The organism is Rhizobium sp. B21/90 (genome assembly GCF_019355815.1).
Classification (GTDB): domain Bacteria; phylum Pseudomonadota; class Alphaproteobacteria; order Rhizobiales; family Rhizobiaceae; genus Rhizobium; species Rhizobium rhododendri.
The window spans coordinates 1,553,338-1,611,008 of sequence record NZ_CP072163.1; the positions used below are offsets into that span (position 1 = coordinate 1,553,338).

At 57.0% G+C, this 57,671-nt stretch carries 49 protein-coding genes and 5 pseudogenes (2 of these 54 only partly in view); 34 read left to right on the top strand and 20 right to left on the bottom strand.

The window, feature by feature from the left end; all coding sequences use genetic code 11:
- On the top strand, positions 1–257 hold the final stretch of the coding sequence (locus tag J5278_RS25185) for an EAL domain-containing protein (protein WP_209186897.1). It extends 2,551 nt beyond the left edge of the window; only the last 257 of its 2,808 coding nucleotides appear in the window; its start codon lies beyond the left edge, outside the window; it ends in the stop codon at positions 255–257.
- Positions 258–452: 195 nt separating this feature from the next.
- On the opposite strand, the gene J5278_RS25190 is transcribed toward J5278_RS25185, so the two are convergent.
- The gene (locus J5278_RS25190) at positions 453–770 is read right to left on the bottom strand and encodes a hypothetical protein (RefSeq protein ID WP_209186898.1); all 318 of its coding nucleotides are present in this window, start codon (positions 768–770) and stop codon (positions 453–455) included.
- Positions 771–1,521: 751 nt separating this feature from the next.
- Here J5278_RS25190 and J5278_RS25195 point away from each other — a divergent pair.
- From J5278_RS25195 to J5278_RS25225, 7 genes are all read left to right on the top strand, one after another.
- Positions 1,522–1,869: a transposase gene (locus J5278_RS25195; RefSeq protein ID WP_209187428.1), complete on the top strand. Its 348-nt coding sequence runs from the start codon at positions 1,522–1,524 to the stop codon at positions 1,867–1,869.
- Positions 1,870–1,931: 62 nt separating this feature from the next.
- Positions 1,932–2,213, top strand: coding sequence for an IS66 family insertion sequence element accessory protein TnpB (gene tnpB / locus J5278_RS25200; RefSeq protein ID WP_374109200.1), 282 nt, complete (start codon positions 1,932–1,934; stop codon positions 2,211–2,213).
- A gap of 77 nt (positions 2,214–2,290) precedes the next feature.
- Positions 2,291–3,949: an IS66 family transposase gene (locus tag J5278_RS25205; protein ID WP_219258763.1), complete on the top strand. Its 1,659-nt coding sequence runs from the start codon at positions 2,291–2,293 to the stop codon at positions 3,947–3,949.
- Complete coding sequence (locus J5278_RS25210) at positions 3,949–4,533, top strand: plasmid pRiA4b ORF-3 family protein (RefSeq protein ID WP_209229420.1); 585 nt, start codon at positions 3,949–3,951, stop codon at positions 4,531–4,533. The genes J5278_RS25205 and J5278_RS25210 overlap by 1 nt, the downstream gene beginning before the upstream one ends.
- A 465-nt stretch (positions 4,534–4,998) precedes the next feature.
- Positions 4,999–6,078 (top strand): IS630 family transposase, encoded by a 1,080-nt coding sequence (locus J5278_RS25215; RefSeq protein WP_111223089.1) that lies wholly within the window; start codon positions 4,999–5,001, stop codon positions 6,076–6,078.
- Between the two features lie 119 nt (positions 6,079–6,197).
- The gene (locus J5278_RS25220) at positions 6,198–7,706 is read left to right on the top strand and encodes an ATPase domain-containing protein (protein ID WP_209185746.1); all 1,509 of its coding nucleotides are present in this window, start codon (positions 6,198–6,200) and stop codon (positions 7,704–7,706) included.
- A 181-nt stretch (positions 7,707–7,887) separates the two neighbouring features.
- Positions 7,888–9,738 (top strand): hybrid sensor histidine kinase/response regulator, encoded by a 1,851-nt coding sequence (locus tag J5278_RS25225; protein WP_247749269.1) that lies wholly within the window; start codon positions 7,888–7,890, stop codon positions 9,736–9,738.
- 160 nt (positions 9,739–9,898) lie between these two features.
- Here the strand turns inward: J5278_RS25225 and J5278_RS25230 are convergent, their stop codons facing one another.
- On the bottom strand, positions 9,899–10,492 hold the full coding sequence (locus J5278_RS25230; RefSeq protein WP_142831054.1) for a TetR/AcrR family transcriptional regulator: 594 nt from the start codon (positions 10,490–10,492) through the stop codon (positions 9,899–9,901).
- A gap of 163 nt (positions 10,493–10,655) precedes the next feature.
- Here J5278_RS25230 and J5278_RS25235 point away from each other — a divergent pair, with 163 nt between their 5' ends.
- From J5278_RS25235 to J5278_RS25275, 9 genes and pseudogenes are all read left to right on the top strand, one after another.
- Complete coding sequence (locus J5278_RS25235; protein WP_209185745.1) at positions 10,656–11,132, top strand: (2Fe-2S)-binding protein; 477 nt, start codon at positions 10,656–10,658, stop codon at positions 11,130–11,132.
- On the top strand, positions 11,129–12,109 hold the full coding sequence (locus J5278_RS25240) for a xanthine dehydrogenase family protein subunit M (protein WP_209185744.1): 981 nt from the start codon (positions 11,129–11,131) through the stop codon (positions 12,107–12,109). The genes J5278_RS25235 and J5278_RS25240 overlap by 4 nt, the downstream gene beginning before the upstream one ends.
- Complete coding sequence (locus J5278_RS25245) at positions 12,106–14,391, top strand: xanthine dehydrogenase family protein molybdopterin-binding subunit (protein WP_209187673.1); 2,286 nt, start codon at positions 12,106–12,108, stop codon at positions 14,389–14,391. The genes J5278_RS25240 and J5278_RS25245 overlap by 4 nt, the downstream gene beginning before the upstream one ends.
- A gap of 122 nt (positions 14,392–14,513) precedes the next feature.
- Positions 14,514–15,392 (top strand): XdhC family protein, encoded by an 879-nt coding sequence (locus J5278_RS25250; RefSeq protein ID WP_307877471.1) that lies wholly within the window; start codon positions 14,514–14,516, stop codon positions 15,390–15,392.
- Between the two features lie 397 nt (positions 15,393–15,789).
- The gene (locus J5278_RS25255) at positions 15,790–16,524 is read left to right on the top strand and encodes a DUF6883 domain-containing protein (protein WP_219258790.1); all 735 of its coding nucleotides are present in this window, start codon (positions 15,790–15,792) and stop codon (positions 16,522–16,524) included.
- A gap of 666 nt (positions 16,525–17,190) precedes the next feature.
- On the top strand, positions 17,191–18,363 hold the full coding sequence (locus J5278_RS25260; RefSeq protein WP_209185741.1) for a glycosyltransferase: 1,173 nt from the start codon (positions 17,191–17,193) through the stop codon (positions 18,361–18,363).
- Between the two features lie 163 nt (positions 18,364–18,526).
- A pseudogene (locus tag J5278_RS25265) lies at positions 18,527–19,570 on the top strand (glycosyltransferase); the annotation flags it as partial.
- A 77-nt stretch (positions 19,571–19,647) separates the two neighbouring features.
- Positions 19,648–22,878: a glycosyltransferase gene (locus J5278_RS25270; RefSeq protein WP_257623442.1), complete on the top strand. Its 3,231-nt coding sequence runs from the start codon at positions 19,648–19,650 to the stop codon at positions 22,876–22,878.
- Positions 22,875–25,130, top strand: coding sequence for a glycosyltransferase family 4 protein (locus tag J5278_RS25275; protein ID WP_209229416.1), 2,256 nt, complete (start codon positions 22,875–22,877; stop codon positions 25,128–25,130). The genes J5278_RS25270 and J5278_RS25275 overlap by 4 nt, the downstream gene beginning before the upstream one ends.
- Before the next feature lie 171 nt (positions 25,131–25,301).
- Here J5278_RS25275 and J5278_RS25280 read toward each other — a convergent pair whose 3' ends face one another.
- The 4 genes from J5278_RS25280 to J5278_RS25295 form a co-directional block, all read right to left on the bottom strand.
- The gene (locus tag J5278_RS25280) at positions 25,302–25,799 is read right to left on the bottom strand and encodes a ferritin-like domain-containing protein (RefSeq protein WP_209185738.1); all 498 of its coding nucleotides are present in this window, start codon (positions 25,797–25,799) and stop codon (positions 25,302–25,304) included.
- Between the two features lie 272 nt (positions 25,800–26,071).
- A complete protein-coding gene (locus J5278_RS25285) occupies positions 26,072–26,428 on the bottom strand; it encodes a hypothetical protein (RefSeq protein ID WP_209185737.1) in 357 nt (118 codons plus the stop codon).
- Positions 26,429–26,445: 17 nt separating this feature from the next.
- Positions 26,446–27,264 (bottom strand): Ku protein, encoded by an 819-nt coding sequence (locus J5278_RS25290; protein ID WP_209185736.1) that lies wholly within the window; start codon positions 27,262–27,264, stop codon positions 26,446–26,448.
- A 12-nt stretch (positions 27,265–27,276) separates the two neighbouring features.
- Positions 27,277–28,182: a Ku protein gene (locus J5278_RS25295; protein WP_219258793.1), complete on the bottom strand. Its 906-nt coding sequence runs from the start codon at positions 28,180–28,182 to the stop codon at positions 27,277–27,279.
- A gap of 379 nt (positions 28,183–28,561) precedes the next feature.
- On the opposite strand from J5278_RS25295, the pseudogene J5278_RS31715 reads away from it, so the two are divergent.
- A pseudogene (locus J5278_RS31715) lies at positions 28,562–28,671 on the top strand (exodeoxyribonuclease III); the annotation flags it as partial.
- A gap of 74 nt (positions 28,672–28,745) precedes the next feature.
- Positions 28,746–29,303: a dienelactone hydrolase family protein gene (locus J5278_RS25300; RefSeq protein ID WP_307877483.1), complete on the top strand. Its 558-nt coding sequence runs from the start codon at positions 28,746–28,748 to the stop codon at positions 29,301–29,303.
- 45 nt (positions 29,304–29,348) lie between these two features.
- Here the strand turns inward: J5278_RS25300 and J5278_RS25305 are convergent, their stop codons facing one another.
- The gene (locus J5278_RS25305) at positions 29,349–30,053 is read right to left on the bottom strand and encodes an SOS response-associated peptidase (protein ID WP_219258801.1); all 705 of its coding nucleotides are present in this window, start codon (positions 30,051–30,053) and stop codon (positions 29,349–29,351) included.
- 305 nt (positions 30,054–30,358) lie between these two features.
- Between J5278_RS25305 and J5278_RS25310 the strand changes: the two genes are divergently transcribed.
- Together J5278_RS25310 and J5278_RS25315 are read left to right on the top strand one after the other, a co-directional pair.
- Positions 30,359–31,408 (top strand): PAS domain-containing protein, encoded by a 1,050-nt coding sequence (locus J5278_RS25310; RefSeq protein WP_209185732.1) that lies wholly within the window; start codon positions 30,359–30,361, stop codon positions 31,406–31,408.
- A gap of 583 nt (positions 31,409–31,991) precedes the next feature.
- Positions 31,992–34,412 carry a methyl-accepting chemotaxis protein gene (locus tag J5278_RS25315; RefSeq protein ID WP_257623443.1) on the top strand — a complete coding sequence of 807 codons (2,421 nt, stop codon included), beginning with the start codon at positions 31,992–31,994 and terminating at the stop codon, positions 34,410–34,412.
- Between the two features lie 667 nt (positions 34,413–35,079).
- Here the strand turns inward: J5278_RS25315 and J5278_RS25320 are convergent.
- A complete protein-coding gene (locus J5278_RS25320; protein WP_209185730.1) occupies positions 35,080–36,444 on the bottom strand; it encodes a sensor histidine kinase in 1,365 nt (454 codons plus the stop codon).
- Positions 36,445–36,608: 164 nt separating this feature from the next.
- A complete protein-coding gene (locus J5278_RS25325) occupies positions 36,609–36,830 on the bottom strand; it encodes a hypothetical protein (RefSeq protein WP_244615407.1) in 222 nt (73 codons plus the stop codon).
- Between the two features lie 570 nt (positions 36,831–37,400).
- Here J5278_RS25325 and J5278_RS31275 point away from each other — a divergent pair.
- Positions 37,401–37,526 (top strand): annotated as a pseudogene (locus tag J5278_RS31275) (IS6 family transposase); the annotation flags it as partial.
- 48 nt (positions 37,527–37,574) lie between these two features.
- On the opposite strand, the gene J5278_RS25330 reads toward J5278_RS31275, so the two are convergent.
- Complete coding sequence (locus J5278_RS25330) at positions 37,575–38,267, bottom strand: amino acid ABC transporter permease (RefSeq protein ID WP_142831070.1); 693 nt, start codon at positions 38,265–38,267, stop codon at positions 37,575–37,577.
- A 17-nt stretch (positions 38,268–38,284) separates the two neighbouring features.
- Positions 38,285–38,719 (bottom strand): annotated as a pseudogene (locus tag J5278_RS25335) (ABC transporter permease subunit); the annotation flags it as partial.
- 169 nt (positions 38,720–38,888) lie between these two features.
- Between J5278_RS25335 and J5278_RS25340 the strand changes: the two are divergent.
- Positions 38,889–39,149, top strand: a complete 261-nt coding sequence (locus J5278_RS25340; RefSeq protein ID WP_142831071.1) for a hypothetical protein — start codon at positions 38,889–38,891, stop codon at positions 39,147–39,149.
- Between the two features lie 66 nt (positions 39,150–39,215).
- On the opposite strand, the gene J5278_RS31280 is transcribed toward J5278_RS25340, so the two are convergent.
- A complete protein-coding gene (locus tag J5278_RS31280; protein WP_247749265.1) occupies positions 39,216–39,464 on the bottom strand; it encodes a helix-turn-helix domain-containing protein in 249 nt (82 codons plus the stop codon).
- Between the two features lie 75 nt (positions 39,465–39,539).
- Complete coding sequence (locus J5278_RS31285) at positions 39,540–39,938, bottom strand: hypothetical protein (protein WP_247749264.1); 399 nt, start codon at positions 39,936–39,938, stop codon at positions 39,540–39,542.
- A 559-nt stretch (positions 39,939–40,497) separates the two neighbouring features.
- Here J5278_RS31285 and J5278_RS25350 point away from each other — a divergent pair.
- Positions 40,498–41,004: a DUF427 domain-containing protein gene (locus J5278_RS25350; protein ID WP_142831073.1), complete on the top strand. Its 507-nt coding sequence runs from the start codon at positions 40,498–40,500 to the stop codon at positions 41,002–41,004.
- Positions 41,005–41,767: 763 nt separating this feature from the next.
- Here J5278_RS25350 and J5278_RS25355 read toward each other — a convergent pair.
- Entirely contained in the window at positions 41,768–41,998 is a 231-nt protein-coding gene (locus J5278_RS25355) for a helix-turn-helix domain-containing protein (protein WP_209185747.1), read from the bottom strand.
- A gap of 165 nt (positions 41,999–42,163) precedes the next feature.
- The gene (locus J5278_RS25360) at positions 42,164–43,288 is read right to left on the bottom strand and encodes an IS5 family transposase (protein ID WP_209208106.1); all 1,125 of its coding nucleotides are present in this window, start codon (positions 43,286–43,288) and stop codon (positions 42,164–42,166) included.
- 256 nt (positions 43,289–43,544) lie between these two features.
- Here J5278_RS25360 and J5278_RS25365 point away from each other — a divergent pair, with 256 nt between their 5' ends.
- Positions 43,545–43,841, top strand: a complete 297-nt coding sequence (locus J5278_RS25365) for a co-chaperone GroES (RefSeq protein WP_209187086.1) — start codon at positions 43,545–43,547, stop codon at positions 43,839–43,841.
- 69 nt (positions 43,842–43,910) lie between these two features.
- Complete coding sequence (groL, locus tag J5278_RS25370; RefSeq protein ID WP_219258802.1) at positions 43,911–45,536, top strand: chaperonin GroEL; 1,626 nt, start codon at positions 43,911–43,913, stop codon at positions 45,534–45,536.
- Positions 45,537–45,884: 348 nt separating this feature from the next.
- Here groL and J5278_RS25375 read toward each other — a convergent pair whose 3' ends face one another.
- The 3 genes from J5278_RS25375 to J5278_RS25385 are packed head-to-tail and all read right to left on the bottom strand — an operon-like array spanning position 45,885 to position 47,008.
- Positions 45,885–46,328: a PIN domain-containing protein gene (locus J5278_RS25375; RefSeq protein ID WP_209186103.1), complete on the bottom strand. Its 444-nt coding sequence runs from the start codon at positions 46,326–46,328 to the stop codon at positions 45,885–45,887.
- On the bottom strand, positions 46,325–46,585 hold the full coding sequence (locus tag J5278_RS25380; RefSeq protein ID WP_209186104.1) for a type II toxin-antitoxin system Phd/YefM family antitoxin: 261 nt from the start codon (positions 46,583–46,585) through the stop codon (positions 46,325–46,327). The genes J5278_RS25375 and J5278_RS25380 overlap by 4 nt, the downstream gene beginning before the upstream one ends.
- 36 nt (positions 46,586–46,621) lie before the next feature.
- On the bottom strand, positions 46,622–47,008 hold the full coding sequence (locus J5278_RS25385; protein ID WP_257623444.1) for an SDR family oxidoreductase: 387 nt from the start codon (positions 47,006–47,008) through the stop codon (positions 46,622–46,624).
- 223 nt (positions 47,009–47,231) lie between these two features.
- Here J5278_RS25385 and J5278_RS25390 point away from each other — a divergent pair, with 223 nt between their 5' ends.
- On the top strand, positions 47,232–48,764 hold the full coding sequence (locus tag J5278_RS25390; RefSeq protein ID WP_209186105.1) for a UxaA family hydrolase: 1,533 nt from the start codon (positions 47,232–47,234) through the stop codon (positions 48,762–48,764).
- Positions 48,765–48,776: 12 nt separating this feature from the next.
- On the opposite strand, the gene J5278_RS25395 is transcribed toward J5278_RS25390, so the two are convergent.
- Positions 48,777–49,772 carry a GntR family transcriptional regulator gene (locus J5278_RS25395; protein WP_209186106.1) on the bottom strand — a complete coding sequence of 332 codons (996 nt, stop codon included), beginning with the start codon at positions 49,770–49,772 and terminating at the stop codon, positions 48,777–48,779.
- A 295-nt stretch (positions 49,773–50,067) separates the two neighbouring features.
- Here J5278_RS25395 and J5278_RS25400 point away from each other — a divergent pair, with 295 nt between their 5' ends.
- The 3 genes and pseudogenes from J5278_RS25400 to J5278_RS31720 form a co-directional block, all read left to right on the top strand.
- The gene (locus J5278_RS25400) at positions 50,068–50,256 is read left to right on the top strand and encodes a hypothetical protein (protein WP_209186107.1); all 189 of its coding nucleotides are present in this window, start codon (positions 50,068–50,070) and stop codon (positions 50,254–50,256) included.
- Between the two features lie 485 nt (positions 50,257–50,741).
- A complete protein-coding gene (locus J5278_RS25405) occupies positions 50,742–51,068 on the top strand; it encodes a helix-turn-helix transcriptional regulator (RefSeq protein WP_142831091.1) in 327 nt (108 codons plus the stop codon).
- Between the two features lie 136 nt (positions 51,069–51,204).
- Positions 51,205–51,369: pseudogene (locus tag J5278_RS31720) on the top strand (IS21 family transposase); the annotation flags it as partial.
- Between the two features lie 30 nt (positions 51,370–51,399).
- Here the strand turns inward: J5278_RS31720 and J5278_RS25410 are convergent.
- Positions 51,400–52,164, bottom strand: coding sequence for a lytic transglycosylase domain-containing protein (locus J5278_RS25410; protein ID WP_244615416.1), 765 nt, complete (start codon positions 52,162–52,164; stop codon positions 51,400–51,402).
- A 1,091-nt stretch (positions 52,165–53,255) separates the two neighbouring features.
- On the opposite strand from J5278_RS25410, the gene J5278_RS25415 reads away from it, so the two are divergent.
- The 4 genes from J5278_RS25415 to J5278_RS25430 all read left to right on the top strand — a co-directional run.
- Positions 53,256–54,464 carry a hypothetical protein gene (locus J5278_RS25415; protein ID WP_209186108.1) on the top strand — a complete coding sequence of 403 codons (1,209 nt, stop codon included), beginning with the start codon at positions 53,256–53,258 and terminating at the stop codon, positions 54,462–54,464.
- 115 nt (positions 54,465–54,579) lie between these two features.
- A complete protein-coding gene (locus tag J5278_RS25420; RefSeq protein WP_209186109.1) occupies positions 54,580–55,668 on the top strand; it encodes a glycosyltransferase in 1,089 nt (362 codons plus the stop codon).
- Positions 55,669–56,573: 905 nt separating this feature from the next.
- Positions 56,574–57,494, top strand: coding sequence for a DUF707 domain-containing protein (locus J5278_RS25425; RefSeq protein WP_209186110.1), 921 nt, complete (start codon positions 56,574–56,576; stop codon positions 57,492–57,494).
- A gap of 99 nt (positions 57,495–57,593) precedes the next feature.
- Positions 57,594–57,671, top strand: partial view of a hypothetical protein gene (locus J5278_RS25430; RefSeq protein WP_209186111.1) — the beginning only. Its footprint extends 612 nt past the window's final position; 78 of the gene's 690 nt are visible here — the first part of the coding sequence; it begins with the start codon at positions 57,594–57,596; the stop codon falls past the right edge of the window.

Below are 57,671 nucleotides of genomic sequence, written 5' to 3' on the forward strand. Positions count from 1 at the left end.
AGATCAAGCTTGATCGCAGCTTTATGGACCAAGTGGAGACAAGTCCGCAGGCCAAGGCAATTGTTCGCGCCATTCTTGCCCTAGGTCAGAGCCTCGAAGTACCTGTCCTTGCGGAAGGCGTGGAGACGCGAGTCCAGCTCGACATTCTTTTGTCGGAGGGATGCAACGAAGCACAGGGCTACTTCCTTGGCCGACCAAAGCCAATGCACGAGGACGCGGACGCCGATCAGACAATAACGCCCGAAATGGCGGCCTAGGTTACGAGATGATCGAGGCTGCATTCCTTTGCGCCTCATGAAGCGTCACAACGCGCAGTCCTGAAAGAACTTTGGGGAAAATGACCCCCATCCTGCCTCGCGAGGACGGGTTAGTAACATCGATTGACGCAAAACACCAGCTCCAACCAGCGCGTTCGGCGGGCCCATTGTCAGACTTGCTTTCGGTCCCCCAGCTTAGTGTTCCGCCTCACCGAAAAGGCGCGCCCCGTCGTCTGTGACAATTCCGACCGTTTCCTGCAGTGCAATCGTGGCGCTCCAGTCGGGTTCGCGCTCATTGAGCAAGTTCAAAACCAAATGACGATCGAGCGGTTCAAGCGTCAATTTGAAAATTGATGTCTCCGGCCAAGGCTCTTCTAAAGAGCCACTTTCGCACAAATCACGCCGATGTTGACCTGCCTCTTGAAACGCCTTGTCCAGCGTGTCGCAGTACGCAAGGAGCGTAGTATTCGAGGGGCTAATTGGAAATGCCCACACAACCATAGGTTCAGGCACGGCACATATCCTTTCATGCGCGAAGCACTCTCAATGCTTGTATCTATAGAACGGATATGGCAATTAGACCAAGAGGAGAAGATAAGCGTCCACTACTTTGCAATCGCTTGTCCTCGCGACCAGAAATGGTTGTATATCCTCTATAAGGCGCCTAGACTAACTGGCGGCTCAGACGGTTTTACTGGAGGCATGAGCGCCGGCAACTCTGACATTTATAGATGCAATAGCGGCCGTCCGCCTCGTTTTGTGGAGCGACGATCTTTATCGACACTCACCGTCAAACCCGGAAATGCATAAAATACCGCCCGGACGGCTTCAGCGCATGGCCCAGGCGCTTTGCTTCGCCGCATAATGTACAAAGTCGAGCTGAGTAGTGCGGCCGTCTGCGCAAGAAGGCAGTGTCGCGCGACGAGCGGTGATCGGTGGTGAGATTCCAAGGTTGCCCGCGCGAATTGTGCGACAAGACTTGCGATATGTGGCGGGTGTTGGGAGAATTCCAGCGGTTCGCCCGCGATGCGTCATAATCGGACTTCAGATCCACTCGATACAAGACTAGCTGGCTCGTCCCTTTTTCCTGACATGGGTGAGCAAATCTCGTGCGTGGGCGAGGGGTCCCACTGCCGATACGCGTGAAAATGCTTTTGCGTTGCTCAGTTCGACGTATCGCTCCGGCGTGGACCGCCTTGCGAGTTTTGGGCGATATCGTGATTTTGCGCTCTTGAGAGTGGATTTAAGAGCGCAATGAGGAACTATGGCACAGGCCATTTTGCTGACGGGTCAAGAACGGCGCCGTCGTTGGTCACCGGATGATCGACAGGAAATTCTGGAGGCAGCATTCGCTCCCGGTGCAAATGTGTCGGAGGTAGCGCGTCGTTTTGATGTTTCGACGGGGCTGCTCTACACGTGGCGCCGCCAGGCGCTGTCGGTTGAGGTGACGGATGGTCCTGCCTTCGTGCCCGCGACGGTCGTGGGTGCCGCGGGCGGTGGCGATGTCGTTGCGGCGACGATCGCTGTGGACTTTGCGAACGGTACCAAGGTGAGGATTGCGTCCGGGGCACCTTGTGATCTTGCCGCAGCAGTAATGCGAGCGCTCAAATGATCCCGATCAGTTCGAGCGTGCGTGTTTGGATTGCGAGCGGCCATTGCGATATGCGCAAAGGGATGCAGGGTCTTGCTCTGATCGTGCAGGAAGGTCTGGGCCGTGATCCGTTCAAGGGGGACGTTTTTGTCTTCCGGGGGAAAAGTGGCCGGCTGATCAAGGCTCTTTGGCATGACGGAATTGGACTTTCGCTATACGCAAAGCGGCTCGAGCGCGGCCGCTTTATCTGGCCGGCGACGGAGGATGGAGCGATTGCGCTGACGGCTGGCCAGATGTCCTATCTGCTTGAGGGAATTGACTGGCGAAACCCGCAGCAGACATGGCGCCCGACGAGCGCGGGATAGCGTTTTTTTGGCGGGATTGCGTGCGGCAGCACCAAGAAAAGCTATACAAATCAGTGGTTTTGTGATTCACTTCGAGCATGGAAACCGGCTCGGGAAATCACCGTGATCATGCTGCAGCCCTGGAAGCAGAGCTAGCGATTGCGCGGTCGGAACGGGCTACTGCTTTGGCCGAATTGGCTGTTGCCAAGGCCAAGGAGGCCGACGATCAGGCCATCATTCTTCGCCAGAAAGTCTATATCGAAAAGCTGCAACGGGAACTGCGCGGTCAGAAGTCGGAACGGACAGCGCGGCTGATCGCGCAGATGGAGCTGATGCTTGAGGACGCCGAAGCGGCGGCGACCGAAGATGAGCTTGCCGCCGAAATGGCCGTTGCCGCAGCTGCTGCGATTGCGGTCACCGGCTTTACGCGCAAGCGGCCCGTCAAGAAGCCTTTCCCGGAATATCTTCCGCGTGAGCGTGTCGTGGTGCCTGGTCCGGTTGCCTGCAGCTGCTGTGGCGGTGAACGGCTTCGCAAGCTCGGCGAAGACATCACCGAAACGATGGAGAGCGTACCGCGTAGCTGGAAGGTCATTCAGACGGTGCGGGAAAAGTTCACCTGCCGTGACTGCGAGAAGATCAGCCAGGCACCTGCACCCTTCCATGTCATACCGAGAGGATGGGCGGGTCCGAGCCTTTTGGCGATGATGCTCTGCGACAAGTTCGGCCAGCACATTCCCCTCAATCGCCAGGTCGAACGTTTTGCCCTGGAAGGTGTGCCAGTCAGTCTGTCGACAGCAGCAGACGCGATTGGCGCGTGCTGCCAGGTCCTTGACCCGCTTGTGAGGCGGATTGAAAGCCATACGTTCGCGTCTGAACGGATCCACGGTGATGACACGACCGTGCCGGTTCTCGCTCTCGGCAAGACCGTCACCGGTCGGATATGGAGCTACGTCAAGGACGATGCTCCGTTTGGCGGAACGGCGCCTCCGTCGGCGATGTTCTATTATTCCCGGGACCGGGCCGGCGAACATCCACAGGCGCATCTGGCCAATTATAGCGGCATCCTTCAGGCGGATGCCTATACGGGCTATGGCCAGCTCTATCTTCCTGATCGAAGTCCGGGCCCGATTCATGAGGCGGCGTGTTGGGCGCATGCGAGGCGACCATTCTTTGCGCAAGCCGATTTGGAGGCCAACGCGCGCCGAAAAGCGCAGGGTAAAAATGCCGCCGTCATCTCGCCGGTCGCCTTGAACATGGTGCAGCGGATCGACGCACTGTTCGAAATCGAGCGCCATATCAATGGCCGTACGGCCGATGAGAGAAAAGCAATCCGCCAGCAGTTGTCAAAACCGCTGATCGACGACGTGGAGATATGGATACGCGAACATCGCGCTAGGTTACCGCGCGACAATGACTTGGCAAAGGCGTTTGACTACATGCTGAACCGCTGGGAATCGTTCACCCGTTTCCTCGACGACGGGCGCATTTGCCTGTCGAACAATTGTGCGGAGCGATCTCTGCGCGGTGTGGCACTCGGACGGAAAGCCTGGCTATTTGCCGGTTCCGATCGAGGGGGCCAGCGGGCGGCGGCCATGTACAGCCTGATAGTCACCGCGAAAATGAATCGCATTGACCCACAGGCCTGGCTTGCCGATGTCCTTGCCCGCATCGCCGACCATCCAGTCAGCCGTCTTGATGAGCTTCTCCCCTGGAATTGGCGGGAAACCACAACATCGCCACTGAGGCAGGCGGCCTGATGGCAGGTCCTCTCGTTCGCTTAAAGATCACGCTCGATGACGTTGATCCCTTGGTGATGCGGCGCGTTGTCGTCCCATTCCGCATTCGGCTTGACCGGCTTCATGAGGTTCTTCAAGAGGCTTTCGGCTGGACCAACAGCCATCTGTATGAGTTCAGGATCCGTGACATCGGGTTCGGCGTGCCTGATGGCGGCTTTGATGGTCCCATCGATGCACGCAAAGAAACGCTTCTTGCTGCCATCGAAGATATCGGCGCGAAATCATTCAAGTATCTCTATGACTTCGGCGACGGCTGGACGCACACCGTGAAAATCGAAAAGGTTTTACCGGCGACCGCCGGCTTCGACGATCCCTTCCTGCTTGACGTTGTCGGACGATGTCCACCGGAGGATGTCGGCGGTCCGTGGGGTTATGAAGAGTTCCGCGAGGCCATTGCGGACACCAACCATGAGCGTCACCACGAACTTGTGGAATGGTGGGGCGATGCGCACTACGATCCTGGCGATGTCGACGCCGGCAATCTCCGCAAAAACGTCGAGGCTTTAGCTGCAAAGTGGAAACGCCGATCGCGAAAGAAAAGCTGAACCTGCGGTCCTCGGCGAATGCTTACAGTTCGACGGGGTCATGTCTGCTTGCTGCATCACACACAAAGTGGCTGGCAGCGCCTAAACACATGGCACTGTCATTTCAAGGCGCATGATCCAACCTCATCAGGGCGACTAACGAGAGCGTGCCCAGTTTTATATCCGCAGTCAGGTAGCTGGAGACTTCGCGCTCGCTGTTGGTAACTAGGGCAGGTGCAGCCTTCGTCTTCTCGGCTATATCGCTCGCTAGTTCTGCTCGTTGACCGATGTCGATCGCGGTTCTGACCTATTCGTGTGGCGTGGATGGCGAGCAGCCAATCTTAATAACGAAAGATGAAACGACAGCCCAGCCGGATATGCTCGGCTTCGTGGTCGAACACCATCCCATCGGCCCTAGTGGTTACCGCCTGACATAAGAGTCCTGTATGGGATTCCATTTGCTGGGTTGGCATGCGAGTCTGGCGCATGCGCACAGGAATATCGTTCACCGTTTCGCCAACAGATCACCAACGCCTGATGGCCTTGACCAGGGATCGCAATGCGCCCCAAAAGCACGTCTGGCGGGCCGAGATCATCCTGCTGAGTGCCGATGGCGTCGGAACTGTCGAGATTATGCGCCAGACCGGCAAATCGAAGACCTGCGTATGGCGCTGGCAAGAGCGCTTCGCCACAGAAGGCGTCGAGGGTCTCCTGCGCGACAAGACGCGGCCGTCGCGTATTGTGCGGCTCGGACCCGATGTCGCCGAGCGTGTGGTGGCCCTGACGCTGGCTGATCCGCCGGGCGAGACGACGCACTGGACGGCCGACATGATGGCGACGGCCGCCGGCATCAGCGCCAGCGCAGTCAGGCGTATCTGGAAAGCGCATGGCCTCGCACCTCATCGGTGGCGGCAGTTCAAATTGTCCAACGACCCGAAATTCGTCGACAAGCTGCGAGACGTTGTCGGCCTCTATGTTGATCCGCCAGCCCACGCCGTCGTGTTGTCGGTCGATGAGAAAAGCCAAATCCAGGCGCTCGACCGCACCCAGCCGGGCCTGCCGATGAAGAAGGGTCGGCTCGGCACCATGACCCACGACTACAAGCGGCACGGCACAACCACGCTGTTTGCCGCCCTCAACGTGCTCGACGGCACCGTCATCGGCCGCAACATGCAGCGTCATCGTCATCAGGAGTTCATCCGCTTCCTCAACGCCATTAACGCCCAGGTGCCGGACGACAAGGCCGTCCACGTCATCCTCGACAACTATGCTGCCCACAAGCATCCCAAGGTGAGAGCCTGGCTCGACCGTCACGAGCGTTTCACCTTCCACTTCACTCCGACTTCAAGCTCATGGCTCAACGCGGTGGAGGGTTTCTTCGCCAGGCTGTCGAAGCGGCGTCTGAAACGCGGCGTTTTCCATTCCGTCGTCGATCTCCAGGCCGCCATCAACCGTTTCCTCGTTGAGCACAACAAAAAGCCAAAGCCCTTCACTTGGACCGCCGATCCCGACAAAATCATCGCCGCCGTTAAACGCGGGCACCAAGCGTTAGATTCCATCCACTAGCGCCCACCTCGGGTAATTTTGTTTGTTGTCAATTCTTGCGGCAAGTAGCGATCTGAAGTTGACCTGATTGATATTTTTATTTGATGACATATTTTATACACGCAAACGTAGGAGCTGACATGGCCGTAGGGCTTGAAACCAACGCCCTGACAGGCGTGGCCGGATTGGACGATATACTTTCAGGAGGACTTTCACGCGATCATGTGTTTCTGCTGGAAGGAAATCCCGGCACAGGCAAGACGACAATCGCACTGCAATTTCTTCTCGAAGGCGCCAAACTTGGAGAAAAGTGTCTCTACATCACACTCTCCGAAACGGATTCAGAACTGCGGGCGAGCGCCGCCTCGCACGGGATGATTATAGATGATACCATTGAGCTCTTCGAGCTCGTCCCGCCGGAAAGCCTGCTCGATCCGGATCAGCAGCAGAGCCTTTTGTATTCTTCGGATCTCGAACTCGGTGAAACGACTAAGCTGATCTTTGACGCTTTCGAGCGTATCAAGCCGAGCAGAGTTGTCCTTGATAGCCTTTCCGAAATCAGGCTTCTGGCGCAGAGTTCGCTTCGCTATCGTCGTCAGATCCTGGCTCTCAAGCACTTCTTTGCCCGGCAGGGTGCAACGGTACTGCTGCTCGATGACATGACGACCGAGATGATGGATAAAACTGTCCACAGTGTTGTCCACGGGGTCATCCACCTCGAGGAACTAGCTCCAGATTATGGCTCCGAGCGCCGGCGGCTGCGGATCATCAAATACCGCGGACGGGCATTCCGCGGCGGATATCATGACCTCGCCATCAAGACAGGTGGGGTAGAGGTGTTTCCGCGATTGCGTGCCGCCGAGCATCGGACTAATTTCGTTCGTAATATTTTGCCGACCGGCAATGCCGAGTTCGACAGCCTGCTTGGTGGTGGGATCGAACGCGGATCGAGCACGCTCCTCATTGGCCCTGCCGGCACTGGCAAGAGCACGTTTACCTTCGAGTTCGTCAAGGCCGCCGTCGCCCGCGGTGAAAAGGCTGCGGTTTTCATCTTCGACGAGGAGCTTGGCCTACTGTTCGCACGCATGAAAGCGATGGGCTTGGATCTCGAGGCGCTGAGCGATCAAGGCTTTGTTCACATAGAGCAATTGGACGCCGCTGAGCTGTCGCCGGGGGAGTTTACTCGTCGGGTTATGGACCGGGTCACAGAAGCCAATGCAAAGACTGTGATCATCGACAGCATCAACGGCTACCAGTCTGCGATGCCCGATGAAAATGCCCTCATCCTTCATTTGCACGAGCTTCTGCAGTACTTGAACAGACAGGGAGCCAATACGTTCATCACGGTTGCCCAGCACGGACTTTTCGGCGACATGAAATCTCCGGTGGATGTCACCTATCTGGCCGATACCGTCATACTGTTGCGTTATTTCGAGGCTGCCGGGCGCGTCCGCCGCGCGGTCTCCGTGATCAAGAAACGGGCCGGTAGGCATGAGGACACGATCCGTGAATATCGGATCGACGATACAGGTCTGAGCCTCGGTGCGCCGCTCTCCGGGTTCCAGGGTGTGTTGCGCGGCGTGCCAGTCCTCACCGATGTTTCCGAGCCTCTCATGGTCATGACCACCGGAGGGCTGGGCAATTCCTGATCGTTTTGCAGACGCGATCATACTTGCCCCTGGCGGGCGGGATGCAGATGTGGCCTCTTCGCTCCTTTCTGCCGCAAAGATTGTGTGCCGGTCCGCTGGAGACCTTCATTCGTTCGTTGCAGCCCTTAGCGACCACGTTGCCTTTGGAGTGCTGACAGAGGAGACCGTACGATCAAGCGACTTGAAGCCGCTCGCCAGCTGGATCGCAGGCCAGCCGAGCTGGTCGGACATGCCGTTCATAGTGTTGACGCAGAGAGGCGGCGGTCCGGAAAAAAATCCGGCTGCGGCGCGGCTTTCGGAAATTCTCGGCAATGTAACCTTTCTGGAAAGGCCGTTTCACGCCACCACCTTTATCAGCGTGGCGCGCACTGCCATGAAGGGCCGGCAAAGGCAATACGAAGCGCGTGCGCGCCTCTACGACCTTGCAGATGGCGAACGACGTTTGCAGGCCGCGCTCGAAGCAGGGCGGTTGGGCTCTTGGGAACTGGAACTCAAGGCAAACCGGCTCATGACTTCTGCATTATTCCGCACAATTTTTGGACAGCCGAAAGACGGCGCGCTTTCTTACGAACAATTGCTGGCGACTATCCACGGGGACGACCTGCCGCGACTGAAACGTGCAATATCTCTGACAGTGGAGACTGGCAGGGATTGCGAGATCGACTTCCGCTGCATCTGGCCCGATGCCACCCAGCACTGGGTCGATGTGCGCGCGCAGCTTTACCGGGACCGGAACGGTGGCGCGCAGAAACTCGTAGGCATTGCGTCCGATATTACCAAACGCCGCGCGGCAGAGGATACGCTGAAGAGCGTCAACGATCTGCTGGAAGAGCGCGTATCTCTGCGAACAGCCGAGTTGAAAGCAGCCAATGCGGGGTTGATCGAAGAGGTGGCCCAACGGGAGAGGGCGGAAGAGCAACTCAGGCAGGCCCAGAAGATGGAGGTCATCGGCCAGCTCACCGGCGGTGTCGCCCACGACTTCAACAACCTCTTGATGGCCGTGCTTGGAAACCTTGATCTCCTTCGCAAGCATTTCCAGCACGATCCGAAGGCATCTCGGCTGATTGACGGTGCTGTCCAGGGCGCAAAGCGTGGCGCGGCGCTGACGCAACGCTTGCTTGCCTTTGCGCGGCGTCAGGATCTGAGCGCTGAACCGACGGACCTCGGCAAGCTGGTAACGGGAATGGAGGATCTGCTCAAGCGATCGGTCGGGACGACGATAGCAATCGAGGTCCTGTTGGAAGACAATCTGATGCCTGCAATGATTGATTCAAACCAGGTCGAACTCGCACTCCTCAATCTCGTAGTCAACGCGCGGGACGCGATGCCCTCCGGCGGAGTAATCAAGGTCCGCGTTCGCGGCGAAGAAATACGAGAAGTTTCCAAGGATCTCACGTCAGGGCGCTACCTCGTTTTATCGGTAGAAGACACCGGAACCGGAATGAGCGAACAGACGCTGATGAAGGCAGTCGATCCGTTCTTTTCTACAAAGGAAGTTGGAAAGGGAACAGGCCTTGGCTTGTCGATGGTCCACGGGCTTGCTCTGCAGCTGAAGGGAAGCCTGCGTCTCACCAGTGCTGTCGGTCACGGTACTTTTGCGGAGCTGTGGCTCCCCGAAACTTTCCGGCCGATATCCATTGATGACGCTCTCGAGCCGGGTGGCATTGGCGTCACTCGGGCGATACGGATCCTGATGGTGGACGATGATGCTCTTATCGCCATGGCCTCGGTGGACATGCTTGAAGATCTCGGTCACGAAGTCGTGGAAGCAAATTCTGGTGCTGATGCCCTGAAGTATCTGGAATCAGGCAACACGTTCGACCTAATGATCACCGATTATTCCATGCCTGGTATGACCGGTGCTGAGCTGGCCAAGGCGGTACGGGAAAAGGTGCCGGGGATGCCAATTCTCATAGCAACTGGATACGCCGACCTCCCAGCTGGTAGCGGGATGGATCTTCCGCGCCTCGGCAAGCCTTACACTCAGGCACAGCTCGCGGCGGAAATCGGAAAGGTGTTGCATCGCGGCTGACCGACGCTGTAGCGAGACATTAAGCCGTTTACAGGAGATGACCCTATCAACGTGAGGGAATAGAAGCGTCGATCATGGGTATCGGCATCGGGATCCCTCGCCGATTTACAGCATGTGAGCGTGACAGGCGGATAGGGAAACAGCGGCACTGGACGATTTTTTACCTGTTGCACCGCAGGCCATCCATTAACAGACCGATTAGTCGATGGGACCGATCACGCCAATCAGGTGCGTCGGGGATGGAGTAAATGCTTGAGAGAGCATGCAAAAGGTCCGTCGTGTCAATATCACTGCGCACCGCCCGCGATTGGGCTGCACTCTTCAAGAGATCGTCTAATGCAGATCTCAGAACACCAGAGCCTTCGGCAAACAGCGCCGAGTTCGAGGTCATCAATATCCGCAAGCTGTTGGCCATGCCGCGTTTTGTAGCGATATAGCCCACGAACCTGCGCATCCATTCCTCAAGCGCCGCATCGGGTGCATGGGTTTTTGCCAAGCCGCCGGCAGCAGCAGCCAACATTTCCAATTCGCGTCGGTAAACAACCTCCACCAAGTGCTCACGGGTCGGAAAATGTCGATACAATGTACCGATCCCGACGCTGGCCCGGCGAGCGATGTCCTCAAGTGAGGTCTCGACACCATTCTCGGCGAACGCGTCCGCTGCAACCTCGATCAGCCGCTCCTTGTTCCGGCGCGCGTCTGCCCGCAACGGAGGTTCGCTGGTCGGCTCTTTTTTTGGCTCGGCCGAGGCCAAAGGCTACTCCATCATTTTGCACTTGACGATGACCAGGAAGTCCCTAGATTAAACGGAGGCGCCTCCATTTTAAACGTCTCTTCCACTTGTAATGCACGCCGGCCTGTCTGTCAGGTCGAAAGTTCTATCGATTGCTTCACCACGACGACAGTGAGAACCCATCATGGCCGGAACGCTTCAAATTTCATTGGACATCAACGGACAATCACGCGAACTCTCCATAGAGCCGCGCGTCACTTTGCTCGACGCGCTTCGCGACCATCTCTGCCTGACAGGCACCAAGAAGGGCTGCGACCAGGGGCAGTGCGGTGCTTGCACGGTTCATGTGGACGGCCAAAGGGTGCTCTCCTGTCTGACGCTCGCCGCCCAGGTGGAAGGTCGGCAGATTTCGACGATCGAGGGGCTGGCTGGGAAAAATGGTGAACTTCACCCAGTTCAGGCAGCTTTCGTGGATCAGGATGCGTTTCAATGCGGATACTGTACCCCCGGCCAGATCATGTCGGCTGTCGCCTGCATCCGCGAAGGTCGCGCCAGATCCGACGCCGAGATCCGAGAATACATGTCCGGCAATCTCTGTCGATGCGGTGCCTACAATAGCATCGTCGCCGCCGTGCGCAAAGCAGCGGAGACTGGCGCATGAGAGACTTTTCCTACGTACGTGCGACCTCCATCGACGAGGCGCAACAGGAAGTCCAAAGCGGTGCGGTCTTCCTTGCAGGGGGCACCACGCTTCTGGACCTCGCCAAGTGCGGCGTGGCCGAGCCGGCGCGCGTGGTCGACATCACGCACCTTGCTGGGCTGGACGGGATCGACGCCGATGACACGGGTGTCAGCATCGGCGCTCTTGCCAGGATGGCGGCCGTCGCAGACCATCCCCATATCCTTTCCCATTTTCCGGCCGTGGCACAGTCTCTCTCGCTTGCCGCCTCCGCACAGCTCAGAAACATGGCGACGATCGGCGGCAATCTTCTTCAGCGGACCCGCTGTTCATACTTCCGAGAGCCGGGCGCCTTTACCGCGTGCAACAAGCGGAATCCCGGGTCAGGCTGCTCGGCCATCGGCGGCGTGACCCGCAACCACGCGGTGCTCGGCACGAGCCCAAATTGCATTGCCAGCTATCCGGGCGATCTGGCAATCGCCCTCGTTGCCTTCGACGCCGAGATCAAGATCGGCGAGCGAAGCGTGGCGATAGACGAATTCTTTCTGCTGCCAGGCTCGACGCCGCAAAGGGAGACTTTGCTGGAAACCGGCGAGATGATTACGGCCGTGACGATCCCCGCCTCTCCGGCAGCACGAAATTCGACCTATCTGAAAGTCCGCGATCGCCAATCTTACGAGTTTGCCGCATCGAGCGCGGCCGTCGGTATCGAACTGGAAGCGGACGGCAAGACGGTGCGCGATATTCGTATCGCGCTCGGCGGTGTTGCAACAAGGCCCTGGCGCGCACGCGCGATAGAGGCCGCACTCATCGGCAAGGTTCTCGATGTTGCATCCGTGGAAGCCGCCAGCCGGCTTACAATGGAGAATGCGCTTCCGCACGGCGGCAATCAGTACAAGATCAAACTCGCGCCGCGTGTGGTCGCGCGCGCCATTCTGACCGTGGGAGGTCTTCTATGACGATAATGGAACCCCGCAAGCATGGCGATGCTTCCGACGGCATGATCGGCGGACGGCATTCGCGTTTCGAGGGCACGGTGAAGGTTACCGGAGCCGCCACCTACGCGCTTGAATATCCGTTTGAAAATCTAGCGCATGCAGTACTACTGCAGAGCACAATTCCGGCGGGTCGGGTCCTTGCGGTTGACACTGCACAGGCGAAGGCGATGCCTGGCGTTCTGCTGGTTCTCACGCCTGAGGATGATTTTGGACTGAAGGTCGCCTCCGACTGGTACGGGAATCGCCCGGAAAACCAGAACTACAATCCCCTGCCACGCCAAGTTCGCTTCAATGGCGAGACCATCTGCGCTGTTGTGGCAGAGACGCGGGAGCAAGCGTCGGAGGCAGTCAAGCTGATACGGGTTACCTACGAAGAAACGCCCGCAGTGATGGGCCTCGACGACCCCAATGCCGGTCAGGGCAAAGTCATGGATAATCTGACGTCCAAGTGGGGAGACGCAGAGTCGGCGTTCGCCAGCGCACAGGTCAAGATCGACGTCGTGTACCGAACGCCACGGGAATTCCACGTTGCCATGGAGCCGCATGGGCTGACGGCGAAATGGGACGGCAATACGCTGACTGTGTGGGAGCCAAGCCAGTGGGCCCAGGGAATGGCGCGCAGCTATGCCGAGTGGTTCGGCTTGCCGCTTGAAGACGTCCGGATCATATCCCCATTCATTGGCGGCGGGTTCGGCTCGAAAGGTGCAGCGCTTGCCTACGGTGCTGTTGCGGCTGTCGCAGCAAGAAAACTCGGCCGTCCGGTAAAGCTCGCGGTGACCCGACCGCAGAACTTCACAAGCTACGGTGGACGGGCGGCGACGCGCCAGCAGATTTCGCTAGGAGCGACCAGCGACGGGCTGCTGCAAGCGATCATCCATCGCGGTGCGAGCGAAACGTCAGTTTATGTCGACTATCCCGAGCAGACGGGCGCAGCAACGGCAGTGCTTTACAAGGTGGAAAACTTCAGCTCCGAACATCGGGTAGTCCCCGTCAACACTGTGACGCCCGGCGCGCTCCGCGGCCCAGGCAAGAACCCCAGCGCATACGGCATCGAATGCGCCATGGAGGAACTTGCCTATGAGATCGGTATGGATCCGCTCGAACTGCGCCTTAAGAACTATGCCGACCACGATTACCAGTCCGGAAAACCCTGGTCGACGCGTCGCCTGCGAGAGGCCCTGACGGAGGGCGCGGACGCTTTCGGCTGGTCGGGACGCAGCCATCAGCCTCGGTCCATGCGGGAGGGCAGGACATTGGTCGGCTGGGGAATCGGGTGCGGCACGTTTCCTGTTATCCGGGCGCCAAGCTCGGCGATGATACGGATCCTTGGCAACGGCCGCGTGGAGGTGATCAGTAGCGCCATCGATATGGGGCAGGGAACCTATACGATCCTTGCCCAGACAGCGTCCGAGGCGCTGGGCGTTCCCGTCAGCCAGATCGATGTCCTGCTTGGCGATTCGCGGATGCCGGGATCGGCGATTGCCGGCGGATCGATGCTTGCTGGGTCGATCACTGGTGCCGTCCACAAAGCAGCGATCGCTGCGCGTGACGAGCTCATCGAACTTGCACTCAATGACGCCAATTCACCCCTTCGCGATACCGGCGCAAACACGTTGACGCTCATCAACGGACGGCTCGGCTCCGCGCGAGGCGGCGAATACACGCTTTCGGAATTAATGTCGGCCCTTGGAAAAGAACATTTGGAAGTTCTCCGCAACACGCTCGATGACGCCACACAATCGGCCGCCGACCACAAGCGAGCATGGACGACAATGGCCGGCGTCCAAGGGCCGACCATGGGCGACCATTCCATGCACAGTTGGTGCGCGCATTTTGTCGAGGTGAAAATCGACGAGGATTTCGGCACGGTTCGCGTTTCTCGCATCGTATCGGCCTTCGATTGCGGTCGTCTCTACAATCCACGACTTGTGGAGAGCCAATGGCGCGGCGGGATCATCATGGGCATCGGCCAAGCTTTGCTCGAAGAGGGCCTTGTCGATCGGCGCAACGGCAGGCTCGTCAACAATAATGTTGCCGATTACCTCGTGCCGACCAATTCGGATGTCCCGGATATCCAAGTGATCTCTGTCGGTGTCCCCGATCTGGATGCGTCCGCGTTGGGAGGAAAGGGGGTCGGTGAAGTTGGTATCGTCGGCGTGGCGCCCGCGATTGCAAATGCTGTCTTCCACGCGACGGGAAAACGAGTTCGTGATCTCCCCATCACCTTGGAAAAGTTGCTCTAGCTTCATATTGTCAGTCCAAGCGATGCCGGACGCAAATCCAGCGGTTGCTCAATTCGATGAAAGGTCTGCAGATGTTGAGCTCATGCAGCGTCACTGCGCCAATCGTGCCTAAAAAGGCTCTTATGACCGATGACGCCATAAAAATAATGGAGTTTGCTGCTCAATCCCTCGATGCTGGACACGAAGTGGCCCTTGCAACGCTTGTTGATATTCGCGGAGGATCCGCGCACCCGCTCGGATCCCACATGGCGATCCGCGATGACGGCTTTTATTGCGGTTGCGTGTCCGGCGGATGTACGGAGGCGGCGGTTGCATCGGAGGCGATGGAGGCGATTTCGAGAGGTTGCGATCGCAACCTTCTGCTGGGGGAAGGATCGCCGTTTTTCGATATCGTCCTTCCCTGCGGTGGCGGCATTACGGTTGCAATCCATGTCCTTCGTGAGAGCGTGGCCTTATGGTCCATTCTCGCCAGGCTTGGAAAGCGGCTAACGGCAAGCCTCTGCTATCAACCTGACACCCAGCGGCTGATTGCGACAGAGACGTTCGAGCCGACAGGCTGGAGGGGACAGACGTTCATCACGCACCATCGCCCGCGTGTCCGGGTAGTTCTCGCCGGCCGGTCGGTCGAGGCCGATGTCACCGCCAGAGTCGCTACGGCTGCAGGGTATGACGTCTATTGCTACGACGGTAGCGGGCCGGCGCTTTCACCAGAAATTATCGATGCCGACACGGCTGTATCGCTCCTCTATCACGATATCGAGTTTGAAATCCCGGTCTTCGAGGCGGTGCTGCGTTCTAGGTCGTTCTACGTCGGTGCGCTCGGGAGTGCGCGCACACATGCCAGACGTGTTCAACGGCTGGAAGAACTCGGGTATAGCCGCGGCGAGATTGCCCGGATCAAATCTCCGATAGGCCTTTTTAATAAGGCCAGAGATTCACAGTCTCTGGCGCTCTCGGTTTTGGCCGATATTGCCGCACGGCGGCTCTTGGAGGAGCAATGAAGCCCTCTAGGCTGATCGAAAGTCACTTAATCGTTAAAGTAGTCGTGCCACCTTACATGTTCGCCGCGTAGGGTTGTTGTGATAGCGCAATAGCTGGACGCTTGCTGAACGGATTGGTACCTCGACTGCTCCATGGCCTCGGGAAGGGGAACGCCACGATTGGCCGCCTCGGTCAGATAACCCGATCGCAAGCAATGCGCCGAAAACTCCCCAGCCTCCAGCCCAGCCAGCGCGGCCCGGTGCTTGACGATATCATTGACGGCCTTCGGATCGAGGGCACAACGGGAGACAGCCCCACCGAGCACTGGTCTCGGCCGCAAACGACACCGACGATCTCAAGAACGCCACGCCAGCCAAGCCATCAGCGGTTCTGAACGGCCTGAAGGACGCTATCGGCGTGGTCGAGCAGGGCCAGGTGAACGCCACAGGTCTCGAAAACGCGCTGACCGGTTCGGAACCGACCTATCTCCAACTTCTCCAAAGTCTCACCGACGCCATCTCGACGACGGCGGGCACCAACGGGTCTGCGCTCCGGCAGTTTGCAATTCAAAACGCCGCACTCGTCGACGGACTGATGGCAAATACGGCCTTCACGCAATCGGTCGGCAAGCTCATCCAGGTTGAACACATGATCGCGGTCGGAGGCGCCGCAGCGCTTCCGGTGGCGCAAGATCTCGCCGCCATGTGCAGCTTGGGAGTTCAGGCCTGTGCCGCACAGGCTAATGTAATCTTCCAAGACATCGTCGCCTCAATTCCTGAGCTTGGCGGCACTGGCGTCGGACTCGCCGGCATCAGCGCGCTTGATAAGGAAGCTGTCGATCAAGCGTTGACGAAGGCTGCTGCAGAAAATATCGCCGTCGATGTTGGCTTCGACACCTTAAATCTTGAGAGCTACCTGCTCGATTCGACTCGTCCGCAAAACCAGAGCAAGGCAAACTGGTTCAGTCAGACCCTAGGGTTTGATCAAAGCAATTGGCAAGACTTGGCTTCCCAGCTGCGTTTCGATACTGCAACGGCGGTGGCCACCAAAACTACCCCGTACGGCCAGACATTCGAGCAAACCATACCGATTACCGGCGCCAACGGGAAACTGATCAACACCAGAATTGTCTTCATGAAAGTATACGCTTGAACCAGAGGTAGGCAGGTAATTTGCCCGCGACTTTGGGCTCGTACTTGCGGCCAGGAATGCGCTCGTAGGCCTGTTGCCGTAGGTGAAGAATTTTATGACCGCGTTGTCGTCGATGGCCAGTCCATCCGTTGTAACGCTCGAAGACGAATGATCAGGAGCGCGTTGTCGGATGCTTGCGACGGCTTAACGCAGACATCAACATCCGCCGGTGCTTGGTCGCTCGGATTGTTTGTCTTTTCACGGTTGAAAACTTTGGGAAAGATTACTGACATGCCTATCCACCTCGATGAATGATCCATCTCGAGTTAACAACGATCTGAACGCGGGGTTCCGAGATCGACAGATTTTATGCTTGTGGAGAACTGCAACGCAGGGGGTCGCTTATCTTCGTGTCTTACGTGACGATCGTCGGGAGTAGGAGATATGGTGGCTGTAATAAACCTTAATTCCATTATTCAGTAGATAATTGCTCAACAGATAATGTCCCGGAACTAATCATTCTAAAAGTTGTTTTGAGAGCAACACAGCGATGAGGGCCAGCAATTGTGGAATGCGTCCGGGTGCTTCGGTCGCGGCTGATGTCTCGGCACTGTAGGATCGTTCGGTCGTATTGCTGGCGTGGCTGCGGCGTTGCCCTCTCCAATCCAATGAAGGAACGGCCAAAATATGAGGCCAAGACGTCTGGTTGTTATAAGTGACTTTCAAAGTGGTGAATATCTCGATGAATCGGTTGTGCCGGTTTCAGAGTTCTACCAGCAATGGATCTCGGGCAGTCGTGGGAAGAGCCCAAGAGGCACCGGTCGGCCGGATCACGTCGAGGTAAAGGGTGGCTATATCGAGAGGTTGCCGCTCGCTGCCCTGCACAGCGGCCTTGTGGACTGCGCGGAGATCTGGACCCACTGGCGCGGAGAGACGCCGCCTCTTGATCGGGAGGACGCCGACAGCCCCTGGCTTACCCGCCGGTCCTTTCGGCTGGATGGGCCGGATGCGCCTTTCGCCTCGAACGACATGCTTGCCCACATAAAAGCCTTTGGACCGCCGGACATCCTTTGCGTCTGGGGGCTTGGGGTTAGCGAAGACATTCTTCTCGCCTGCCGCGACAGTTTCAAGATCTACAATTCCATCGATGCGCCGGCGCTTCGCATCCCATTTGAGGTCAGTCGCCATTTCGATCTCGTGCTGACCGGCGCCGAATGGCAGTCCGAGGCAGTGCTGGCCCGCCATCCGGAAATGCAGACAGCAATCATGCCGGTCGGCCCCGAATTCGCATCCGATCTGACGTTTCGGCCGCTACCCCTACCAAAGGTCTACGACGTCATTTATGTCGCGGCAGCACAGGCTTACAAGCGTCACGACATCTTGTTCGATGCGCTGGAGAAGATGCCGCGCAGCATCCGGACGCTGTGCGTCTTCGGCTACGGAGAGCTTGCGGACGACCTGCGCCACCGAGCCGACACATCGGGTCTGAACGTCGATTTCGTCGGGCCACCCGGTGTGGACTTTGAGGAGGTCAATCGGCTGATGAACCAGTCCCGCATAGGTGTCGTGTGCGGCATCGATGACGGAGCGCCCGCCATCCTCACGGAATATATGCTGGCCGGCATCCCGGTGCTTGCCAACGATGCGCTAAGCTGCGGACTGCAATACATCACCGATCTGACGGGGGCGACAGCCAGCGGCGACCGATTTCACGAGGGCATTTCAGATATGCTGGCACGCCTGGATACCTTCACTCCGCGCGAGATCGTTCAGGCAAACTGGACATGGCCTCACACCATCAGGAGGCTCGCGCCATTGCTGCAGAATTTCGACAGGGCGGCTTTCCAACGTTGGAACTAAGGGATTACTAGCTGGTTGCAGGTTTCACTACTTGAAGAGGAACCCCATGAACCTGCTGCATCCCCTACCGCGCACCTCGGAATCCCGCATTCTCGACAAGGCCCCCCTTGTCTGTTTCTCTCACCTCCGGTGGGATTTCGTGCTGCAGAGACCGCAGCATCTGATGCAGCGATTTTCACAGCAGCGCCAAGTCTTCTTCTTCGAGGAATACATCCCGACCGACCATCACCTTGCCTATATCGAGATCCATCCGTTTGCCGGCACGACCGTCAAAGCGGTCCGTCCGAGGATCCCCCATTGGTGGACCGAGGCGGATCGGCAGGAAGCGCTTGGCAACCTGCTGGACGAACTGCTCGAGCTGCATGGTGGGGTGAAACCCATCCTCTGGTACTACACGCCGATGATGTACGCCTTTTCCGCGCACATCGACGCTGCGGCGGTGGTTTACGATTGCATGGACGAACTTGCTAATTTCAAGTTCGCACCCATGCAGTTGAAAGACGCCGAGAGGGCGCTGATGGCGCGTGCGGATGCCGTGTTCACTGGCGGCTTGAGCCTTTATGAGGCAAAGCGAGACAAGCATGACAACATCCACGCCTTTCCCTCCAGTGTCGATATCGAGCATTTCCGCGCCACGCGCGACGGCATGACGGAACCGGCGGATCAGGCCGCAATCTCGGGGCCGAAGCTCGGCTATTACGGGGTGATTGACGAAAGGCTTGATCTGAGCCTCATTGCTGCTGTCTCCAGGGCACGACCGGATCTCTCGCTCATCTTTCTCGGTCCTGTCGTCAAGATCTCTGATGAAGAACTGCCGCGCGCGGCCAATATCCACTATCTCGGTCTCAAGTCCTATGCCGACCTGCCGGCCTATCTTTCCGGCTGGGACGTCGCTCTCATGCCGTTCGCGCTGAACGAGGCGACACGCTTCATCAGTCCGACAAAGACGCCGGAATATCTCGCAGCAGGACGACCGGTGGTCAGCACCTGGGTAACAGATGTTGCACGTGCCTATGGCAACCTCGAGGGAGTTTTTCTCGCCACGGGCGCGAAAGAGTTCGCTGACGCCTGCGACAGGGCGATTGCGCTGGCCGGCGAGGGCAGCGACTGGCTCGGCGACGTGGATGCGATGCTGGTCCGCTCCTCCTGGGACAAGACCTTCGATCTCATGTCGGAAATCGTGGCTCAATCGATCTACTCTAGCGCCAGGCGGCAGGTCCACCCGTTGACGCATCATCCCCTCGCAGATGAGCTCGGCGCGACAGCCGCGGTCGGGGGCAAGTAATGCCCCGCATTCTGCTGGCAACCGACAGTCTCGATCCGTCGGGAATGGGAGAGCACATGCTTGCCCTTGGTCGTGCCCTGGACAAGCAATGGGACGTGACCCTGGCGCTCTTGTCGGGAGAACGAAGCCCGTTTCTCACCCGCGCCCTGCGGCACGGTCTGAGCGTAAAACGCCTCAGCTCGAAAGATGATTTTGCAACTTGGCTGGGCGGAAAGCCCTTTGATCTCCTGCATGTGCACGCTGGCATCGGTTGGGAGGGGCATTGGCTTACCGCTGCGGGAATAGAGCGCGGCATCCCCGTCATCCGTACCGAGCATCTTCCTTACCTCCTCACCGATGTTGAACAAGTCGACGAATACCGCCGACAGATCGAAGCCATCGGCCACCACATCGTCGTCTCAGACGCCTCCCGGGAGAGCTTTGTCGGTCACATCGCTGGCGACAGGCTGAGCGTCGTCAGGAACGGCATATACCCGCTTCAGCCGCGGGAATCGGCAACCGACGTCAAATCAGAGATGGATCTGGATGGCCGCACTGTTCTCCTCACGGTGGCGCGGTTTTCGACCCAGAAGGATCACGCGACGCTGTTGCGCGCCTTGCCGGACGTTATCGCCGCCCATCCGTCGGCCACGCTGCTTCTCGTCGGCTCCGGCGATGAGCAGGAAGCCAGTGAGGCGCTTGTCTCGATGCTTGGGATTTCCGGCCATGTACGCTTCCTCGGCCAGAGACAGGATGTCGCCGACATCGTGAATATCGCCGATCTTTTCGTCCTTCCATCGCGCTTCGAAGGCCTGCCGCTGGCGGTTCTCGAAGCCATGTCGCTCGGCATCCCCGTCGCAGCCACACGCGTCGGCGGCACCGTAGAAGCACTCGGCGAGCATCACGAACTCTTCGCCACGGCGGGTGACCCCATATCCCTCGCGGCGGTCATTAAAGCGGCGCTTTCCGACCCCGACCGGGCAGCACGCACGGGCGGAGCGGGCCGCGCACGCTTCGCGACCAACTTTTCCGCGGCCCGGATGGGAGCGGAAACGGCCGCAATCTACGACCGCGTTCTGCAGGAACCTGCAATAGCTAAGCAAAAGGATACAGCCATGAAAAAGACGCGTCTCGCCTTCATCGGCGTCGGAGGCATTGCGCAACGGCATCTGGACATTCTCGCCACTTTCGAAGACGTTGAACTGGTGGGCTTTGCCGATCCCGACCTCGAACGCGCCGACCGTGCCGCCATGCGCTTCGGTACACGGTCTTTCCGGCACCACAAGGACATGCTCGACGAGCAGCGCCCCGACGCGGTCTATGTCTGCGTACCGCCTTTTGCGCACGGCGAACCCGAGCATGACCTGATCGCGCGGGGCATTCCCTTCTTCGTCGAAAAACCTGTGTCGCTCGACCTTGAGACGGCAGAGGCGATTTCGGCAGCAGTGGCGGCAAAGGGCATCATCACAGCGGTCGGCTACCACTGGCGCTATCTTGACACCGTTGACGAGGCGCGGACGTTGCTTGAACACAACCCCGCGCAGCTGCTGTCCGGTTACTGGCTCGATTCCACGCCGCCGCCGCAATGGTGGTGGAAGCAGGACAAGTCCGGCGGACAGATCGTCGAGCAAACAACCCATCTCCTCGACCTCATCCGCTTCCTGATCGGCGACGTCAGAGAGGTCTACGGCCGCGTCGGACACACCGACAGGGCCGAATTTCCGGGCCTCGACGTGCCGACGGTGACAACGGCAAGTCTGACCTTCGAGAGCGGCGTGATCGCCAACATCGCCTCGACGTGCTTGCTCGGCTGGAACCACCGTGTCGGCCTGCACATCTTTGCCGACCGGCTCGCCATCGAATTGACCGACCGCGACATCATGGTCGACACCGGGCGAGGACGGCCGACCCGCGGCGCCGACGGCGACCCGGTCTGGCGCGAGGACCGCGATTTCATCGATGCTGTCAGCGGCGGTGAAAACCGCATCCGTTGCCCCTATGGCGATGCCGTGGCGACGCACCGTCTGGCACTCGCCGTCATGGCATCTGCCGAGAGCGGCGAACCCGTCCGTCTCGACATGCCGGAGACCACGCGGCCGGCGCCGGCGCCCCTGCAGTTCCAGCCGCGTCCGGAAGCGCATCACGGAATGCCGCCCGGCCACCGCAAGATCCGCTCGCTCGGCGTCGAGGGACCAGGGCGGCCCTATTTCTTCGAATACGAGGAGGGGCCACCGTCCGATGGCCAGGTGAGGCTGGAGACACTTTTCACGGGCCTGTCCGCAGGGACGGAGCTTACCTTCCTCAAGAACACCAACCCCTATTTTCGGTCGCGCTTCGACAGCGATCGTGGCGTGTTTGTCGGCAACGAAGCAGATCTCCACTATCCGGTACCGTTCCTCGGCTACATGGAAGTCGCGCGGGTATCCGAATCACGCGCGACGGGTTTTGCCAAGGGCGCCATCGTCGCCTCCGCCTATGCCCACAAGACCGGCCACACGGCCAACCCCTATCACGACGTGCTGATCCCAATGCCTGACGGCATCGATCCTCTCCTTGGCATTCTCGTCGCCCAGATGGGTCCGATCGCCGCCAACGGCATTCTGCACGCCGACGCATTGGCCTATGGCGCCCATGTCCCGGCGCTCGGGGCAGGCATTAAGGACCGGCCGGTTCTCGTCATCGGTGCCGGCACCGTCGGGTTGATGACGGCCCTCTTTGCGCAAGCGCTCGGGGCGTCCGACGTCGTTATCGCCGATCCCTCCGATTTTCGCCGAAGCAAAGCGGAGGCGATGGGCCTGACGGCGATGACCGAGGACCAGGCCTGGAACCACGCGAAAGCCCGCTGGCATGATGGAACCATGGGGCGCGGTGCTGATATCGTCTTTCAGACGCGTGCCCACTCGGACAGTTTGCACACGGCCCTGAAGGCGCTGCGTCCGCAGGGTACTGTCATCGACCTTGCCTTCTACCAGGGCGGTGCGGATGCTCTGCGGCTCGGCGAGGAGTTCCACCACAACGGCCTCAACATCGTCTGCGCGCAGATCAACCGCGTGCCGCGCGGCCTTGCCCCCTTGTGGGACAGACGCCGGCTCGCTCTGGCAACGATCGACCTGCTGAAGGCGAGGGGCGGCGACATCCGTGAGCATATGATCACCCATGTCATCCCTCTGGACGACGCACCGGGCTTTCTGACCGACCTTGTCGAGAACAGGCCAGACTTCCTGCAGGTCGTCTTTCAGGTGGCCCAATGAGTGCGGGCGCCCCCCCAACCAGGATCCTGTTCGTCTTCGCCTGGCTCGTCGTCGGCGGAGAGGAGACGGAAGTGCGTCTCCTTGCCGAGCACCTTGATCGGCGCCGCTATCGCATCGACGTGGTCGCCTGCTTCCGCAAGGAGGGGATGCCAGAGCAGACCCATGACCAGCTGCGCGCCCTCGGTGTAGACGTCGACACCGCGCCTTACCAATTGTCGTTCGATGATACGGTCGGCTACCTCGCCGACAAGGCAGCGGGCTACGACATCGTCGTCTCCTGTCAGAATGTCGCGGACATCTATCCGGCGCTCGAGCGGATGCACCTGCGACCGTTGCTGATCGAACATGGCGGCCTGGTATCGGAGGCGCTGGCCGGACCGAAACACCTGACGAGCCGCTATGTCGGCGTGTGCCGGTCGATCCGAGACGCCGCAGCGTCGAGCATGCCGGGGCGTGAGCAGCACGCCATCGAGATCCCTTCGATGGTGGATCTGACGGCGTTCGAGACGACCCGTCGCGCTCACTTGCGCGCCGGCCTCGGGATTACGGACAGCCAGACGCTGACCGGCTGGGTCGGGCGCCTGGACCCAAAGAAAAATGTCGCCGATTTCATCGAGGCCGCGGCACTGGTCTCGGCCGAAGATTTGAGCGCCCGCTTCGTCATCGTCGGCGGGCCCGATGCGTTCATGCCGGACTATGCCGATGATCTCCGCAACCTGGCGCTTGAGCGCGGTCTCGGCGGCAAGCTCGTTTTTCTCGGCGACCGCAAGGATATCGCCGAGCTACTGTCGGCATTCGATATCTTTGTCTGGCTGTCCAAGGGCGAGGGCATGCCGCATGTGATCGCGGAAGCCGGTGCTGCTTCGCTGCCTGTCATTGCGACACCCGACAACGGCGCGCTGCAGCAGATCGATGATGGTATATCCGGCCTTTTCGTACCCTACGGCGATCCCGCCTCCGTGGCCAGAAAGATCGCCGAGCTGATCGCCAATCCCCAAATCCGCCGCCAGCTCGGCTCGGCTCTTCGCCGTAAAGTCGAGGACACCTACTCCGTCGCAAAGGTACTCCCGCAGTGGGAGCAACTTTTTGCGGAAGTGCGTGCCGAGCGCAGGCCAGCGGAACCCACGAGCCTCTTTAAATCCTTCCTGCAGGGCGGGTTTGAGTGCTCCACTCACAGATTGCGGCCGCGCGGAGGCGAGGTTTCAGGCCGGCGGCTAGACGTGATCCAGTCAATCGGACACGACCGATATGCGGAACAGGATTACCAGCAGCTGGCCGGCTTCGGGATCCGTACCGTGCGAGACGGCTTTCGCTGGCATCTCATCGACCGTCACGGCCGTTACGATTGGTCAAGCATTCGGCCGATGCTCAAGGCGGCGGCGACAACAAAGACCCAGGTGATCTGGGACCTGCTCCATTACGGCCTGCCGGACGACGTCAACATCTGGTCACCAGCATTCGTAGACCGCTTCGCACGTTTTTCTCGGGAATGCGCGCGCATCGTTCGAGAGGAAACCGACGAAATACCATTTTACTGCCCAGTCAACGAAATCTCGTTTTTTGCGTGGGCCGGGGGTGACGCCGGATACCTTAATCCATTTGGCAATGGTCGAGGGTTCGAGTTGAAAGTACAGCTCGCGCGCGCCGCTATCGCGGCCATGGATGCCATCCTCTCAGTAGATCCTCGAGCACGCTTCGTCCACTGTGATCCGATCATCAACGTCGTCACCGACCCATCGCGCCCTTGGGAAGCCGGTGTGGCGGGCGGTCACCACCAATCACAATTCCAAGGCTGGGACCTGATCTCGGGCCGCATGTGGCCACAGATCGGCGGAACAGAACGCTATCTCGATATCATCGGCGTAAATTATTATTTCAACAACCAGTGGATCCACGGCGGTCTGCCGATTGATCACGGCCATCCTCTTTACAAGCCCCTCAGCAAGCTTTTGGCGGAAACCTACGCCCGCTACGGGCGACCCATCCTGATAGCGGAAACCGGGATCGAGGATGACCGGCGCGCATCGTGGTTCCAGTATGTGTCCGACGAGGGCCAACGCGCACGCCAGTTGGGCGTTCCTCTGGAAGGTCTTTGTCTCTACCCTATTGTCGATCACCCCGGGTGGGACGACGAACGACCCTGCAAGAACGGTCTCCTGTCGTCGAACGTCACGCCGACAGGTCGTGAGGTACATCAACCGCTGTCGGATGAATTGACAGCGTCACAGAAACGAATTGCGACAAGCTCTTGATGATCAGCTCGCACGCTTCGCCCAGAACGCGCCCCGGGTCGCGGAGAATTCCGCGACCCGAGATAGTTCTATGTTTGCCTGGCTGTATGATGGCGGACCGATACGCAGCTATCCGCATTCGTTCCAATCCGCCGAACTTGGCAGTGGCAGTTGATCACCTTCCTACAAAAGTCAGGCTTCGGCTTTCTGGTTCACGACCTTAGTCGCGATCGAGGTCAGAGCGATGTCTGTCGCCTGCTCCTCATCGAGCGTCGTCTGGAGCAATTTCGCCGCGTCCTTCATACCGAGTTCAAGCGCCCAGGTGCGCAGCGTGCCGTAACGCGACATTTCATAATGTTCCACAGCCTGCGCCGCGGCGAGCAAGCCTGCATCCAGTGCCGGAGAGCCTTCGTATTCTTCCATGATCTCGGCACCTTCCTCGGTGATGCCCATCATCGCATCGCATGTCTTTTGCTCCGGCTTCTTGCCGATAATCTTAAAGACTTCCTCAAGGCGCTCGACGTGGACTTTGGTTTCAGCGAGGTGTTTGGTGAAAGCGTCCTTGAGCTGTTTGCTTTTGGCGGCGTCATGCATCTTGGGGAGGGTCTCGACGATCTTGTTCTCGGCGAAATATACGTCCTTCAGTGTGTCGTGAAAGAGAACGTCTAGGGTCTTTGCTGCTTTGGCCATGGTCGGGCTCCTAATACATGGGGTTGTTTCGCCACTGCGGGGTCGCCGGGCGGCTGAGAGGTGCGATTGGATCGGGCGAATATGATACTGTTATCGATGATCTGGTGGCGACTATGCCGGACGTTGTGATCGCAATCACAGGTCCGTGATATTTGAACTTGCGGGAGAGTGGGATGTTCCGCACTGAGCGGAACCTCGAACCATTTTTCTCAGGCGTGAACAAGAAAGGCGGATGCCATCACTCATATGCCAGCCAGTTCGTACCGAGATGATCAAACCGGATTGGCGGTAAATTGGGGCAAAAGGTGGCGCGATCCCGAAGTGAGATTGCGAGCCACACGTCCCGATGCCTGGCGAATGGGTTCCGAAGCCAACCACAGATCGACATCTTCTTCCTGCACCCAAATCCGATTGTGTGAAAAGTCTTTGCGAGCAAGGTGTTGTTCAGCAATGGCGAGATACAGTCCGGCGTGGCTTGTCAGGTTTTCGACTGTCGCATCGAACAGGTGGGTTACCGCCTCCAGAGCTTCACGTGTTACGACGACAACCCAAAAAAGCTCGCCATCGGTCGCGAGAAGATGACCGTTCTCGCCGACGACGATCGGTTGGTGGCTCAATTCCAGGGTCATCTCGCTTCTCCTTTACGTTAGGCGCGGCGGCCGCTATCGGCGTTGGCCTTGATGCTGTTTCTCAGGGCGTCCATGATGTTGATGACATTGCCGGAAGGGGCAGGGGTCGCCACAGCAGGCTTCGCCTTCACGGTCTTTTTCAACGCCTTCTTCTTGAGCGCGATCAACTCCAAAAGTTTGCCCTGCACAGGATCGACGACCATCTTCGGGTCCCATGGTCTGGTCTGCTGCTTGATAAATTGCTGGACGAGCGGCATCATCTCGGGATCGGCGACCTCTTCCCCGACGCTCACGAAATAGAGGTCTTCGTCACGGATTTCGTCTCCGTAGCGTAGCGTCCAAAGCACGATGCCCTTGCCACGGGGCTCGAGCATGACCGTCATCTCCCTGCGAGAGATCACCAGCTTTGAAATTCCAACCATCTTCTGCGCCGCCATGGCGTCCCTAATCACCGAGAAAGCTTCCTGGCCGACCGGGTCTTCCACCGAAAGGTAGTAGGGCGTCTCCAGCCACACCCACTGGATCGTGTCTCGCTGCGCAAAAACCTTGATGTCGATTGTCTTGGTGCTCTCAAGGGCGACGGCGTCGAGTTCGTCTTCCTCGAGCATGACGTATTCGTTCTCGCCGCGCTCGTATCCCTTCACCTCGTCGCCATCGGCTACTTCCTTGCCCGTGACTGCGTCGACATAGTGGCTGACGACCCGGTTCTGGGTTGTCCTCGACAGGGTATGGAACTTAACCTTCTCACTCTCGGTCGTCGCGGGCATCATCTGCACGGGGCAGGTGACCAGGCTGAGCTTGAGATAGCCTTTCCAGTAAGGATGTATCGATGCCATGGCGGTCTCCTATCAGCCGGCGCGACGTTGTGAGGCGGAAGCAGCTTTGGCTTTCGGTGCGGTGGCACGGGTAGCCGTCTTTGGGCGCTTGATGCCGGCATTGCCGTTCGCGGCGGTCCGCTTCGGCGCGTTCCCGGCGGCTGCCAGCATACCAGCGCTCTCGCGCAGCGCTTGGAGGAGATCGGTCGGCTCAGATACCTTGACCGCTTTCGGTTTCGGTAGCGTGCGGCCCTCCATCTTGGCCTTTACGAGTTCGGCGAGCGCGCTCTCGTAGCGATCGTCAGCTTCGCTGACGTCAAACGTTCCCTTTTTGGTGCCGATGATGTGGGAGGCTAACTCCAGCATCTCTCCCTTAATCTCCAGCTCAGGCATGTCCTCGAAGGCTTCCTTTGATGAGCGTACTTCGTAATCGAAGTTCAGCGTGGTCGCGATCAGTCCTTTGCCGTGCGCGCGGATAAGGACTGTGCGCATCCGGCGGAAGAGGACAGTCTGCGCGATTGCGGCGACCTTGGCCTCTTTCATGCCGTCGCGCAGCAGGACGAACGCGTCCGCTCCCATCTTGTCGGGGGCGAGATAGTAAGGCTTGTCGAAATAGACGTCGTCGATCTCCTGGCATGGGATGAACGAGGTAATCTTCAGCGTCTTGTCGCTCTCGGGGACAGCAGCGGCCACTTCCTCGGGCTCAAGCACTATGTACTGACCGTTATCGATTTCGTAGCCTTTGACCTGGTCGTCGCGCTCTACGGTTTGGCCAGTCTCGCTGTCGATGAACTCGCGCCGAACGCGGTTGCCCGTCTTCCTGTTCAACGTATTGAAGGCGATCCGGTCGGAAGCAGAGGCGGCGGTATAAAGCACCACCCCGCAAGCGACTTCGCCGAATTTGAGAAAGCCCTTCCAGTTGGCTCTAGGTGCTGCCATGACGCGATACTCCAACTCACAACTTCCGCGAGTCAATCGAATCCGGGATGATTCGTTCCGCGTCAAAACGAATCAATTTCAGCGATTTGCAGCATGTCCAGCGAAGAATTTAACGTCCACAACTTAGACCCATGAATCCAATGCATCTTTTCGGCTCGACGTGCGTTTGCCTCGACTACAACCACAGTGGAGTCCCTCATGCTCAAAGCGCGATTTGATCAAAGCCGAAGCCGACAAGCGAAACGTCTGCTGCGATAAAGGCCGTCGGTTCAAGGAAAGCCCTCGGCGTCGGCCAGTCATTGTGTGCAGACGGGTGGCACAAGGCAAAGCGGGACGCCCAACTCGGACAGGGAGACTAAGGTGACCATAAAGTCAGCAAGTGAAAATCGCGACTTACAACTTGAACGGCGTCAACGGTCGACCCGACGTTCTCCTCGATGGCTGGAGACGACGTCGCCCGATGTCGTTTGCCTGCAGGACCCCAAGGCGTCGATAGGCTGACGTAGAAGATGAGCGTCTCATTAGCGTCATCCCAGCAGCGGCTCGTCATCCTCCTGCATGGGATGGCTGGAAGCGGTTCCTCCATTATGCCCATTGCGGGCCCGTGGCGACGGACATTGCCGAATACGCGGTTCGCCGCTCCCGACGCTCCCTTTCCTGGGGCACAGGGTGGACATCAGTGGTTTCGAGTGGATGGACAGGAGTTGCGCCCCGATCATGTCGATTTCGTCCGTGAGGCTTTCGACGAGCTGATCTCGGAAGTGGTAACACGCGAAGGCTTCGAACGCGCGCTTGACCGCGTCGCCTTCGTGAGCGTCTCGCAGGGGTCCCTTATGGCCCTAGACGCGGTGGCCTCCGGCAGGTGGCAGATCGGAGCGCTCGTGTCCTTTGCGGGGTTACTACCACTTCGTCCGGCGGTGATGTCGAATCGTATGCCTATCCTTCTGATCCACGGACAAGACGATTCCAGCATACCAGTCCAGGCCTCGAAGGCGGCCGCCGGGCAGTTGCGGACTGCTGGCTTCGACGTGGAACTTGAAGTTCTGCCAGGGGTTGGCCACACGATAACCCCTGAGGGTGCGGAGATAGCCCTTGCCTTCCTAAGGAAGCAGTTCGCTTAGGACCATCGACCGCGTCCCAGCTCGTCTTATCTCCTGTCTTCATTTTCAAGCGAACAGGTCTGCTGTCTTAGGTGGCCGTCCTCCAAGGCCTCCCACGGCTGTGTACGGCGGCAAGACCATCATGCTTTCCTCGGGGAGGGGCCGCTGGAGCTTCTTCGCCTCCCACCACGGCGCGGTCAGCCAGAGTTCGCACTCTTCTCGCGTCGTCAGCATGACTGGCATTGCCTTCGGATGTATCGGCTTAACGAGCGCATTCGGTCTGGTCGTCAGGAATGCGTAGATGTCATGCTCGCCGTGCCGGGGCGCCTTGATCGGCCCTCTGGCACCCTTCCATCGCGTGTGAATGCCAGCTAACGCAAAGACGGGTTGATCCTCGTTGACGACGAACCAGCGCAGCGACTTCTTGCCCGTGGTCGGATCGGCAACCTGTTCATATTCTGAGAACGCCGTCGCCGGAACCAGGCAGCGGTTGCCTATGCCCAGCCACTGCTGCCAATGCGGTATCCATGTCTTGCGAATATTGGTCACGCCTCTGTCGGGTTTGTCCTCACGATGGATCTCCGGCGTCGGCATGCCCCATGTGCTCATGGCCAGCTCGCGCTCGCCACTGGCGTCGAGGCGGACGATTGGGCCAGGACGGTCGGGGTGTATGTTTAGCGACGGCTCGAGGTTGCCCGCACGGAAGTGGGTAATCGAGATGAGGTCGCGGATGGCCGCCTGGTTGGTGGTAAGGTTGTAGAGGTTACACATCGCGCCATTCTCCCGTTCCCTTCGGAGATAGCTCCGGACGGCCATTGATCAAGCGCGACGCCTCGGCCTCCAGCCGGCGGCTCGACCCCAATTGATGCAGCCGTCAATGCAGAGCTTCTGAGGTCGGCCGGACTATGACCCGGACCGCCGTCTATTCTCTGGAATCCAGAGTGGGTCCTCGGACGGTGAGGCGAGTTGTGCGACCCATGGTCTTTCTGAGAGAGGCGCAGCGAAAGGCAGAGCGAAGGAAACAAATGGCAGCTGTCACGTTGAGCTGAGGTAGTCACAAAAAAAATGGTGTCATATTGACCAACGACGAGAAGCCCGCAGGCGACATAAACGTCTCCAGCTTGAGTGCATTGTCGCCGAGCGCTGACCAAAAAGAACTCTACACGATCGCGTTCGAGCGCTCGCGGACACCCATGGTGATGGCCGATGCTGGCCAGGGGCAAAACCCGATATTATTCGCCAATAAGGCTTTCCTCGAGCTCACGGGTTACGCCTTGTCTGAAGTCGTCGGCAGGGACTGCCGTTTTCTCCAGGGTCCAGCGACATCCAAAAGCGTGACCTCTACTATAGGCGCGTCCATCCGGTCGGGTGTCGAGGTTGCAGCGAATCTGTTGAATTACCGAAAAGACGGCAGCGAATTTTGGAACGAGCTTCACATTAGCCCGATCCGCAATGACGAAGGCGAGATCGCATACTTCTTCGCTTCCCAGATGGATGTCACTGAGTTGCGTCGAGTGGCTGGCCTGGAGGCCTCTGAGCGGCGTCTGCTCAGAGAGGTGGATCACCGCGCGAAAAACGTTCTCGCTGTCGTCAATAGCATTGTTCGCCTGAGCAAGGCGACCGACCCAAGTCGTTATGCAAGCGCGGTCCGTGATCGCATTCAAACGTTGGCGGACGTCCACACCCTGCTCGCCGAGAAGGGATGGGATTCCATTTCACTTGAAGAAATTGTTCGTCAGCAGTTCACGGCATTCGGACCGCATGCGGTCCAGCTTGAGGGACCCGGCATAGGTGTTGAAGCGACTGATGCGCAGCCCCTTGCGCTTGTTCTCCACGAACTGGTTGCAAATGCGACCAGCCACGGCGCGCTAGCCAACGAAGCTGGCAATGTGGAAGTTCACTGGAGAAAGGTTGAGCCAGGTGGTCTTGAAATTGATTGGCGGGAGAGAGGACCCGTCGTTCCTGCCGCCACCAGAGCTGCTGGATTTGGCACAGCCTTAATTGATGCTTTGGTGGAAAAGCAGCTTCGAGGAAGCATCAGCCGCGACTGGAGGACTGAGGGCCTGTCGCTGGTAATCCGTCTGCCCAGCGAGCGACCGCTCGGTACCGCGCCGATTGTGGGGTGAGTGGTCGGGCTGCGATCTTATTTGGAGGGTTTGCGATTGGGCGGATTGAACATCAGCCGCTTATCTCGTAGCACCAAATGGTGTAGAACTCGACACTGCAACGGATGCCTGTCACGACGAAACCCAATTCAGATCCTAAAAAAGACGTTCGTTTTTCTGACGGGCGATATCCAAGCGCTTGTCTGAGATGAGTTAGACGGTTCAGCCTATTCGATCACGAGTGCGAGATCTCGCTCCGACAAGCAGGACAGCAATCGGTCTTGAAATGGAACTGCCTGCGCCAATGTTCATCAATCTCTCCTTTTTGGGGCGAAAGCACAAGGAACTCACAGGCGAAGGAGCCCTTGCGTGACCGTTGGCAAGTATACTATGCCGGTCGATATTGATTTAAATCAAATACATTCGTCAGACTTTTCAAAAACAGACAGTTTAAAGCAGACATTGTAGTTTAAAACTAGATTTTCGTCGCATATTTGCGACAGCGGACAAATACAGTTTTATTCAATACTGAGACAATTAACCTTCGCGGGCCACGCTCAAACTCCCAGGCGCACAATGCGCCAAGACAGAGGAGTGACGGACTGTGCGCATACGATCAATCCAGCTTAAAATTGCCCTGCTCGCGGGCGTCTGCGTCGTTGCGGCAAGCGGCGCGTTGGTAGGGTATAGCATCATATCGGCCGCCAACAGTAAGGCATTCGTGGGTGAACACGTCGATACTCTGACGGAAGACAGCACCAAGAACCATCTCAAGACATTGGCTCTTGCGCAGGCCGCGTTGATCAAGTCGCCGCTCGACATGGCATTCGACTCGGCGCGTAACATGGCCCGGATGTTCGAGATATCGGCGAGCAACGACAATGGAGCAGCGACGCCGGATGGCAAACGCCGTGCTGAATTCAATGCCATCCTTCTCAACGTGCTGAAGGACAATCCACGCTTCAACGGCACGTACAGCGCCTGGGAGCCCAATGCACTTGATGGGCAGGATCAACTCTTTCGCAACAAGCAGGATGCCGGATCGGATGCGACCGGGCGGTTTTTGCCTTACTGGACACGGAGCGCCGATGGCAAATTGGCAGTCCAACCCCTTGTCGAATACGACAGCACAGCGCTTCACCCCAACGGCGTCATGAAAGGTGGATGGTATCTTGGCCCGAAAGGCAGCGGTGACGAAAGCGTCCTGGACCCATTGCCCTATGTCGTTCAGGGCAAGAACGTCTATCTGGCGACGATGTCGGTTCCCATGACCATCGACGGCAAGTTCGTCGGTGTTGCCGGAGCCGATTTCGATCTCACCTTCGTCCAGAAGCTTGCGGAAAATGTAAAGGCATCGATCTACGACGGCAAAGCCGCTGTCGACATTGTCAGCTACAAGGGCCTTGTCGTCGCATCCAGTGATCATCCGGATGCGATCGGCCGCCCGTTTGACCAGATAAGCCCAGCGGCGACGTCGCAACTCCCATCGATACAAGCCGGCCGCGATACCGTCGAGGGAAATGCCGAAACCTTTACGGCTCTGTCACCCATCGTCATCGGCCGGACGAAAACGCCATGGTCCATTATTATTCAAGTCCCGAGATCGGTAGCAATGGCGCAGGCCAAGGCCCTCACATCATCGCTGGCAGACCGTAACCATGCCGACACGCTGTTCCAGATTATCGTCGGCTTCATCATTGCAGCCGGCGGCATCGCGGCGATGTGGTTCGTGGCCCGCAGCATCGCGTCTCCCATCAAGCAAATGACGACCGCCATGGGCCGATTGGCGCAGAGCGATGTCTCCATCGAAGTCCCCGGCCTCGACCGGGTCGACGAAATCGGTGCAATGGCTGCCGCCGTCTCTGTCTTCCGAGAAAACGCGATACAAAAAACAGCAATGGAAGAAGAAGCACTGGCCAATCGCTCGATGAGCGAACGGGAGCGCCTGGAACGTGAAGCGGAAAAGGCACGTGAAGCGGCGGAATCGCAGTTCGTCGTCGATTCCTTGGCAGCCGGGCTCCAGCGGCTGGCTGACGGCGACGTCGCCTATCGGATTTCGACACCCTTCGCCGCCCATCTCGACACGTTGCGTCTCGACTTCAATAACTCGCTGACCAAACTGCATGAGGCGCTACAGGCAGTCATGGAGAATGCTCGCGGCATCGACGGTGGTGCGAATGAAATTCGATCCGCCGCAGATGACCTGGCAAAGCGGACCGAGCAACAGGCGGCCTCCGTCGAGGAAACAGCGGCTGCCCTGGAACAGATCACGACGACGATGCGTGATTCCACGAAGAGGGCGGAAGAGGCAGGCGTTCTTGTCTCGCGCACCAGAATTGGTGCGGAGAAGGCCGGGGAAGTCGTGCGCAACGCGGTGCATGCCATGCATCAGATCGAGAAATCCTCCGGCGAGATCAGCAACATCATTAGCGTCATTGATGAAATCGCCTTCCAGACCAATCTGCTCGCGCTGAATGCGGGCGTGGAAGCCGCGCGCGCTGGAGATGCCGGCAAGGGCTTTGCGGTCGTCGCCCAGGAAGTGCGGGAGCTTGCACAGCGCTCTGCCGCTGCCGCCAAGGAGATCAAAGCGCTCATCATCACATCCGGAGAGCAGGTGCGTACCGGTGTCACCCTCGTTGGGGAAACGGGGAAATCCTTGGAAATCATGGTCGGCGAGGTTCAGAAGATCAACAGTCACGTCAGTGCCATCGTGCAATCGGCGCGCGAGCAGTCGGTCGGTATTCAGGAGATCAACACGGCCGTCAACACGATTGACCAGGGCACGCAGCAGAACGCCGCCATGGTCGAGGAGTCCACGGCTGCCAGTCACAGTCTGGCCAGCGAAGCCGACGCTCTGAACAAGCTGATCTCGCAGTTCAATCTTGGTGGTCATGGGCTGATTCATCAACCGGTGCGGCTGGCTTCGAACAACCCACGCCCGTTAGCGTCGCCCGCAAAAGTGCTCGGACGCAAGATTGCCAATGCGTTCGGCGCGTCTGCGGAACAGTCCTGGAAGGAGTTCTGAGATCACTGCCGCTGGGCATCTCGTTTGCTCAGCGGTGTCCGCCCGCACCAAGCAGCAGCCCCGCATTTTCTATAAGGGTGGCGCGCTGTGCTCATCCCAAGGTGAAGGAAATGCTGAAACATATCGGCGAGGATCAGCTGTGAATCGGAATGTCTACGCGTCGTGTTCATCAACACATCAAAAGGGCTGGATGTCTTCTTTGTGGTCGCGGGGCAGTCCGAACCCGGTGTTCCGGGTCGAGCGGTCAAGACATCCTCGGCGTCGAGTGGTCGGAAGATCCAGATCCTGACCGCCGATAAAATTAAAAGGACATTGTCCTGTGGAAGAGCATATGTGACGGTGTCAGCGGTGGGGCCGTCGTTACGGTCGAGACGGTTCTTCCCATCATTGAGGAAGTCACGGAGTCACTGGATATCAATCCTTCCATTCCGATCCGCATGACCCGGATGAAAACGACAAGATAAGGCGACTTTCGTCCATTCCCTGGCCGTGTCGTCTCTTAGGATCCGCCTGCCGGAGGGCCGGCCACTTTCAATGCGTGGGGCGGTAGCGCCCGGACCTCCCTTCGCAATTTGAGGGCTCTGGTAAAGAGTTTTCGAATTTCTTGCAAAGTATTCCAAGACCTTTTCAGGTCCGACTGCTGGTCGAGGATCGTCGACAAGTGGGGTTAAGCAGCAGCCAATATTGAGGTCGGTAACCGAACAGTGAAAGTCGTCCCCTTCGGGCTACTGGCGGTCGCCAACGTACCGCCAAGCTGTTTTACAAAGGCTTCAACGAACCGGGAGCCGAGACCAGAACCTTCAACCTTCGACGCAAGGCCAGATCCATTATCGCTGACGGTGAGCGTGACTTCGCCGTCTCTCCTGTGAAAACCGAGATTAATTTCGCCCCTACCTTTGGGGAAAGCATGCTTTATTGCATTCGTCGCGAGTTCATTTGCAATCAACCCAATGGCGACAGCGTGGTCAGGTAGAATGCTGAGGGGCTCTGCCGCCGATGTTACGGTAATGTCGGATGATTGTCCCAACAGGCTGGATTGGACACTTGCACTTATACCCTCAAGGTAGGAAGGCATCGGCACCGGCCCAAGACTGCTCGATTGGGCGATTACATCGTAGAGCTGAGCGACCGCTGAAATTCGTGCCTGCATTGCCTGGTAACCTAGAACACAGGGTTCGCCTGCCCGCTTCAGTTCAAAGGCAACGAACGCGGAAATGATCTGAAGACTATTTTTGATCCGGTGCGCCAGCTCGGCTGCCAACATATCTCTGTGACGGTCAAGCAGGACCTCGTCCGTCGCGTCTTCGAACACGACCAGCAACCGTGTCATATGATTGCCTGGACGATATACCTTGCGGGCGTTCACTTTGAAGATACGGCGACCAATTCCGGGAAAATCGTCCTCGAGTAGGAAGCCGTCCATTACTTCTTGGTGAGGAACCACTCGCTCCAATAATTTGCGCAGGGCAAAGGTATCCCACTGTCCCTGACCGAGAGCTTCGAGCTTTCTCCCGACAACTTGGCTTGCGGTGGCATTGAAAAGAGCGAGGAAAGAGCGGCTTGCTGTCACCACGGACATATCGGGCTCGAGGATGACCAATGGGTCCCGGATCGTATCAACGATATTTTGGGCGATGCGCCAGTTTCGCTCTGCCTCGATGTGACTGACCCGCGCCTCTGTCACGTCATCGATTGCCAGCAGCAGAAAATGGGAGCTATCTCCAGAACGAACCAGCTTCTGAGCATTCAGGAGCATCACCTTGCGTCCGATGCCGGTAAATACGTGGTCGACCTCGAACCCTTCGACGGAGTTTTCTGTGGGGAGAACTTCCTCAAGCAGACGCTTCAATGCATCGATATTCCATTGTCCATTTCCCAGATCGTAAAGCTTGCGACCAACCGTGTCCGGTTCGCTCACCTTAAACATCGCATAGAACGCGCGATTGGCTGAAACGACCGTGAGATCGCTGTCGAGGACCAGTAGGCCATCTCGTAGAGTGTCGACAATGTCTTGAGCGGAGATGGCGCTCATCGTGAAGTCCTGCATAATTTCTCTCAGCGTTGAAAAGAAACAACCATATGATGGCGGATTTTGGATACGCGCAAATGACACCTCAGCTTTTTCTCGCTTGGTGGCGGACGCGGCGCACTCTTGAATACGGCCACGAGCGCCAAGCCTGGCTTAAGTGTGCATCTTCACGCAGTGCCGGACCGCCTTTCCCATTTGGCCGGTTCCGGTAAAGGGTTTTCGAACTTCTTGCGAAGGCTTTCCATGACGTCTTCGACTGGAATGCCTGGTCGAGGATCGTCGATCGCCGCCTGGATGACACGTTTCAGCAGCTCGTTGCGCAGATCGACATGGGGTTCCAGATCACGCGCTTCGCCCAGAAGGACGAAGGTAGCCTCGGAAGGATCCACGAAGGCTCCTCGTTCTATCCGGTCGAGGAGCCACACCGCGAGATCGGGCGGGAGGTAAGCCTCAAATATCAAGCCTCCAGCTGCCGCTTGATCGCGAAGGCGCATTGCTTGCTCTACCGCGTAAGCTTTGTCGGCTGGATCGGGCCATTCGGTTGTTTCGCTCATGATGTCATGCTCTCTGTCATGCTTGAAAATATCTATCCACGTCAGTGCAACGTTGGCTTAATCATTGGCAGCATTTTTACGGTGTCGCTGACCATTTTGTGCAGTCTTCGCCAGTCGGGAAGCTCATGCTGGTTCACACTTACCGGCATTCCGGTCAACAGCCAACTGGCACAGGTTATCTCGGAAGTCCTATGCTGCCGGTCCAGCCCGTGCATGGCGAGCACGGTTCGCGCGTCTTGAACATTTGATGCCGGCCGAAAGTAGAATACCCGCACGTGCCGCCGAGCGCCCGCAGAAGGATCGAAGAATTGGAAGCTGCCCTTGCAGCTTCCATCCCCAAATCCTTCGTGATGACCTCTGCGGCTCTAAGGCGTCAGCGCGTCTCCTCCTTCAGGGCCGGACCTTCGCCACCGATTTCCAGATAAGGCGGTTGCCCGCGCAGTCCGGCTGTATCTCCGGCTTCCGCTCAGTCTGGGCATGGTTGAAGACCTGATGGCGGCGCGTGGGATCATCGTCTCGAATCAAACAGTGCGCCGGTCCCAGAGGCCCACGTTCAGGGGTTGTAAGACCCGGCTCAGATCACGCCCAAAGACGAAGAGCCCGTTCCATCCTGTCTGCTGCAAAGGTAACGATGTACGCAACGACCATATAGACGACCACGGCGATCAGGAACGCTTCGAGGTAGTAGAAATTCAAAGCGGCCGTCAGCTGGGACTGCGCGAAGATATCGACAACCTCGATAGCGAAGCCGAGGGACAGCGCCTTCATGATGACCATGATCGAATTGGCAAGATCCGGAATTGCTGCAACGATCACCTGCGGAAACATGACCCGCCGAAACACCTGGGTCTTGCTGTAGCCCAAGGAATAAGCGGCATCAGCCTGGCCGGTGTCGAATGAATTCAACGCACCCTTCACGACCTCGGCCTGGAACGCTGCAACGCAAGCAGTCAGTGCGACGACCAGCGTGACCCAGTTCGGCGTAGCATGGCCATTGTAATTCTGACCTACCAAAGACGCCAAAATCCGGGAGGCTGGTGGGAGGCCATAGTATGCAAGGAAGATCACGATCACCATCGGGACGCCTTTAAAGGCAATCTTATAGGCGACGACGATTTCGCGCAGTACCGGGATCCGTCGATATTCGATCATCGCAAACAGCCCGCCGATGATCGTTGAGCACAGGAAAATCACAAGCGCCATGGCAAGTGTTACGGGAACGGCGCCAAGGATGTCGTAGAGATCAGGCAGCAGGACTTCGGAATCGAACATGTGGACCCTCTCTTCGATCAGACGCTTGGCATCAGTGTGGCTTTGAGCGGCGCGGAATTGGGCGTAAACTTGGCGTTTCGCTTCTCGAAGGAGCGTACGATCAGCCAGGCCGCCAGGCAGAGCGTCGAATAGATTACCGCCAGCACAAGGTAGGTCTCGAACTGGTACTGGTTGTAGTCACGTTCCATGACCAGATGCGCCGTTGCCATCACGTCGGCTGCCCCGATGTACATAACGAGCGCAACGTTGTGGATGAGGTAGATGATGGAGTTGCCGTAGCCGGGGAGGGCTATGTGCATCGCCTGCGGCCCGACGACCCGTGAGAGCTTTTGCAGGAAGCTGTAGCCGAGACTGTCGGCTGCATCATGCTGGCCGCGGTCGACAGCCAGATATGCCGGACGCAGGACCTCCGAAAGATAACCGCCGTGGTAAAGGCTTAGAGCGACCATAGCAACAAACGTGGCCTTATGGACTGACGGAGAACCTGCCTGTCTCAGCCGCAGCGTTCTTCACAAGTAGCTGGGTTCAATTTGTCCAGCTCTGCGCAGCGGGCGGAGTTGGACGCGAAACACTTTTGCCCCTTACTCGTTTCCTTCAAAAACAACGGAAGGAGGCCGCAGATTGCCCAGATATTTTTTCGACCTCCATCGTGTCGACAGCGAGCTTTTCGACGATGAAGGCACAGAGTTTGGAAAGCCTGATGATGCGGTGATAGAGGCTGAGGTAGCTATCCTGGAGTTTTTCGTCGAAAGCTTCAAAATGAGCAAAGAGTTTGATCTTGTGGGTATCCGTATCTGCGACGCCGCCGGCGTTTTGGTTCGAGAGGTTTCGAGCCGGGACATTCTCGCGAACCTAATCTCGCCCGAGGTAATTAGCATTTAAGGCTAAGGAAATTTAGTCGTTGTGTTGGGAGCTGCGGAAAATGCGCGTTGAACCGCCTCGGGTTGGCTAGACGTATCGGCTCGTCACCATCAAATGCTCATACTCACGCTCTGGCACGCCGTAGCAGCCACCTGCGATTTTAAGGATTCTTTCCCGATCGAGAATACGTAGGTGCCCTCGTGTCGCTTTTATCAAGCGATCACCCTCCAGGATTTGAATTGCCTCGGTTACGCCGGTGCGGCGTACCCCGAGCATCATCGCGAGAAATTCGTGTGTCAGCACGAGATTATCGCCATCGGTGCGATCGTGGCACATCAGAGGCCACCGGGCCAGACGCTCTCTGACGGAATAGCCGTGTGCCAAGGCCGACTGGGCGATTTGAATTTTGCATTACTGAACATACCGCAGGAGGAACCAATGAAGGCTCGGCACATCCTCCAATGATCGAAGGAATTTACTTGCGTCCATTTGAAGCGCTGTTCCGCCCGCCAGCATGAGCGCGCCATTTGGCGTATGAAATGAACCCAGAATGACGTGCGCCGCCGTCATGCCCTCCCAGCCAATATGCCCGACCCCGATGCCCTCATGTTCAAGATCTGCGGTCGTTACAATGGAAGCGATGCCACTTTCCAAAAAGTGGACATGTGTGGTCTCCGTGTTTGGCCGCACAATTATATCTCGAAAAGCGAGACCGACCGTCTTGAGATGCGGCCGAATGCGCTCGAAGCCCTCGGCAGGCATCATCTTCAGGAGACGGTTTGTCATTGCATCTTGGGCGAAATCGGACATGGAGGACCTTCCGCAGGGAACAAACTTCCCTCAGCCTCTAATTGCGTCAGCGCGACAGCGGTAATCGCAATAGGGGTGCCGCCATATGCATCTTCTCACCGCCAATAGCGATCCGATTTTCGCAAATCGCAGGTTTTCGTTTACTCCATCGATTGGGAGATCCGCTAATATCAGAGGTGGCTTCAATTTCCATTTGAGAGTGATCCCCAAACCTCCGCAGCCGTTGAGGTCGGAAGCTTTGACTTCAAGACCACGCAAGGCTAGTCCCGGCCAGCCGCTTAGCATTTACTCTATTTTATCACGAACGAGCCGAGCATCACCTACGAGATGGCCAATCTTTTGCGGGCGCGGGCGAGGCTGTTCGGAAACCGCCGCGCAAGTCAAAGTGCAGCAAATCTGCGCACTTACACCATATGTCCGCGCAACTGTGTGTGAAGCGATATACGCGTGTTCGCCGCAATATTGTCGGCTGCAAGATTCACCCATGTTGCCCCGCGCAACCGTTCAGGCCTTGCAAATAATCGGCGCTGTTGCATGTTCGCTCTGACTGGAGGAAATCATGGCCCAGCTTGCGCACCCCGTTCCCGACCCATGCCTGCCCGGGCAGGAGAGTGTCTGGTCTTTCCCAAGGCCAAGCATCGCCCAGCCGGCGCGCAATCACCTGAAAATCATTTACAACGGCCACGTTCTTGCAGAGACCACTGCCGCCGTGCGCACAATTGAAACAAGTCATCCGCCAACCTATTATTTTCCGGCCGCGGACGTCGATCTCTCGTTGCTTCGCGAAAGCAGCAGCAGGTCGATCTGCGAGTGGAAAGGACAGGCACGCTATTTTGATATCGTTTCTGGCGACAGAATAAGCCGGAACGCGGCTTGGGCCTATCCGCATCCCACGACATCCTTTGCCTTGATCAAGGATTTTATTGCCTTTTATCCGCGACCCATGGACCTATGCCTGGTAGATGGCGAGGCCGTCGTGCCACAGGCCGGGATGTTCTACGGCGGATGGATCACTTCAGCCGTGGCCGGCCCGTTTAAAGGCCCCCCTGGGACCGAGCGCTGGTAAATGAGTTCAGATTTCGTCAAGGATTTGGATTTTTGCTATCCACGCATTTCGGGCCGAGACCTTGTATGCTCTGTCGGGCAGCTTCTATCAACCTCGGGATTGAAAGGCAGTCCCTAGAAGAAGCACCTATGTAGCCGCCAGTAAAAGGGCGTTGTCATTTCGAACAGTGCGGCGCAATATGTTGTCTTCCCGTGTCGAAGGTCATGAGCATGAGGGTTTGTATCTACAAGACCGATGAAGCTCCCGACCTTACGATGTTTCTTCGTGAGGGATACGCGATGCCCTGCACAGAAGAGAGCAGCTGGACGCAGTTAAAGACCATCACAAGGGGCGAAGTCAGTGATGAATTTCTGGCACAGATGCAGCGCACCGGTCACTGTGTAGTTAGGCTTAGTCAAGTCTCGTCAAGCGATCGCACCGGTCTGACGCCAAACAAGAACCAGAGGAAGGCTAGCATCTATCATCTGGGCAGCCTTCCATCGTTTTTCCGTAGAATGCTGCATAGCTGACGATTCAACTCCCGTTGCACATGTTCCTGGCTTCTCAGGCCACTTGTCCGAATCTGGTCAAGGCCACTCAATAGGGTATATTTCAGCGGACAAACCTTCCGCGCAGATTACCAGTCTTCGGTGCCGCAATATGTGAAAGCGCTTCGCTCCAGTATTTTTAGCAAGCCTCCAACGATCCCTCATTCCGAAAGGGCAGTTGTGCGCTTCGGCGTTTCGCTGATCTAAGGTAGCCCTTTCATCTTTAATGGGCTTGTTTACCCATGAAATCTGTTTCGGTACGCGTTAGGGCCAACGCCGACGTGCCGCAGAAAGGCACGTCTCATGGTCCCGGTCGTGCCGAAGCCGCACCGCGTCGCGGCTCGCATCACGCTCGCACCACCCTCCAGAAGCCGGCGCGCGTTCTTGACGCGGAACGTCTCGATACTCTGCGCCGGCGTGCGGCCGGTACATTTTTGATAGCGCCGCGAAAAAGACCGAAGGCTCATGGCTGCTTGATCGGCCAGCACGCCTAGCAGGTCGCGGAAATAGCGCCGATTTTTCCGCCGATCCTGGCTAGACGGCTCGAAGACAGGCCGTGATGAGGCTTTTTCAGCGGCCGTTGTCGGCCCATTTTGTCGTCATCCGCCTGGTTCGGCGGATTCCGGGCGCGATTAGGCTGTCGCCAGCAGCTTTGGCAGCCTCACCAGATTATAAGCGGTGGCTGTCAGTGTGAACATCCAGCCGACGCGATCCTTTCCACGATGGCGGGTCTTACGCATTCCGCCGCTGGTCTTGGCCCAAGCGAACACTTCCTCGATACGCTTGCGAATGCGCTGACTGACAGCGTAGCCAGGGTGATGGGTGGTGCGACCGTCGATGGCCGAGCGTCGGTTCGTCGTGTTTTGGGCGACGTGTGGCGTCACCTTTGCGTCCCGCAAGGCAGCAACGAAATCGGCCGTATCGTAGGCTTTGTCTGCAGCCAATGTGATGCGATGACGACCATCCATGCGGCCCACCATATCCAGTGCCGCCTCGCGCTCGGCGGTTCCGGTCGCATGGGTCAGCGTGGCGTCAACAACCAAACCATTGCGGTTTTCCATGGTGACGTGGCCCATGTGGCAAAGCCTGGCCGCCTGGCCACGGGCCTTCTTATAAAGCCTGGCGTCCGGGTCGGTGGTCGATGCGTGGGTTGCGTTGCTGCGCTTCTCGCCGTGGAAATCGCGCTCAGAGTTGCGGCCTTTGGCTTCTGGCGGCTGTTTCTCTTCAGCGCCAGAGCCGCTGCCGTCGGTGTCGCCACCATCTGTGTCGTCCTTGGGCTTGAAGCTCTTCATGCTGGCCCAGGCTTCGATCAAGGTGCCGTCCACCGAGAAGTGGTCGTCTGACAGCAATGCTTTCACCCGCGGCTGGCTCAGCAACGCGGCCAGAAACTTGGCGGCGATATCGCCAGCCAAGAGCCGCTCACGGTTCTTGGTGAACACGGTGACGTCCCAGATCGGCGCGTCCATCGACAAGCCGACGAACCAGCGGAACAGCAGATTGTAGTCCATCTGCTCCATGAGCTGACGCTCCGAGCGGATCGTGTAAAAGGCCTGCAACAACAGAGCGCGCAGCAGCTTCTCCGGCGGGATCGACGGACGGCCGATCGCTGAATACATCGCCTCGAAATCCGGCGACAAAACTTCCAGCGCCTCGTCTACAATCGCGCGGATCGCCCGCAGCGGATGGCTTGTCGGAACCCGGGCTTCGCAGCTCACATAAGAAAACAAACCCGCCGTCTGGATATCATTACCGCGCATGTCCTGCTCCTGCCGACCAATCACTCAGGCATGGAATCATGGCAGTCCGTTCACAGCAAGGGCCTTTTTCCGCATCCTGCTAGAGACAGATTATGGTCGAGACATTTGGTCATGCTGTCTCACCCCGACGTCGACGTCTGTGCAGCAGCTAACCTTCCGCGCAGTGAGAATGATCGCTGGCACTCCCAGTCAGAGAGTGCTACGCCCTTTTCAAGGGGCAGCCATTTGGCGACGATCCCGGTGAAGGAATCCAAAAATGGCTGATACGAATTTTCGTCCGCTGCACGACCGCGTCGTTGTGCGCCGTGTTGAGGCTGAAGCCAAGACAAAGGGCGGCATCATCATTCCTGACACCGCCATGGAAAAGCCGCAGGAAGGCGAAATCGTCGCTGTCGGCAGCGGCACGCGCGACGATAAGGGCATGCTCATTGCGCTCGACGTCAAGTCCGGCGACCGCATTCTGTTCGGCAAGTGGTCCGGCACCGAAGTTAAGCTCAACGGCGAAGACCTTCTCATCATGAAGGAAGCCGACATCATGGGCGTCATCGGCTGATCTGAGCCGCTTTCTTTTTTCATTTCCTTTTCAAAGACCATTGAGCGATACGCTCGGGAGTTTCTTCCTATGGCTGCTAAACAAATTAAATTCGGTCGCGACGCACGCGAAAAAATGCTGCGCGGCGTCGACATCCTCGCTGACACAGTAAAGGTCACGCTCGGTCCTAAGGGCCGCAACGTCATCATCGACAAATCCTATGGTTCACCGCGCATCACTAAGGATGGCGTAACGGTTGCCAAGGAAATCGAACTCGAAGACAAGTTCGAAAACATGGGCGCCCAGATGGTCCGCGAAGTTGCTTCGAAGACCAACGACATCGCCGGCGACGGCACGACGACTGCAACCGTTCTGGCCCAGGCCATCGTCCGCGAAGGCGGCAAGGCTGTTGCTGCCGGCATGAACCCGATGGACCTGAAGCGCGGCATCGATCTCGCCGTTGCCGAAGTCGTCAAGGACATCGTATCCAAGGCAAAGAAGATCAGCACTTCGGACGAAGTGGCCCAGGTCGGCACGATCTCTGCCAACGGCGAAAAGGAAATCGGCCAGTACATCGCTGAAGCGATGCAGAAGGTCGGCAATGAAGGCGTCATCACGGTTGAAGAAGCCAAGACCGCCGAAACTGAACTCGAAGTCGTCGAAGGCATGCAGTTCGACCGCGGCTACCTCTCGCCTTACTTCGTGACCAACCCTGAAAAGATGGTTGCCGAACTGGAAGACGCTTACATTCTCCTCCACGAGAAGAAGCTCTCCAACCTGCAGGCAATGCTGCCTGTTCTCGAAGCTGTCGTTCAGACCGGCAAGCCGCTCCTCATCATCTCTGAAGACGTCGAAGGCGAAGCTCTTGCAACGCTCGTCGTCAACAAGCTGCGCGGCGGCCTGAAGATTGCTGCTGTCAAGGCTCCTGGCTTCGGCGATCGCCGCAAGGCAATGCTCGAAGACATCGCCATCCTGACGGGCGGCACTGTGATCTCCGAAGACATCGGCATCAAGCTCGAGTCGGTTACGCTCGAAATGCTCGGCCGCGCCAAGAAGATCTCGATCACCAAGGAAAACACGACGATCGTCGACGGTTCGGGCCAGAAGTCCGACATCGAAGGCCGCGTCGCGCAGATCAAGGCCCAGATCGAAGAAACCACGTCTGATTACGACCGCGAAAAGCTGCAGGAACGTCTTGCCAAGCTCGCTGGCGGCGTTGCCGTCATCCGCGTTGGCGGTGCGACCGAAGTTGAAGTCAAGGAAAAGAAGGACCGTATCGACGACGCGCTGAACGCAACGCGCGCTGCCGTACAGGAAGGCATCGTCCCCGGCGGCGGTACCGCACTTCTGCGCGCATCTGTCGTCCTCAACATCAAGGGCGCCAACGACGACCAGACGGCCGGCATCAACATCATCCGCAAGGCTCTGCAGTCGCTGGTTCGCCAGATCGCAGAAAATGCTGGTGACGAAGGCTCGATCATCGTTGGCAAGATCCTCGAAAGCAACACCGACAACTACGGCTACAACGCCCAGACCGGCGAATATGGCGACATGATCGCCATGGGTATCGTCGACCCGGTCAAGGTTGTCCGTACGGCTCTGCAGAACGCAGCCTCGGTTGCCTCGCTGCTGATCACCACCGAAGCCATGATTGCTGAAGCACCGAAGAAGGATTCTGCCAGCGGCAGCATGCCAGATATGGGCGGAATGATGTAATCATTCGATCGGTTAGATAGTGGGACCCCAAGGGAGAGACATGGAGACATGCTCTCTCCCTTTATTTTGAGCGATACAGGTCGATGTGTGAGACGCCGCTGAATAGCCAAGCCTGTTGAAACGGGAGAAGTGAGATTGCACTGCGTGCCCCTTCGACATGCTCAGAAGGTTTAAACCCGCAACCGGGCGAACCCAGATCAATTCGGATGTCATAATGGCGGGGTCCATCGCGCCCCTGACGCTCGAAATCACGCGAGTCAGATCACTCGCCGATGTACTTGGCCTGGAATGCCTCGGCGGGCGCCGAGAGAAGGCCACCAAGATTACAAGCGTTAACAGTCGTGAATATCAAGGCGCGACCTGATCGGGGGATTTAACCGCCACTCCGAACGACAAGAAGTGTTTCAAGTTCTTAGTGATGATCGTCAAATTATGAACGTTTGCAGTGCCAGCAATGATTGCGTCTGCAGCGCCAGGCCCATATCCTGCGGATATGGCTTTTGCTTCCAACCTGCCGGACTCAAGTGCGACATCATTGTCGATAGGCAGTATGTGATCGCCGTTTCCAGCGATTAGCCCCAGCAGCCAGCTTCTTATCCCCGCCGCCTTCGCTGTCGCGCCTTTCGCCTCTAACAGCCGAATGCCTTTTTCGATCTCGTGAATTGTCATTGCGGACATATAAATAGCGTCTAGCTGGTCTTGCTCATCAGCCCACTTTGAAAAGCTCTCGGACGCGTCGGCATTATATGGCGAAAACAGTGAGATGGCGTTTGTATCGAGGAGGAACCTCACAGGTCAACGTCACGCGAGGGGGTTGGATTGCGAGCGAACACGTCCTCGTCGAGATCGACCGGAAATGTTTTCAGGTATTGAACGAGACTAGGGCGCGCCTTCCGGAGCGCCTTTTTTGCCGCCTCAGCGGCTCTCACGCTGACGAGGACCGCGGCGGCGCGCCCATGCCGCGTAATTGTCACGAACTCGCCGCCAGCAGCTTGGTCAATTTGATGCGAGAAAGACGCTTTCGCGTCCTTTAAACTAACCGTCGACACTATGGCTTCCTCTAAATCGGGTCACAAGTGACCTATTTACTCATCGGACCGCATAAAATCAAGATGGTAGTGGACGAGGCAACTGGGGTACTGCACTGCGAACACGAGAGATCGGGCGTTCAGGCCGAAGGTTCTATCGAAATGATCTTCGGAAATGTCTCCAAGGGGTGCGTATTCCGATAGGCCTGCATTGGCGACGAGCACGTCGATCCGGCCTCGGAAAGACCGGATTTGCTCAAAGACGCGCTGAAGATCGGCGTCGTTGCTGGCGTTTGCCTGGATCGTGGTGATGCTAGCTATTCCGCCTGGGTCTGGTTCGCTTTCCGCGCCCTTGCGGCTGGTCGCGTAGACTTGTGCTCCCTCTCTGGCGAACCTCTCAGAAACGGCTCCGCCGATGCCACCGACACCGCCCGCAACCAGCACCGAAGATGATCTGCAAAGGATGCCTAATGGTGATTACCAGAGCGTGCGCAATGCGCGATCGATGAGCAGGGGCCGGTAGTCGGGAGAAAGCCAAAATTGAACTGCTAGCCCAAGATGCCCTCCCATCAAGCTCGTCTCCCAATTTTTCTTGACGACAGTGATCTAACATGATTGCTTATTGCCTGCAAAAGTCATTATTTGAAACTGTTTCTAGAAGGCAGCCATGCCCATTTCGAACTCACCGGTGATCCTTCTCAACGCCCTTGACGACGTAGGCGTGGCGCGTGCCATGGTGAGGGCTGGCGCAGCGACTGGCATTGACGGCCTTGTCGCAGCAGATCAGATCCCGCGTGGTCACAAGATCGCAGTACGTGACATCCCGGCCGGTCAAGAAATCCGAAAGTTCGGCCAGTCGATAGGGATTGCGACGCAATTCATTCCAGCCGGCGGTCATGTGCACCTCCACAATCTTGCCGTCATCGAATCCGAGCATCAGCACCAGTTCAGCGTCGATATCGAGGAAAGGGGCATGCTGCCCGAGACGGCGCGCCGCACGTTCTCGGGCTTTGATCGTGGCGTAGGCGGCATCGGCACACGCAACTTCATCGGCATCATCACAACGGTGAACTGTTCTGCTACGGTTTCCAAGGCGATTGCAGAGCACTTCAACCGGACTGGTGGGCTTGAAGGTTACGACAATGTCGATGGTGTCGTTGCGCTAACCCATGGCGGCGGCTGTGCGATCAATACCAAGGCAGAAGGCTACCTCATGCTGATCCGCACTCTGCAAGGTTATGCGCGGCACCCCAATTTCGGCGGAATCCTGATGATCGGACTTGGCTGCGAAACCAACCAGATCGGCCCGATCCTCGAACACTTCAAGCTGGAGGAAGGCAAGCGCTTGCGCACCATGACGATCCAGCACCTCGGCGGCACACGCAAGACGATCGCGGCGGCCAGCGAGATGATACACGACATGCTGCCGGAGGTGAACGCTGCGAAACGCACGCAACAACCCCTTTCCGGCCTGAAAGTGGCGCTGGAATGCGGTGGTTCTGACGGTTATTCCGGCATTTCCGCAAACCCGGCGCTGGGGTACGCATCCGACCTAATCGTGCGCAATGGCGGCACTTCGGTCCTCGCTGAAACGCCGGAAATCTATGGCGCCGAGCATCTGCTGACCAGTCGTGCTGCAACCCCGGCCGTCGCAGAAAAGCTGCTGTCGCGGATTGATTGGTGGCGTGATTACACAAAGCGAAACGGCGCTGAACTCAACAATAATCCATCGCACGGCAACAAACTGGGCGGATTGACAACAATCCTCGAAAAGTCATTGGGCGCCGTTGCTAAGGGCGGCACCATGCCGTTGAAGGCCGTCTACGAGTATGCCGAAATCGTCACTGAACCCGGCTTAGTCTTCATGGATACGCCCGGATACGATCCCGTCGCGGTAACGGGCCAGGTGGCCGGCGGCTGCAATGTCATTTGTTTCACGACCGGCCGCGGTTCCGTCTCCGGCTTCAAGCCTGCTCCCTGCATCAAGATTGCCACCAACAGCGAAATGTATGAACATATGCAGGAGGATATGGATATCAACTGCGGTGGCATTGTTACCGGCGAGGATACGATTGAGGCTGCGGGAGAGCGGATATTCGAAGACATCATTGCCGTCGCATCGGGCAAGAAGACACGGAGCGAAATCTACGATTACGGCGACAACGAATTTGTTCCGTGGCAGGTCGGCGCGGTGACCTGACCAGCGAATAGATCAAACGATGAAGCTGCAATCGTCCGGCTGACAAGTTTGCCGCACGGTCGCGGCTCGCTCGACAACCTTAGATTTGGACCCGTGGATATGGCTGCGCATGGCCAGCATCAGCCCATCCTTGTCGCGACGGCGCATCATGCGGAAAACGGTGATATGCTCGGCCAGAAAGGGTTCGTATTCTGGCATCTCCATCTGGATACCGAGCACGTGCTTGCTCAGCGTGAGAATGCAGTGGGTGCGCTGCAGGATACTGAGAAGCTCCTTGTTCGGGCAGGGCTGGATGCTGCGAACATGCAAATCCAGTTCAAGATCATACATAATCGCGGACGAAACATTGGGATAGGTCTCGAGCGTCTGCGAAAGGCGCGTTAGCATCCTGTCGATATGATCGTCCGGCACCGCATCCATGGCGCGTGCAAGCGCCAATGGCTCGACTTGCTCGCGGACTTCGTAAAGATCGGTGATGCGGCGGCTGTCCAGGGGAACAATAGACCAACGGAAGCTGTCATCCTTTTCCGTGATACCCAGGGTTTCCAGTTTGAGAAGCACATCTCGAGCGACGGTGCGACCGACCCCGTAGCAACGGGCCAGCTCCAACTCGTTGATACGAAAACGCCCGAAAAAAGATCGGTGGACAACGATTCGCTCCACATCCTCGTAAAGTGCCTGCCACGCAAACAAAGGCCTGTCCTGCGCATCAACGAGGTGTCCGAGGCTTTCCGAGATATTGACGCGCTTTATCTTGGTTCCAGCCGGGCCGACGACAAAACCGCGGCCTTCGAAGCGGTTAATCAGGCCATCTGCTGCAAGGAGCCTTAGAGCTTGGCGGACAGGAGCTCGGCTGCTGCCCAGAAGTTCGGCGAGAGGGCCTTCCAGCAAGACGGTACCAGTGGAGACGCGTCCGCCTAAGATGTCATCTTTCAATTGGTTGTAAAGTTCCTCGTAAAGGCTCCGCTTGCGCATGGCGTTGACGGGTTCAAGATCTGAAACGGTCATTCCGGCCGAGATCCTCCTTCCCTCGTTCTTTTAACGTCAGATGAAAAGACGGCAAATACTCGAGATCGACAGAGCGATAATCAATGAGAATTTTTAGCAGTCTACGCATTTCTTCCAAGAGGAGCAATAAATTCCAAATTGTTAGATCAAGGAACCGATAACAGCGGCGAAGTAAGAAGACCGCCGAGAGTCCAGTGGTAGACAAGGCGTGTGAGTTTTCCGGCATCAGACTTCAAAAAACACCTGCTCACTATTTGATGTCCAGTCCTGATCAACGCCCGCCGAGCGCCGCCAGATGCAGATCGCCGGATCGAAAACGCTCAGCGCATTCCTGAGGACGAGCGCGGAGCTGATGCTTGCGACGTTTCGGGATATCCGGGCGGAGGGTGCGGCTGACGGTGTGGAGTTTGACGTCGATGCGCGTCGTGTCGATCGTATCCGCCAGCGACGCCTTTGCCTGCCGCAGGTCGTTCTGCTCCTGTAGAGATTCGACTTCGGCGATCAGATCTCCTTCCTTGACTTCTTCTCCAAGCGAGGCGTGGACGGCCTATAATTACCCCGTGACCTGTGCACCAACCTTTGCCGATCGGGACGGTTCCAGAATGCCGTTGGCGTTGACTGTTTCGGTAAGCGCTCCAGGAGAGCACCAACTCTGACAGCTCGATTGACATCCCGATCGCTGAAGACCATTTGATTAGCAATGCATGAGTCTCTGGACGCAGTTCCTTCACCACAAGGCCGCCGCACGGATTATCGAGGCGGCGCAAGTCTCATTCGATTGAATAGACGTAAATTAATTCACGCGAGGCATGTGAAAACTCTCACTTCTTAAAGTGGAGTTTAATGTAAGATTTATAATGTTTGCGTCGCGTCAGGTTGGTGATCCTTGCGCGTTTCGCGCGGGGAAAGCAACAATCATGAGATTGGCTGCCTGCAGATTAGGATTGGATAGGATAGGATAGGATGTCTATGGCTACGAGACGATACCAATCTGTTTTGAACATCCAGGAGGCCGCCGCGCTTCTCGATGCTATGGCGAACGCCAACAGACTCCATATTCTCGATATACTTTGCCGAACCGAGATGTCTGTGGGGCATCTCGCCAAAACCATCGGCCTCAGCCAGTCTGTTCTGTCACAACATCTCGCAAAGCTTCGGAGCGCCAATCTCGTCCAGAGGCGCCGTGATGCGCGAAATGTCTATTACTCATGCAATTCTGAGCCGGTCTTAAAAATTCTCGACATACTTGCCGAGGTCTTCGACGACGACATTAACGAAGCTCGCCGCATCGCCTAAGAGGCTGCGGACCCTGAAGCAGTTCGACGCCGAACTGACGAGCCTTGGTTATGAAGGCCAGTACAATCCAGTGCAGCGTTCGCTTGCAAGTGGAGCGCCGCTTTGCAGATCGAGCTGCAGGCGATTGGCTGGAACGTTCGCGCCTGGCGAAGCATTTCAGTTCGTTTTGTCGGAGGACTGGGCGATCATTGGAAGCGAGCGAACAGAGCTGCAGGTGGCGCATGCCAACCTTGGCTATTCCAGAGCGTTGGTCGCCCGGTCATATCCCGTGCAAACGCACGAGATGCTGTTCGTTGCGCACGCTAGCTCAGGATTTCTACGCGTTCATGCATTAAAAGTTCTTGAACACCAAACATGGAAAACCGGCGCGCTCCACAATTTTGCAGGCGTCTTCCGCATCTCTACGCTGCGTCCTTCCTATTCGAGCAGAATAGCGCGGTTTATATCCAAAATCCCGATCTATCTTGCGCAGAATCAAAGGTGCCTCCGTGTTTAAAGGGGCCGGCAACCTGGCAGAGATCCGTGTAAATAACGCCCGCGCAGTCACACTATTTGGTGCTGCTGCCAATTGTGCTCCCCACGGCATCCAAACACCTTCAGATTGATCTGCTGGCTCCACGAGACGTCGTGTGGCAGCAAGCGCGACGCAGGCATCCATGAACGCGCGGTGTTCGTCAAGTGGCGGAAGGATCAGGTCGCTCGGCGAGCGCCTCCACTCGTCTGCGGTGTGCCCCGTGATCCCAAAAACATAGTTCCTGGATTCCAACGGTAAGCCTCCGACAAGCAGGAATGTCGAAACACGCTGCTCTCCAGCATTATAGGCTGCAGCTGCGAGTCCAAGATTACCGAAGCGGGTCCGAAGCTTCATCAAATATTGGGATGAAGCCCGGAGGGCCTCCAACACATCAAAGCTGTCCTTCAGACCACGAAGCGCTGCGGTAGCCGGCATGAACTGCGCTATGCCCTGAGCACCCTTTGGGCTGATTGCTTCCGCCCTAAAACGGCTTTCGCGCCATATTAGACGTGCAAAGAAGTCAGGCGGTAGCTGGCTTCTCGTCGCAAAGGTTTCCATCGCGCTGCAAATGTCGCGGTTCAAGCTTCCGGCATGAATGCAAAGTACCCGACCTGGGGCGTCAACCATCGAATAAAGACAAGCCGGGCTAGCTCTACCTCCCCACGCAGCGACTGTAGATAACTGAATGAAAAGGCAGATGGTAAGGGTTACGAGACCGGCTGGGGCGATGCACCTTATCAAGGGAAGCTCCCCGAACCTTGCACCGCTTTTCGAAGGTGGATCTGCGGTTGAAACCTAGGCCTTATCTCACTGCCACAGTCGACGCATTCGCGAAATAATGCAAAGGGAAAATACGACGTAAGCGTCTAGAAGGCTCTCACCGCGCTAGCTTTTTCTTTCCCTAAATGGGACAACGGAACTCGCGCTTGACGCCTGTCAGTCTGATAGATGACTGGTTCTATGGGGCTTCCTGAAGGGCAGAACATTGCTCTCCTCGAAGTCGTCAACCAATGGTGCCAGTCTCGGCGCAAAAACCGCTAGCAGAACAAACATCGACGACGCTGCGGCGGGAATACAAAGTAGTGCGATCATCGCTAACCCTAAAAGTGTTCTACAACACGGAAGAGCAGACCGTACGTCTTGAACCTTGCGCCAAGCCGCACGAGGAGACATCTTGTGCGATGTCTGCTCGATCGACGTCCCATAAAAGGCGACGGCATTGAAAATGCCAACAGTATGAGATCTGGCATGCCCCTCGTGCAGAACGAAACTCCATCTCGCTACGTCCTCCAAGAGCTGCGAGAGTAAGCACCTATTGCGGCCCACAGAGATCGCGTCGTTCTGCGCGGCGCGCGGACACCGTCCCTGTCAGAGATTGGCCGACCACCCGCCGCTCGCATCATCTGGCAAAAGCAAATATTTCCGATAGAAGAGAGTATTGGGTTTCGATGGGGTGGCTGGAAGATATCTCGGCCAGAAAACAGGCATCACTTGACATTTCGCAATATTTTTGGAGTAAAGTTATTCCGGTATGGTTGACTCCATGAGTAATTAATCTTACCCGATTAAAATAATGACACTGACATGCTTATGTGTAGCCAAAACTAGTTCCCAGTGAACGCGGCTAAAAATGTCTGAAAAGCTATCCATCTGTTTTTATGCAGGAATGTGTTGTGGATGAATTGACGCAGGAGTTGTATATCGCGTCGCGCAAATTGCAGGAAAGCCCAGTGGCAATCCGGGTTTTTGCGTTTACACAGGGAGCCACCAGTTGGGACGCATTCGCTCAAAGATGCGAAGCGTCTTTCCGTTGCGCCTTTCATGCATCCCGGATGTGGCAGATTGACTACAACCCGTTGATGAGACTGGTGCGGCTGGACATTATATTGTGTACCGCCGATGATCAGGTGAAAATCGGTCAATGTGCGGTCGGAATTCGTAAGAGCGACCATGTGTTCTGCGATGCCATTCAGGTGCTCCCGGACTATCGGCATCTTTGGTCGTTGTCGATGCGGGCGGTGCTTAGCCATCTGGGAGATGGATACTATCGCTATGGATCTGACTGGTGTCTGGATAAATGCCGATCTGCGGAGCTCCACGCGCTCCCTGGAGTGTCCGTCATATCGACAGCGGCAGTCGATATGATTGCGATTGATTTCAAGCGGTGGGAGAGTTTTGATGCTTTTTACAAGGAGGTCAGCAAAAATGCCCGGCGAAATGTCCAGAAAGCCGAACGGTCCTATCCAGGCCTTGATTTTGCAATCCGCCGCCAATGGCAGATTTTCTGGGACCTCGTTCCACTTGAGCTTTCTAGGCTTCGCCTTTTTAAAAAAAAGCGTATTTTGACGTCACGAGCAAGCCTGGTCATTCGGTCGTTGAGCCGGGTCCTTACCACCTCAAAGTTTAGCTTCACCGCCCGGAACGTCAGCGGTGACAAGACGCTGGCTCGCTTTATGGGCATTACGTTTGGACCGATCATGTTCTTCATGGAGGCCGCAGCGGCAGAGGATCACGGCGGTGGTGCCGCGTCGCACCTTCTAAAGTGCATGATAGAAACAGCTTACATGCAGACGACTGGTCGCGGCATGTTCGTGTTTGGACCTGACAATCACGAAAACGATGCGGACCCCGTGTGGCAGGGACTTGCGCGTTCGAGGCTGCAATGGCAAGCCAAGTCGTATCCGATCTCGGTCGTTCAGTGTCTGTTCAAGAATGGCGTTACGGATGCGGGGTTGAGTGAAGGGCGGCAATCAGATTCTTTGTATTTTGCGACAAAAACGGAGATATTGAATTGGCCTGGACACCCTTCACCCTGCGTCATCATGACAGAGGCCGCATGCGGTAAGGCTTGCTGGTTATCTGCTTTCCTTCGTGGATTATAAGAAGGTATACAAAATCACTACCTTAAGCTTATATCTTGCAAGGGAGTAGCAATTGAAAGATTGCCGACGGTGCTGCCCTCAGAATGGTGCCGGATTACTAGGGGGGTATCGGAAAATGCGCATTCTTCATTTGGCCAATCATTGTCATCATGGACATGGAAACGTTCACCTTGCTGTTGATCTAGCCTGCATTCAGGCGGCGAGTGGTGACTTTGTGGGCTACGCAAGCCATGGGGGCGAGTACGAACAGGGTCTAAGCGCGATGGGGGCGCATCATATTAAACTTATGCAGCGCGGCAAAAATCCATTTAAATTGGCGGCTTCGCTTGTTTCTCTTTCGCTTCTGGTAAGGCGGAGTAAGTATGACATTGTCCATGCGCACATGATGGCCGGCGCGATCTTTGGTTATTTCGCGACTAGATTTTCAAACGCTAGGCTGGTCACGACCGTTCACAATTCCTTCGACAAACATTCGTCGATCATGAAACTTGGCGATAGGATCGTTGCGGTCAGCAATTCAGATACGGCCCGCCTTCGTGAAATGGGCTTCAAGAAAAGTAAGGTTGATGTGGTACTAAACGCAACACTGGGCGGCTTCAGGACAAGCCTTCTACCGGATAAGGCCGTATTCGAAAAACCGCCAGGAATACTGATAACGACGGTATGCGGCCTTCATGCGCGAAAAGGTGTGAACTTTCTAATCAGCGCTTTCGCTGTGTTGGCGGCGAAATATGACATCACACTTTGCGTTGTGGGCGATGGTCCCGACAAAGACGAGTTAGAAAGGCAAGCTGAAAATCTTGGGCTAAGCGGTCGCGTTAGATTTTTGGGTCAGATCAACAATCCAACCACCGTGCTAGCTAAAACGGATATATTTGTGCTGGCGTCCCTTGCTGAACCATTAGGGCTCGTAAATATCGAAGCCCGTAGCGCTGGATGCGCAATCGTTGCGACAGAGGTCGGAGGTATTCCCGAAGCTCTCGATGAAGGGCGGGCCGGGTTTCTGGTTCGGCCAGGCGATCCAAAAGATCTGACGGAAAAATTGGAAATCCTTTTGAGAGACCCTGAGTTGCTGTCGCAGATGAAAGGGCGCGCCTCATCGAATTTGGATCGGTTTTCCATAACCAACCTATATTTAAACTATAGCGCGGTCTATGGCAGAGCCCGCACGCGCTCAACAGGTTCTTTGGGCACTTTGCGATAACAATATGAGGCTTCGAGAAAGCAGCATAGCCATCGTCCCGATCACTCAAACCTCCACCGAGGTGGTCGATGCTGCCGGGATGGCGATGGATCTCTGCGTTACCGCTCATGATCGCGACGGATGCACCCTCCTGCGCCCCAGCCCAATCTTGAATAGACACGCACTTCTCGGTCGAGAGCCAAGCCCAGGAAAATGCCCGATGGCTGCAAAGCTCGCCTGAAGATGGGCTGCGTCGACAACCGTCGAACTGCCGAGCGTTGTGAAGGAGCGCGCTCGCAAACTGCACCCGGCAACGGAATTAAATTCTGTAAAAGTGCATTACCAAGTCTACTCTATAGCGATTTAAACCGACTTTGCATTCCCGCCAATGGAATAAAACAAGTAAGCGCCCCTGAGGTACAGGGGCCCCAAAAAAGCAAGCTTCCAGCTAGGCCATAAAAATACAAACTGAAATAAAGGAAAAAGAAGGTACAGGATGCAATACACGTTCTCATTATGATCGCGCCAGGGTCTCCACCACACCTGCTAATGAGGTCGTCAGTCTGCATCTCTGAGTAATTGTGCATTTTCATAAGGCTGTCTATTCTGCGTTGCTTGGGATTTCTGTCTTGAATGCTCAACTTTCCGCAATTGCAGGACTTACGCTTCTAAATGAATTGGTGGAGTTCGCCATTTCATCAGATAAGCGTTTATAGTTGGGTTTGTGACCGCTATCGCTGCTCTATCCGAACAACAAAAGCGCAACGTAAGCTTCCTTTTACGATTATTCCTGTCCATCGTGTAGACTAATATACGAGGGAGAGTGAATTATGTCTATTTTAATCGGAAATTAAGATTGAAATATTAAAACTGTGCGATAGTGTGATCTCCAACGTTGTGCCAATATTATTCGGTCGGAGGTTTGCGTGGCTCCTGTATTGGCACCCACATTGGCGGTAGTGCGCTGCGGAGACCAAAGTCTTCATGGCAGTTGGTGCGGAGAAGGACGGCAGTTCGATGTGGCGGTAAGTTACTTCGGATCGGACGAAACAAAGCTATTTCCTGAAGCAAATTACGTGCATCGCGGCAAGGGCGGGAAGTGGGACGGGATCTATGGCTTTTTTAAAGAGCATCCTGAGACGCTGACAAATTATGAGTACTTCTGGTTTCCAGACGACGATATCAGGGCCACGACCAGTGATGTAAATAGACTGTTCGCTGCGGGTCGGAGTCATGGCCTCTTGGTGTATCAGCCGTCTTTGGATCGCAATTCCTATTATTCTCATCTGATCACGCTTCAGCATCCGAGCTTTGACCTGCGGTATAGCAACTTCGTTGAGATTATGGTGCCGGTGCTCAGTCGAGCGATTTTGGCAGAGACCCTGGAAAGTCTAAAGGATTCCAAGAGCGGTTTCGGAATGGATTTCGTTTGGCCAAAACTGGCGGTTGAACTCAGCGGAAAGCTCGAATCTGTTGCTATTCTTGACAGCGTGACCGTCTGCCATACACGTCCTGTTGGCGGAAAGTTGCACCAGCTCATCAAAAAGGTCGGGGGCAACACCGCAAACGATGATCTGGTCTCCACCCTCGGGCGGACACGCATGAAGCGTGACTCGTTGATCAATGGCGTCGCCGTGCCTCGCATACGTGTCTTATCTGGTGTGGATATCAGCGGAGTTCATCTGTCTGGTCCACGACTTTCGATGCGAATTGCGGGCGATCTCATCGGACGGTACCGCAACGCGGTCCAACCCGTCTATCTGACGGCAGCCGTCAGGCACGCGTTGAAGTCGCTTACCTTGCCGATCGCCGCGCCAGGTCAGCCGATGGCATCTGAACCGTCATGATGCGCAAATGGTCAAGGAAAGACCGAGCTTCTGACGCTGTAACAGTCCTCGACACCTTCGGCGGTTATCGTGGCGTGGCTTCACTGAAAAGGACAGGCAATGGCCATAATCCGTCCTAGCAGATCGATAACCCTGAGCACTGCCGTCTTTGAACAAAATGATCCAGTTTTGGTAGGG

Bases quoted from the DNA above. Each gene is read 5' to 3' on its own strand.
- J5278_RS25390 (WP_209186105.1), top strand. From the start codon at position 47,232: ATGCCCATTTCGAACTCACCGGTGATCCTTCTCAACGCCCTTGACGAC.
- J5278_RS25285 (WP_209185737.1), bottom strand. From the start codon at position 26,428: ATGACCCTGGAATTGAGCCACCAACCGATCGTCGTCGGCGAGAACGGT.
- J5278_RS25300 (WP_307877483.1), top strand. From the start codon at position 28,746: ATGGCTGGAAGCGGTTCCTCCATTATGCCCATTGCGGGCCCGTGGCGA.
- J5278_RS25270 (WP_257623442.1), top strand. From the start codon at position 19,648: ATGCCCCGCATTCTGCTGGCAACCGACAGTCTCGATCCGTCGGGAATG.
- J5278_RS25395 (WP_209186106.1), bottom strand. From the start codon at position 49,772: ATGACCGTTTCAGATCTTGAACCCGTCAACGCCATGCGCAAGCGGAGC.
- J5278_RS31280 (WP_247749265.1), bottom strand. From the start codon at position 39,464: ATGTGCCACGATCGCACCGATGGCGATAATCTCGTGCTGACACACGAA.
- J5278_RS25205 (WP_219258763.1), top strand. From the start codon at position 2,291: ATGGAAACCGGCTCGGGAAATCACCGTGATCATGCTGCAGCCCTGGAA.
- tnpB (WP_374109200.1), top strand. From the start codon at position 1,932: ATGCAGGGTCTTGCTCTGATCGTGCAGGAAGGTCTGGGCCGTGATCCG.
- J5278_RS25350 (WP_142831073.1), top strand. From the start codon at position 40,498: ATGGCCCAGCTTGCGCACCCCGTTCCCGACCCATGCCTGCCCGGGCAG.
- J5278_RS25290 (WP_209185736.1), bottom strand. From the start codon at position 27,264: ATGGCATCGATACATCCTTACTGGAAAGGCTATCTCAAGCTCAGCCTG.
- J5278_RS25260 (WP_209185741.1), top strand. From the start codon at position 17,191: ATGAGGCCAAGACGTCTGGTTGTTATAAGTGACTTTCAAAGTGGTGAA.
- J5278_RS25330 (WP_142831070.1), bottom strand. From the start codon at position 38,267: ATGTTCGATTCCGAAGTCCTGCTGCCTGATCTCTACGACATCCTTGGC.
- J5278_RS25240 (WP_209185744.1), top strand. From the start codon at position 11,129: ATGAGAGACTTTTCCTACGTACGTGCGACCTCCATCGACGAGGCGCAA.
- J5278_RS25250 (WP_307877471.1), top strand. From the start codon at position 14,514: ATGACCGATGACGCCATAAAAATAATGGAGTTTGCTGCTCAATCCCTC.
- J5278_RS25210 (WP_209229420.1), top strand. From the start codon at position 3,949: ATGGCAGGTCCTCTCGTTCGCTTAAAGATCACGCTCGATGACGTTGAT.
- J5278_RS31285 (WP_247749264.1), bottom strand. From the start codon at position 39,938: ATGTCCGATTTCGCCCAAGATGCAATGACAAACCGTCTCCTGAAGATG.
- J5278_RS25220 (WP_209185746.1), top strand. From the start codon at position 6,198: ATGGCCGTAGGGCTTGAAACCAACGCCCTGACAGGCGTGGCCGGATTG.
- groL (WP_219258802.1), top strand. From the start codon at position 43,911: ATGGCTGCTAAACAAATTAAATTCGGTCGCGACGCACGCGAAAAAATG.
- J5278_RS25295 (WP_219258793.1), bottom strand. From the start codon at position 28,182: ATGGCAGCACCTAGAGCCAACTGGAAGGGCTTTCTCAAATTCGGCGAA.
- J5278_RS25275 (WP_209229416.1), top strand. From the start codon at position 22,875: ATGAGTGCGGGCGCCCCCCCAACCAGGATCCTGTTCGTCTTCGCCTGG.
- J5278_RS25215 (WP_111223089.1), top strand. From the start codon at position 4,999: ATGCGCACAGGAATATCGTTCACCGTTTCGCCAACAGATCACCAACGC.
- J5278_RS25355 (WP_209185747.1), bottom strand. From the start codon at position 41,998: ATGAGCCTTCGGTCTTTTTCGCGGCGCTATCAAAAATGTACCGGCCGC.
- J5278_RS25305 (WP_219258801.1), bottom strand. From the start codon at position 30,053: ATGTGTAACCTCTACAACCTTACCACCAACCAGGCGGCCATCCGCGAC.
- J5278_RS25365 (WP_209187086.1), top strand. From the start codon at position 43,545: ATGGCTGATACGAATTTTCGTCCGCTGCACGACCGCGTCGTTGTGCGC.
- J5278_RS25400 (WP_209186107.1), top strand. From the start codon at position 50,068: ATGCAGATCGCCGGATCGAAAACGCTCAGCGCATTCCTGAGGACGAGC.
- J5278_RS25245 (WP_209187673.1), top strand. From the start codon at position 12,106: ATGACGATAATGGAACCCCGCAAGCATGGCGATGCTTCCGACGGCATG.
- J5278_RS25420 (WP_209186109.1), top strand. From the start codon at position 54,580: ATGCGCATTCTTCATTTGGCCAATCATTGTCATCATGGACATGGAAAC.
- J5278_RS25280 (WP_209185738.1), bottom strand. From the start codon at position 25,799: ATGGCCAAAGCAGCAAAGACCCTAGACGTTCTCTTTCACGACACACTG.
- J5278_RS25235 (WP_209185745.1), top strand. From the start codon at position 10,656: ATGGCCGGAACGCTTCAAATTTCATTGGACATCAACGGACAATCACGC.
- J5278_RS25360 (WP_209208106.1), bottom strand. From the start codon at position 43,288: ATGCGCGGTAATGATATCCAGACGGCGGGTTTGTTTTCTTATGTGAGC.
- J5278_RS25405 (WP_142831091.1), top strand. From the start codon at position 50,742: ATGGCTACGAGACGATACCAATCTGTTTTGAACATCCAGGAGGCCGCC.
- J5278_RS25195 (WP_209187428.1), top strand. From the start codon at position 1,522: ATGGCACAGGCCATTTTGCTGACGGGTCAAGAACGGCGCCGTCGTTGG.
- J5278_RS25320 (WP_209185730.1), bottom strand. From the start codon at position 36,444: ATGAGCGCCATCTCCGCTCAAGACATTGTCGACACTCTACGAGATGGC.